Annotated in this window: 61 protein-coding genes and 1 riboswitch (2 of these 62 running past the window's edge); of the genes, 37 read left to right on the forward strand and 24 right to left on the reverse strand. The window is 68.7% G+C overall.

The window, feature by feature from the left end:
• A protein-coding gene (locus tag E3D03_RS03420) for an antitoxin Xre/MbcA/ParS toxin-binding domain-containing protein (protein ID WP_263565823.1) crosses the window boundary here: on the forward strand, positions 1–76 show its 3' portion. 338 nt of this gene lie to the left of the window's left edge; the window shows 76 of its 414 coding nt (coding positions 339–414); the start codon falls outside the window, past its left edge; it ends in the stop codon at positions 74–76.
• A gap of 121 nt (positions 77–197) precedes the next feature.
• Here E3D03_RS03420 and E3D03_RS03425 read toward each other — a convergent pair whose 3' ends face one another.
• Positions 198–404 (reverse strand): hypothetical protein, encoded by a 207-nt coding sequence (locus E3D03_RS03425; RefSeq protein ID WP_263565824.1) that lies wholly within the window; start codon positions 402–404, stop codon positions 198–200.
• A gap of 485 nt (positions 405–889) precedes the next feature.
• Between E3D03_RS03425 and E3D03_RS03430 the strand changes: the two genes are divergently transcribed.
• Positions 890–1,045 (forward strand): hypothetical protein, encoded by a 156-nt coding sequence (locus E3D03_RS03430; RefSeq protein WP_263565825.1) that lies wholly within the window; start codon positions 890–892, stop codon positions 1,043–1,045.
• A 313-nt stretch (positions 1,046–1,358) separates the two neighbouring features.
• Here the strand turns inward: E3D03_RS03430 and E3D03_RS03435 are convergent, their stop codons facing one another.
• From E3D03_RS03435 to E3D03_RS03445, 3 genes are read right to left on the reverse strand one after another with little or no spacing between them, the layout of a single operon-like run.
• Positions 1,359–2,327 (reverse strand): GGDEF domain-containing protein, encoded by a 969-nt coding sequence (locus E3D03_RS03435; RefSeq protein WP_263565826.1) that lies wholly within the window; start codon positions 2,325–2,327, stop codon positions 1,359–1,361.
• A complete protein-coding gene (locus E3D03_RS03440; protein WP_253879818.1) occupies positions 2,308–2,886 on the reverse strand; it encodes a heme NO-binding domain-containing protein in 579 nt (192 codons plus the stop codon). The genes E3D03_RS03435 and E3D03_RS03440 overlap by 20 nt, the downstream gene beginning before the upstream one ends.
• Before the next feature lie 43 nt (positions 2,887–2,929).
• Complete coding sequence (locus tag E3D03_RS03445; RefSeq protein WP_263565827.1) at positions 2,930–5,095, reverse strand: ComEC/Rec2 family competence protein; 2,166 nt, start codon at positions 5,093–5,095, stop codon at positions 2,930–2,932.
• 121 nt (positions 5,096–5,216) lie between these two features.
• Between E3D03_RS03445 and gltX the strand changes: the two genes are divergently transcribed.
• The 3 genes from gltX to E3D03_RS03460 all read left to right on the forward strand — a co-directional run bounded on the left by gltX (position 5,217) and on the right by E3D03_RS03460 (position 8,809).
• Positions 5,217–6,623: a glutamate--tRNA ligase gene (gene gltX / locus E3D03_RS03450; RefSeq protein WP_263565828.1), complete on the forward strand. Its 1,407-nt coding sequence runs from the start codon at positions 5,217–5,219 to the stop codon at positions 6,621–6,623.
• A 54-nt stretch (positions 6,624–6,677) separates the two neighbouring features.
• The gene (gene gltA, locus E3D03_RS03455; RefSeq protein ID WP_263565829.1) at positions 6,678–7,970 is read left to right on the forward strand and encodes a citrate synthase; all 1,293 of its coding nucleotides are present in this window, start codon (positions 6,678–6,680) and stop codon (positions 7,968–7,970) included.
• A gap of 185 nt (positions 7,971–8,155) precedes the next feature.
• Positions 8,156–8,809, forward strand: a complete 654-nt coding sequence (locus tag E3D03_RS03460; RefSeq protein WP_263565830.1) for an SDR family NAD(P)-dependent oxidoreductase — start codon at positions 8,156–8,158, stop codon at positions 8,807–8,809.
• Here E3D03_RS03460 and E3D03_RS03465 read toward each other — a convergent pair.
• Positions 8,806–10,239: a cobyric acid synthase gene (locus E3D03_RS03465; protein ID WP_263565831.1), complete on the reverse strand. Its 1,434-nt coding sequence runs from the start codon at positions 10,237–10,239 to the stop codon at positions 8,806–8,808. The two genes, E3D03_RS03460 and E3D03_RS03465, sit on opposite strands and share 4 nt — an antisense overlap.
• A gap of 54 nt (positions 10,240–10,293) precedes the next feature.
• On the opposite strand from E3D03_RS03465, the gene secG reads away from it, so the two are divergent.
• The 13 genes from secG (at position 10,294) to E3D03_RS03530 (ending at position 22,137) form a co-directional block, all read left to right on the forward strand.
• Complete coding sequence (gene secG / locus E3D03_RS03470) at positions 10,294–10,827, forward strand: preprotein translocase subunit SecG (protein ID WP_411969787.1); 534 nt, start codon at positions 10,294–10,296, stop codon at positions 10,825–10,827.
• A 148-nt stretch (positions 10,828–10,975) separates the two neighbouring features.
• Positions 10,976–12,619, forward strand: coding sequence for a CTP synthase (locus E3D03_RS03475; RefSeq protein ID WP_263565833.1), 1,644 nt, complete (start codon positions 10,976–10,978; stop codon positions 12,617–12,619).
• 241 nt (positions 12,620–12,860) lie between these two features.
• Entirely contained in the window at positions 12,861–13,733 is an 873-nt protein-coding gene (locus E3D03_RS03480; protein WP_263565834.1) for a DMT family transporter, read from the forward strand.
• A gap of 90 nt (positions 13,734–13,823) precedes the next feature.
• On the forward strand, positions 13,824–14,288 hold the full coding sequence (locus tag E3D03_RS03485; RefSeq protein WP_263565835.1) for a hypothetical protein: 465 nt from the start codon (positions 13,824–13,826) through the stop codon (positions 14,286–14,288).
• A gap of 62 nt (positions 14,289–14,350) precedes the next feature.
• Complete coding sequence (gene ppk2, locus E3D03_RS03490; RefSeq protein ID WP_062560521.1) at positions 14,351–15,259, forward strand: polyphosphate kinase 2; 909 nt, start codon at positions 14,351–14,353, stop codon at positions 15,257–15,259.
• 72 nt (positions 15,260–15,331) lie between these two features.
• Positions 15,332–15,628, forward strand: a complete 297-nt coding sequence (locus E3D03_RS03495) for a DUF1330 domain-containing protein (protein WP_263565836.1) — start codon at positions 15,332–15,334, stop codon at positions 15,626–15,628.
• Positions 15,629–15,680: 52 nt separating this feature from the next.
• Positions 15,681–16,166 (forward strand): TerB family tellurite resistance protein, encoded by a 486-nt coding sequence (locus E3D03_RS03500; protein ID WP_062560519.1) that lies wholly within the window; start codon positions 15,681–15,683, stop codon positions 16,164–16,166.
• A 122-nt stretch (positions 16,167–16,288) separates the two neighbouring features.
• Positions 16,289–17,101: an ABC transporter ATP-binding protein gene (locus tag E3D03_RS03505; protein ID WP_062560518.1), complete on the forward strand. Its 813-nt coding sequence runs from the start codon at positions 16,289–16,291 to the stop codon at positions 17,099–17,101.
• A 21-nt stretch (positions 17,102–17,122) separates the two neighbouring features.
• Entirely contained in the window at positions 17,123–17,851 is a 729-nt protein-coding gene (locus E3D03_RS03510) for a transporter substrate-binding domain-containing protein (RefSeq protein WP_062560517.1), read from the forward strand.
• 62 nt (positions 17,852–17,913) lie between these two features.
• Complete coding sequence (locus E3D03_RS03515) at positions 17,914–18,792, forward strand: ABC transporter permease (RefSeq protein WP_263565837.1); 879 nt, start codon at positions 17,914–17,916, stop codon at positions 18,790–18,792.
• Complete coding sequence (locus E3D03_RS03520; RefSeq protein ID WP_263565838.1) at positions 18,789–19,616, forward strand: ABC transporter permease; 828 nt, start codon at positions 18,789–18,791, stop codon at positions 19,614–19,616. Before E3D03_RS03515 ends, E3D03_RS03520 begins: the two co-directional genes overlap by 4 nt.
• A gap of 3 nt (positions 19,617–19,619) precedes the next feature.
• A complete protein-coding gene (locus tag E3D03_RS03525; protein ID WP_263565839.1) occupies positions 19,620–20,951 on the forward strand; it encodes a glutamine synthetase family protein in 1,332 nt (443 codons plus the stop codon).
• A 376-nt stretch (positions 20,952–21,327) separates the two neighbouring features.
• Positions 21,328–22,137, forward strand: coding sequence for a GNAT family N-acetyltransferase (locus E3D03_RS03530; RefSeq protein ID WP_263565840.1), 810 nt, complete (start codon positions 21,328–21,330; stop codon positions 22,135–22,137).
• Here the strand turns inward: E3D03_RS03530 and E3D03_RS03535 are convergent.
• From E3D03_RS03535 to alr, 6 genes are all read right to left on the reverse strand, one after another.
• Positions 22,134–23,063 carry a CBS domain-containing protein gene (locus tag E3D03_RS03535; protein WP_082724696.1) on the reverse strand — a complete coding sequence of 310 codons (930 nt, stop codon included), beginning with the start codon at positions 23,061–23,063 and terminating at the stop codon, positions 22,134–22,136. The two genes, E3D03_RS03530 and E3D03_RS03535, sit on opposite strands and share 4 nt — an antisense overlap.
• Positions 23,060–23,581 carry an rRNA maturation RNase YbeY gene (ybeY, locus tag E3D03_RS03540; protein ID WP_263565841.1) on the reverse strand — a complete coding sequence of 174 codons (522 nt, stop codon included), beginning with the start codon at positions 23,579–23,581 and terminating at the stop codon, positions 23,060–23,062. Before ybeY ends, E3D03_RS03535 begins: the two co-directional genes overlap by 4 nt.
• Entirely contained in the window at positions 23,574–24,668 is a 1,095-nt protein-coding gene (locus tag E3D03_RS03545; RefSeq protein WP_263565842.1) for a PhoH family protein, read from the reverse strand. The genes ybeY and E3D03_RS03545 overlap by 8 nt, the downstream gene beginning before the upstream one ends.
• Before the next feature lie 115 nt (positions 24,669–24,783).
• Positions 24,784–25,512 carry an ABC transporter ATP-binding protein gene (locus tag E3D03_RS03550; RefSeq protein WP_263565843.1) on the reverse strand — a complete coding sequence of 243 codons (729 nt, stop codon included), beginning with the start codon at positions 25,510–25,512 and terminating at the stop codon, positions 24,784–24,786.
• The gene (locus E3D03_RS03555) at positions 25,512–26,270 is read right to left on the reverse strand and encodes an MlaE family ABC transporter permease (RefSeq protein WP_263565844.1); all 759 of its coding nucleotides are present in this window, start codon (positions 26,268–26,270) and stop codon (positions 25,512–25,514) included. The genes E3D03_RS03550 and E3D03_RS03555 overlap by 1 nt, the downstream gene beginning before the upstream one ends.
• Complete coding sequence (alr, locus tag E3D03_RS03560) at positions 26,267–27,286, reverse strand: alanine racemase (RefSeq protein WP_263565845.1); 1,020 nt, start codon at positions 27,284–27,286, stop codon at positions 26,267–26,269. Before alr ends, E3D03_RS03555 begins: the two co-directional genes overlap by 4 nt.
• A gap of 179 nt (positions 27,287–27,465) precedes the next feature.
• On the opposite strand from alr, the gene E3D03_RS03565 reads away from it, so the two are divergent.
• From E3D03_RS03565 to E3D03_RS03600, 8 genes are all read left to right on the forward strand, one after another.
• Positions 27,466–28,998, forward strand: a complete 1,533-nt coding sequence (locus E3D03_RS03565) for an acyl-CoA carboxylase subunit beta (protein ID WP_018000395.1) — start codon at positions 27,466–27,468, stop codon at positions 28,996–28,998.
• 24 nt (positions 28,999–29,022) lie between these two features.
• Positions 29,023–29,664: a DUF6497 family protein gene (locus tag E3D03_RS03570; RefSeq protein ID WP_263565846.1), complete on the forward strand. Its 642-nt coding sequence runs from the start codon at positions 29,023–29,025 to the stop codon at positions 29,662–29,664.
• Positions 29,665–29,854: 190 nt separating this feature from the next.
• Positions 29,855–29,989: a hypothetical protein gene (locus E3D03_RS03575; RefSeq protein WP_263565847.1), complete on the forward strand. Its 135-nt coding sequence runs from the start codon at positions 29,855–29,857 to the stop codon at positions 29,987–29,989.
• 90 nt (positions 29,990–30,079) lie between these two features.
• Positions 30,080–30,493: a hypothetical protein gene (locus E3D03_RS03580; RefSeq protein WP_263565848.1), complete on the forward strand. Its 414-nt coding sequence runs from the start codon at positions 30,080–30,082 to the stop codon at positions 30,491–30,493.
• Between the two features lie 145 nt (positions 30,494–30,638).
• A complete protein-coding gene (locus E3D03_RS03585) occupies positions 30,639–30,881 on the forward strand; it encodes a hypothetical protein (protein ID WP_018000391.1) in 243 nt (80 codons plus the stop codon).
• Positions 30,882–30,944: 63 nt separating this feature from the next.
• Positions 30,945–31,184 (forward strand): hypothetical protein, encoded by a 240-nt coding sequence (locus E3D03_RS03590; protein WP_018000390.1) that lies wholly within the window; start codon positions 30,945–30,947, stop codon positions 31,182–31,184.
• A 99-nt stretch (positions 31,185–31,283) separates the two neighbouring features.
• On the forward strand, positions 31,284–33,341 hold the full coding sequence (locus E3D03_RS03595; protein WP_263565849.1) for an acetyl/propionyl/methylcrotonyl-CoA carboxylase subunit alpha: 2,058 nt from the start codon (positions 31,284–31,286) through the stop codon (positions 33,339–33,341).
• A gap of 3 nt (positions 33,342–33,344) precedes the next feature.
• Positions 33,345–34,031, forward strand: a complete 687-nt coding sequence (locus tag E3D03_RS03600) for a hypothetical protein (protein WP_263565850.1) — start codon at positions 33,345–33,347, stop codon at positions 34,029–34,031.
• Here E3D03_RS03600 and E3D03_RS03605 read toward each other — a convergent pair.
• The gene (locus E3D03_RS03605) at positions 33,997–34,179 is read right to left on the reverse strand and encodes a hypothetical protein (protein WP_062560503.1); all 183 of its coding nucleotides are present in this window, start codon (positions 34,177–34,179) and stop codon (positions 33,997–33,999) included. The genes E3D03_RS03600 and E3D03_RS03605 overlap by 35 nt on opposite strands.
• 123 nt (positions 34,180–34,302) lie before the next feature.
• Positions 34,303–34,836, reverse strand: coding sequence for a DUF4174 domain-containing protein (locus tag E3D03_RS03610; protein ID WP_263565851.1), 534 nt, complete (start codon positions 34,834–34,836; stop codon positions 34,303–34,305).
• A 57-nt stretch (positions 34,837–34,893) separates the two neighbouring features.
• Here E3D03_RS03610 and scpA point away from each other — a divergent pair, with 57 nt between their 5' ends.
• The 5 genes from scpA (at position 34,894) to E3D03_RS03635 (ending at position 40,413) form a co-directional block, all read left to right on the forward strand.
• Entirely contained in the window at positions 34,894–37,038 is a 2,145-nt protein-coding gene (gene scpA, locus E3D03_RS03615) for a methylmalonyl-CoA mutase (protein ID WP_062560501.1), read from the forward strand.
• Positions 37,039–37,141: 103 nt separating this feature from the next.
• On the forward strand, positions 37,142–37,630 hold the full coding sequence (locus tag E3D03_RS03620; protein ID WP_263565852.1) for a GNAT family N-acetyltransferase: 489 nt from the start codon (positions 37,142–37,144) through the stop codon (positions 37,628–37,630).
• 55 nt (positions 37,631–37,685) lie between these two features.
• Positions 37,686–38,510, forward strand: coding sequence for a glycosyl transferase (locus E3D03_RS03625; protein ID WP_263565901.1), 825 nt, complete (start codon positions 37,686–37,688; stop codon positions 38,508–38,510).
• The gene (locus E3D03_RS03630) at positions 38,498–39,031 is read left to right on the forward strand and encodes a hypothetical protein (protein ID WP_263565853.1); all 534 of its coding nucleotides are present in this window, start codon (positions 38,498–38,500) and stop codon (positions 39,029–39,031) included. Before E3D03_RS03625 ends, E3D03_RS03630 begins: the two co-directional genes overlap by 13 nt.
• A gap of 65 nt (positions 39,032–39,096) precedes the next feature.
• Positions 39,097–40,413 (forward strand): homoserine dehydrogenase, encoded by a 1,317-nt coding sequence (locus E3D03_RS03635; protein WP_263565854.1) that lies wholly within the window; start codon positions 39,097–39,099, stop codon positions 40,411–40,413.
• A gap of 154 nt (positions 40,414–40,567) precedes the next feature.
• On the opposite strand, the gene E3D03_RS03640 is transcribed toward E3D03_RS03635, so the two are convergent.
• Positions 40,568–41,212, reverse strand: a complete 645-nt coding sequence (locus E3D03_RS03640; protein ID WP_263565855.1) for a GntR family transcriptional regulator — start codon at positions 41,210–41,212, stop codon at positions 40,568–40,570.
• A gap of 39 nt (positions 41,213–41,251) precedes the next feature.
• On the reverse strand, positions 41,252–41,947 hold the full coding sequence (locus E3D03_RS03645) for a M48 family metallopeptidase (protein WP_263565856.1): 696 nt from the start codon (positions 41,945–41,947) through the stop codon (positions 41,252–41,254).
• A 135-nt stretch (positions 41,948–42,082) separates the two neighbouring features.
• On the opposite strand from E3D03_RS03645, the gene E3D03_RS03650 reads away from it, so the two are divergent.
• Both E3D03_RS03650 and E3D03_RS03655 read left to right on the forward strand, forming a co-directional pair.
• Positions 42,083–42,406, forward strand: a complete 324-nt coding sequence (locus E3D03_RS03650; protein WP_062560495.1) for a TIGR02300 family protein — start codon at positions 42,083–42,085, stop codon at positions 42,404–42,406.
• A gap of 70 nt (positions 42,407–42,476) precedes the next feature.
• Entirely contained in the window at positions 42,477–42,950 is a 474-nt protein-coding gene (locus E3D03_RS03655) for an NUDIX hydrolase (protein WP_263565857.1), read from the forward strand.
• 3 nt (positions 42,951–42,953) lie between these two features.
• Here E3D03_RS03655 and E3D03_RS03660 read toward each other — a convergent pair whose 3' ends face one another.
• The gene (locus E3D03_RS03660) at positions 42,954–43,592 is read right to left on the reverse strand and encodes a TenA family protein (RefSeq protein ID WP_263565858.1); all 639 of its coding nucleotides are present in this window, start codon (positions 43,590–43,592) and stop codon (positions 42,954–42,956) included.
• A 60-nt stretch (positions 43,593–43,652) separates the two neighbouring features.
• Positions 43,653–43,779, reverse strand: a riboswitch (TPP riboswitch).
• Between the two features lie 156 nt (positions 43,780–43,935).
• Between E3D03_RS03660 and E3D03_RS03665 the strand changes: the two genes are divergently transcribed.
• Positions 43,936–45,102, forward strand: coding sequence for an AI-2E family transporter (locus tag E3D03_RS03665; protein WP_263565859.1), 1,167 nt, complete (start codon positions 43,936–43,938; stop codon positions 45,100–45,102).
• Positions 45,103–45,180: 78 nt separating this feature from the next.
• Here E3D03_RS03665 and hflC read toward each other — a convergent pair whose 3' ends face one another.
• From hflC to rpiA, 4 genes are all read right to left on the reverse strand, one after another.
• A complete protein-coding gene (gene hflC, locus E3D03_RS03670) occupies positions 45,181–46,263 on the reverse strand; it encodes a protease modulator HflC (protein ID WP_263565860.1) in 1,083 nt (360 codons plus the stop codon).
• Positions 46,263–47,501: an FtsH protease activity modulator HflK gene (hflK, locus tag E3D03_RS03675; RefSeq protein WP_263565861.1), complete on the reverse strand. Its 1,239-nt coding sequence runs from the start codon at positions 47,499–47,501 to the stop codon at positions 46,263–46,265. The genes hflC and hflK overlap by 1 nt, the downstream gene beginning before the upstream one ends.
• A gap of 61 nt (positions 47,502–47,562) precedes the next feature.
• Positions 47,563–48,963 (reverse strand): glutathione-disulfide reductase, encoded by a 1,401-nt coding sequence (gene gorA, locus E3D03_RS03680; RefSeq protein WP_263565862.1) that lies wholly within the window; start codon positions 48,961–48,963, stop codon positions 47,563–47,565.
• Positions 48,960–49,685, reverse strand: coding sequence for a ribose-5-phosphate isomerase RpiA (rpiA, locus tag E3D03_RS03685; protein WP_263565863.1), 726 nt, complete (start codon positions 49,683–49,685; stop codon positions 48,960–48,962). The genes gorA and rpiA overlap by 4 nt, the downstream gene beginning before the upstream one ends.
• Positions 49,686–49,843: 158 nt before the next feature.
• Between rpiA and E3D03_RS03690 the strand changes: the two genes are divergently transcribed.
• From E3D03_RS03690 to E3D03_RS03700, 3 genes are read left to right on the forward strand one after another with little or no spacing between them, the layout of a single operon-like run.
• Positions 49,844–50,986, forward strand: coding sequence for a bifunctional 2-C-methyl-D-erythritol 4-phosphate cytidylyltransferase/2-C-methyl-D-erythritol 2,4-cyclodiphosphate synthase (locus E3D03_RS03690; RefSeq protein ID WP_263565864.1), 1,143 nt, complete (start codon positions 49,844–49,846; stop codon positions 50,984–50,986).
• 4 nt (positions 50,987–50,990) lie between these two features.
• Positions 50,991–51,488, forward strand: a complete 498-nt coding sequence (locus E3D03_RS03695) for a phosphatidylglycerophosphatase A (RefSeq protein ID WP_263565865.1) — start codon at positions 50,991–50,993, stop codon at positions 51,486–51,488.
• A complete protein-coding gene (locus E3D03_RS03700; RefSeq protein WP_263565866.1) occupies positions 51,485–51,952 on the forward strand; it encodes a CinA family protein in 468 nt (155 codons plus the stop codon). The genes E3D03_RS03695 and E3D03_RS03700 overlap by 4 nt, the downstream gene beginning before the upstream one ends.
• On the opposite strand, the gene E3D03_RS03705 is transcribed toward E3D03_RS03700, so the two are convergent.
• The 4 genes in view from E3D03_RS03705 to E3D03_RS03720 are tightly spaced (at most 33 nt apart) and all read right to left on the reverse strand, a layout consistent with a single transcriptional unit that may run on beyond the window.
• On the reverse strand, positions 51,949–52,992 hold the full coding sequence (locus tag E3D03_RS03705; protein ID WP_263565867.1) for a threonine aldolase family protein: 1,044 nt from the start codon (positions 52,990–52,992) through the stop codon (positions 51,949–51,951). The two genes, E3D03_RS03700 and E3D03_RS03705, sit on opposite strands and share 4 nt — an antisense overlap.
• Positions 52,989–53,429 carry a YcgN family cysteine cluster protein gene (locus tag E3D03_RS03710; protein ID WP_062560486.1) on the reverse strand — a complete coding sequence of 147 codons (441 nt, stop codon included), beginning with the start codon at positions 53,427–53,429 and terminating at the stop codon, positions 52,989–52,991. The genes E3D03_RS03705 and E3D03_RS03710 overlap by 4 nt, the downstream gene beginning before the upstream one ends.
• Positions 53,429–54,358, reverse strand: coding sequence for a bifunctional riboflavin kinase/FAD synthetase (locus E3D03_RS03715; protein ID WP_263565868.1), 930 nt, complete (start codon positions 54,356–54,358; stop codon positions 53,429–53,431). Before E3D03_RS03715 ends, E3D03_RS03710 begins: the two co-directional genes overlap by 1 nt.
• A gap of 33 nt (positions 54,359–54,391) precedes the next feature.
• Positions 54,392–54,509: the end of a MaoC family dehydratase gene (locus E3D03_RS03720; protein ID WP_026155430.1), read on the reverse strand. 326 nt of this gene lie beyond the right edge of the window; 118 of the gene's 444 nt are visible here — the last part of the coding sequence; the start codon falls outside the window, past its right edge — the gene reads right to left on this strand; the stop codon is at positions 54,392–54,394.

Genomic DNA, 54,509 nt, shown 5'->3' on the forward strand with positions numbered 1-54,509 from the left:
TGGCGAGTCCCCGATTGCCGAATATGATTTCCGCTGGATGTTGGCCGAACTTGGGCTGCGGGACCATCGAAAATGATACCCGGTAGCCGGGATCTGCACTGTGCATTTCGGGCTTTTTTCGTCACCTCTCAATAATCCATACCCGCAGGGCACTATCTGCGCGAGGCGTCGCACTTTCTTGCATACAGATCGTGTAGTTAAGTCTGCGCCCGCTTTTGGTTTCTTGCGCACCCTTTTGCTTTCATCTGCGAACGATGCGCAGGAGAAAGGCTTGAATCGAGATAGTTTTTCGATTCGGCAAATCGGGGCTCAAACGCCTTTTGCGCATGCTTTTCCTCTTCTTGGCGTTGCCAAAAAGGGGAAGCCTGCGCAAACGAAAGCAATAGCGTGCGCAGGACCGCCAAGCCGAATTTCCCGGGCGCGGCGGTTTACGCCAGCAGATGGGCTACTTCGCTGCGATCGTGGATGCGCGCTCTGCCGCCCGCCGGGACGATCCCGCGCGCATCAACCACCGCCGGAGGCTGTCCCGATCCAGCCGCGTCTTGACCCCCAAGCTGCGAACACTGATGAAGCGGTCGTGAAATTCCTGCCGGTCGGTCGCCGTCAACCGCACCTGATCGCCGCCACGCGGCCCCCGGATCTGGCGGAAGGGCAAGCCCATCCGCCGGATGAACGTCGCCAGTTCGGCAATGCGTAACCCTTGGCGAAAACAGCCGGGGAGATCGCATCGCCTCCTGTCCGACATGGCCAGATTGGCCAGAACCGAAGCAAATCCAGAGCGTTCCAGATATTTCCCCGCCCGAGGCAAACGATGGTCCCGGATTCATTCGATCGCCTCAGGAACCGTCAGCTGCAGCCTTGATACGGCCTCCGCCAGGCTGCACCAGTCATGCATCGCGACATGGACAGGCGGCGCGCCGATCAGAAGATCATCAATCTACCGCTGGGCCGGCAGCAGATCCCAGCGACCATGCGCGGCTTCGATCAGAAGGCCAGCATCGCTACCATCCTGCCTTCCAGCTGTCCTGCATCGTCCAGAGCGTGACCAGCGGACGCCGATGCTCGGGGCAGATCATGACGAAGAAGGACCAGAGGCCGAGCAACCCCGGACGGACCGGCAAGGGCCGCCCACTGCAGTTCTTCATGACGGCGGGCCAGGTCAGCGGCTACACCGGCGCGGTGGTCCTGTCGGGACAGCCTGCCCCGGGGCGGAATGACGGACAGCGGCTACATGCCGACTGGTTTCGGAAAGCATATGAAGAACAAATGAATACACCTCCACGCCGGCTCGCGACTCGACGCGCAGCGATGCGGTATCCGCCCAGCATGTCCCACCCTTTGCCTCTGAACACCCTGAATTACGTCATTGCCTGCCATATGACCACGCGCCCCCGACCCGAAGCCTTGGCCCGATAAAGCGCATTGTCCGCGCGTTCGAACAGGTCGGCGTCCCTGATCGCGGGGTCCGGCGGGCAGACCGCGATGCCGATGCTGGCCGAGATCCGCTGATCGTGATCGGCACCCTCGAGGGTTTCGAGGCGAGAGATGATCCGGCCGCAGGCTTTCTGGAGCGCCTCCGGCCGGGTGGTCGAGAACATCAGCACCAGAAACTCGTCCCCGCCGGCGCGGCAGACCTTGTCGCTGGCGCGCAGCTCCGAGCGGATGGCCTCGGCCGCCAGCTGCAGCAGCCGGTCGCCGGCCGCATGGCCGAAGCGGTCGTTCACCTGCTTGAAATGGTCCAGATCCAGGTGGACCAGGGCAAAGGGCATGTGCTCGCGCTGCTCCATGGCCCTCTGGAAGGCGATGTCGAAGCCCCGGCGGTTCAGCACGCCCGTCAGCGGATCGGTCACGGACATGATCTGCGCATGCTCGCGCGCGGTCTTCAGGCTCTTGTTGACCCGCGACAATTCGGCCAGTGCCGCCTTGTTCGCCTCGTGCAGGAACAGGAACTCGATCGCCAGGTCCGAGGGCGCGAAATCCGAATCCGTCAGGTCGAAGGCCCGGATCGCCGGATAGAGCGAGGCCCCGAAGCCGAGGTTCAGCAGCACCAGCCCGCCGGAGGTCCGCACGCCATGGCCGCGCAGATAGATGTCGTGATGCAAGCGCAGGTTCAGGAACACCCGCTTGCCGGACGAGATCCGCGCCAGCATGTCCGCCAGCGTCGTCTCCTGACCGTCGCGGCCGATGTGGATGAAAGCCTGGTCGATGCGCCCCTCGCCGTGCAGGAGCCGGGCCATGGTGCGTCCGCAAGAGACGATCCCGCCCGAGCCGTCCAGGCAGAGATGCATCGGCATCAATTCGAAAAGATCACGGGCGTCGACGCGCATCGGCGGAATCCTGGGCATCGGGGGCAAGGCTGAAGCGACGCTGCGCGGCAAAATCGGTCAGCGCCACGGTGACGGAGATGCGGCCCGCCTGCACCGAGATCAGCGCCAGGGCGCCGTAATCGTCGGCCATGCCGCGGATGACGCCGGCGGTGACGCGCAGGAAGCCCGGCCAATGCCAGGCGGGATGGATGACATAGCTGCCCTCGCTTTCGCAGATGACCGTCAGCTCGGGGATCGCCAGGTCGGGGATGACCAGCGCGATGCGGCCGGGAAGCTCGTGCAGCGATTCCAGGAACTCGGGATAGTCCGAGCCGCTGAAGCGCAGCAGGCGGCGGATCTCTTCCTGCCGGGTCAGCCAGGCGCCGATGTCCTCGAGGCATTCGCCGACCGATTTCCGCAGCTGCATCGCGGTGGCCCGCAGCATGGCGGTCGTCACCTCGTCGGCGGTGGGGGTCCAGGTCAGGAACCCCTCGGGATCGACGCCGGCGGCGCGGGCGACGGCATCCCAGACCTCGGCGCCATAGGAGGCGCGCAGGAAGCCCTCGATCGACCTGTTCACCAGACCATGCATGGCGCGCGCGGCTCCTGTTTCTCGCCTGGGGTCATTGCCAGATCCGGCCCGGACCCGGGCCCTGTGCCGGTCTCAGCCAAGGTTGGCCTTGTCTGATGCCGATCGCCACCGCCCCGGTTCTGCGCAGGCGCGCGGCATCCAGGACGAGGCAGTCGGGATCGACCGTCGCCGTCAGCTTGCGATCCGCGACGACGATGGTCGGGCCCTGGCAGTCGAGCCGATCCAGCGCCTCGGCGGCCTTGCCGGTCAGGTGGCGCAGCCGCAACGACCCGTCGCCGGCCCCCAGGATGGCCTGGCGGTCCGGGTTCGGACCCGTCCACAAGGCGCGCGCCGCCGCCGTGCGCTGGTCGGCGGGGTCGCCGTCTGCCTCGAGCCAGTTCTGGATCGCGAAACCGCCGCCCCGGGATTTCGAGGGCACGCGCCCGGCCTGGGTCATGACGGCGACGGCATCGCCCTCGGCCGAGACCAGAACCAGCGGACGCTCGGACCAGAACCAGATCAGCGCCGAGGCGGCGAGAAGGCCCGCGCCGAGGATGCGGCGCAGCAGCAAGAGACGCCCCGCCTCGGTCAGCGGGCCGAGAAACAGCAGCGCCGCGCCCAGGCCCAGCAGCGGCAGCACGGCGGGCGGCGGCGCGGGCACCAGCGTGACCGCGCCGTCGAGCCCCGCGACCCAGGCCGCGACCCAGAGCATCCATTTGGTGCCCAGTCCCATGAGCCACAGCGCCGGCTGCGCCAGACCCAGCGGCGCCAGCACCGCGGCAAAGACCGCGCCCGGCATGACCAGCATGCCCACCACCGGCACCACCAGCAGGTTCGCCAGCATGCCGTATTGTGTCATCCGCCCGAAATGGATCGCGGCAATGGGCGAAGTGGCCAGCCCCGCCACGGCCGAGGACAGTACCAGCATGACCACCGGACGCGCCCACCAGGGCAGAGCGGGCGCCAGCTTCAGCCAGGGCTCCTGTACCAGGATCAGCGCCACGGTGGCGGCAAAGCTCATCTGGAAGCCGGGCTCGGTCAGCGCCTCGGGCGCGAGGATCAGCACCAGCACGGCCGCGACCGCCACGGTGCGCAGGGACACCGCCCTGCGGTCGACGATGATCGCGACAAGCATGACCGCCACCATGACGAAGGACCGCTCGGTCGCGACCCCGCCCCCCGAGAGCCAGAGATAGAGCGCCGCGACCGCCAGCGCGCCGGCGGCCGCCAGCTTGTGGACGGCGATGCTGCGCGCGCCGGCCAGCCCCTGCGCCGCCGCCCCGGCGATGCGCAGGGCGGCATAGACGAACCCGGCCAGCATGCTCATGTGCAGGCCCGAGATCGAGATGATGTGATAGAGGTTCGAGGCGCGCATGATCTCGTTCGTCTGCTCGGAAATGCCCGAGCGGTCGCCGGTGACCAGCGCCGCCGAGACCGCGCCCTCTTGCCCGCCGATGCGGTTGCGCATGGTCTCGGCCAGCGACATGCGCAGCCGGTGCAGCGCCAGCGCGCCATCGTCGCGGGGCATGGCGACGGTCAGGACCGGGGTGCGGGCATAGCCGATGGCGCCCAGCCGCTCGAACCAAGCCATGCGGCGGAAATCGAAGCCGCCCGGTTCCGACGCCCCGCCGGGCGGGCCCAGATGCGCCGTCATCATCACCCGCTGTCCCGGCACCGGCAGGTCCTGGGCACTCATCAGCGAGACGCGCACCCGCTGCGGCACCCGGCCCGGCGGCACGTCGCGCAGGCTCACCTGGTCGAGCAGAAGCCGCATCCGGTCGCTCGACGACCGGTCGATGCCGATCACCCGCCCTTCGACCGGGCCGTAATAGCGAAAGCCCAGCACCGGCGCCGCGACCAGATGCGCGCGAAAGCCGCTGAGCCCGGCGCCAAGCGCCATCAGCAGCAGCGCGAGTCCCGCGAGCCGGCTGCGATCGGCCCAGAGCCAGTCGCAGCGCCCGCGTTCGGCCAGCCGCAGTATCAGCGCCGGGCCAAGCAGGCCCAGGCAGGCGCAAAGCGCCAGCGCGGCATAGAACGCGCGCCCGGGCTCATCGCGCAGCAGGAACCAGCCGCCGATGCCGAGGGTCAGCCAGTACGGCACCCAGGGCAGCATGCCCGCCCGGATCGCCACCGGGGCGCGGCGCGGGACGGCTGGCGCCGCCCGTGGCCGGGCCGGCGCCAGCAGACCCCCGCCAGGGCGCGCATTCACCGATTCCATCGCCGAAACTTGTCCTTGTCACGCCAGTTGCTTATCACTGCGCCAAGATTGGCATGCCGACTCTTTCAAAAGGGTTAACGGCAGCGCGCGAAACCCCGATTTCTGGACCGAACCTGACCCGATGACCGATTCCCGCCCCGTCGTGACCCGCTTTGCCCCCTCGCCCACCGGCTATCTGCATATCGGCGGCGCGCGCACCGCGCTTTTCAACTGGCTCTATGCCCGCGGCCGGGGCGGCAGGTTCCTGCTGCGCATCGAGGACACCGACCGCGCCCGCTCGACCCCCGAGGCGACCGAGGCGATCCTGCAAGGGCTGCGTTGGCTGGGCCTCGACTGGGACGGCGAGCCGGTCAGCCAGTTCGCCGGCCGCGAGCGCCATGCCGAGGTCGCCCGCGAGATGCTGACGAACGGCACCGCCTACAAATGCTTCTCGACCGCCGAGGAGATCGAGGCCTTCCGCGACAAGGCCAAGGCCGAGGGCCGCTCGACCCTGTTCCTGTCGCCCTGGCGCGATGCCGATCCCGCGACCCATCCCGACGCGCCGCATGTCATCCGCCTGAAGGCCCCGCGCGACGGCGAGACCGTGGTGCATGACGCGGTGCAGGGCGACGTGACCTTCGGCAATGCGCAGCTCGACGACATGGTGCTGCTGCGCTCGGACGGGACGCCCACCTATATGCATGCGGTGGTGGTGGACGACCACGACATGGGCGTGACCCATGTCATCCGCGGCGACGACCACCTGACCAATGCCGCGCGGCAGATCCAGATCTATCAGGCCATGGGCTGGGACTTGCCCGTCTTTGCCCATATCCCGCTGATCCATGGCGAGGACGGCAAGAAACTGTCCAAGCGCCATGGCGCCGTCGGGCTGCACGAATTCGCCGCCATGGGCTATCCGGCCGCGGCGATGCGCAACTATCTGGCCCGGCTGGGCTGGAGCCATGGCGACGACGAGCTTTTCGACGATGCCCAGGCCCGCGACTGGTTCGACCTGAATGGAATCGGCAAGGCGCCGGCGCGGCTCGACTTCAAGAAGCTCGAACATGTCAGCGGCTGGCACATCGCCCGCATGGACCCCGAGGCGCTGATGGCCGAGATCGCCGGTTTCCGCGCCGCGCGAGCCGAGCCGGCGCTGGACGCCACCCAGGCGGCGCGGTTGGCGGCGGCGCTGCCCGCCTTGCAGGCCAAGGCGAAAACCCTGCCGGCGCTGCTGGAACAGGGCCATTTCGCGCTGGTCTCGCGTCCGCTCGCCCTCGAGGACAAGGCCGCGGCCGCGCTGGATTCTGTATCCCGTGGTATACTGGGCGAATTGACTGCCGCAATGCAGCATGCTAGCTGGGAGCGCAACGAACTCGAGGCGATCGCCAAGTCGGTTGGCGAGTCGCACGGACTGGGACTGGGCAAGGTCGCGGCGCCGCTTCGCGCCGCGCTCGCCGGCCGCAGTTCGACCCCCAGCGTGTTCGACATGATGATGGCACTGGGCCGCGACGAGACGCTGGCCCGGCTGCAGGATCAGGCGGGCTGAGGCCCGTCGCCCATCACCCGGCGGCTTGCCGGAGACAGGTGAAAGGAACAGGGAATGGCAGAAAGCAAATCCGCAAAGCTGCTCGTCGAAGGAAAGGAGCTCGAGCTTCCGATCCTCTCGCCCACGGCCGGGCCGGATGTCCTCGACATCCGCAAGCTCTATGGCCAGGCGGATGTCTTTACCTATGACCCGGGCTTCACGTCCACCGCGTCCTGCGATTCGACCATCACCTATATCGATGGCGACAAGGGCGAGCTGTGGTATCGCGGCTATCCGATCGAGCAGCTGGCGGCGCAGTCGCATTACCTGGAAGTCTGCTACCTGCTGCTTTACGGCGAGCTGCCGAACAAGGAACAGCTGACGGATTTCGAGAACCGCATCACCCGCCACACCATGGTGCATGAACAGATGCACTATTTCTTCCGCGGCTTCCGTCGCGACAGCCACCCGATGGCGACCATGGTGGGCGTGGTCGGCGCCATGTCGGCCTTCTATCACGACTCGATCGACATCAATGACCCGATGCAGCGCGAGATCGCCTCGATCCGGCTGATCGCCAAGGTGCCGACCATCGCCGCCATGGCCTACAAGTATTCGCTGGGCCAGCCCTTCGTCTATCCGCGGAACGAGCTGGATTATGCCAGCAATTTCCTGAATATGTGCTTCTCGGTCCCGGCCGAGACCTATCATGTCGACCCGGCGCTGTCGCGCGCCATGGACCGCATCTTCACCCTGCATGCGGATCACGAGCAGAACGCCTCGACCTCGACCGTGCGGCTGGCGGGTTCCTCGGGCGCGAATCCCTTTGCCTGCATCGCGGCCGGCATCGCCTGCCTCTGGGGCCCGGCGCATGGCGGCGCCAACCAGGCCTGCCTGGAGATGTTGCGCGAGATCGGCTCGGTCGACCGCATCCCGGAATTCATCGCCCGCGCCAAGGACAAGGACGATCCGTTCCGGCTGATGGGCTTCGGCCACCGGGTCTACAAGAACTTCGACCCGCGCGCCAAGGTGATGAAGGAATCGGCCGACGAGGTGCTGGACCTTCTGGGCGTGCACAACAACCCGACGCTGCAGGTCGCCAAGGAGCTGGAGCGGATCGCGCTGGAGGACGAGTATTTCGTCTCGAAGAAGCTCTATCCGAACGTGGACTTCTATTCCGGCATCATCCTGGAAGCCATGGGCTTCCCGACCTCGATGTTCACGCCGATCTTCGCGCTGTCGCGCACCGTCGGCTGGATCTCGCAGTGGAAGGAGATGATCGCCGATCCGCAGAACAAGATCGGCCGGCCGCGCCAGCTCTACATCGGCTCGCCCCGCCGCGACTACAAGCCGCTCGACGCGCGCTGAAGCCGCCACCGCGATCATCGACCGGCCCCGGAGCGATCCGGGGCCGTTTTTCGTGGGAAGAAAGGGGCTCTGCCCCTCGCCCCTGCGGGGCTCACCCCGGGATATTTTTCCACAAAAGAGAAGAGAGGCACCTGCGACACGGCGGGGGCTTGCGCGCGGACGGCGGCGATGCGACATCACCGGCCATGAGCGAGCATGACAAGATCGCGCTGGTCACCGGCGCTTCGCGCGGCCTGGGGGCCGCATTGGCGGAAAGCCTGGCCGGGCGCGGCTGGCATGTGCTGGCCGTGGCCCGCACCGTGGGCGCGCTGGAAGAGCTGGACGACCGCATCCGCAGGGCCGGCGGCGCCGCCACGCTGGCGCCGATGGACGTGGGCCAGCCCGAACCGATGGTGCAGATGGCCCAGGCCGTTCTGGGCCGCTGGGGCGGGCTGGACCTGTGGGCGCATTGCGCGATCCATGCCGCGCCGCTGTCGCCGGCCGGGCATATCGACGCCAAGGATTTCCAGAAATCGGTCGACCTGAATATCGTCGCGACGCGCGGGCTGATCCAGCTTTTCGAGCCCCTGCTGCGGGCCCGCAAGGGCAGCGCAGTGTTCTTCGACGATCCGCGGGCCGGGCAGAAGTTCTTCGGCAGCTATGGCGCCAGCAAGGCGGCGCAGATCGCGCTGGCGAAAAGCTGGCAGGCCGAGAACGAGAGCATCGGTCCCCGCGTAATCATCGCCGAGCCCGCGCCCATGCCCACCGCGCTGCGCGCCCGCTTCTTTCCCGGCGAGGATCGCGCCCGGCTGACCCCTTGCACGGCCGAGGCCGAGCGGATCCTGGCCGCGCTGCTCTAGCGCGCCAGCGCCAGCAACCGGTCGATGGCGAGATGGGTTTCCAGGTGGTCGGCGAGGCGGTCGAGCACCGCCTCGACGCCCGCGCCGTAGTCCAGCGCCGATTGCCGGCCGAAACGGCCGAGCCAGGCGGCGCGGAAGCCGTCCTCGGCAAAGAGCCCGTGCAGATAGGTGCCGGCGATGCGGCCGTCCGGGCTGGTGGCGCCATCGGGCTGCGGGATATGCGCGAAGGGCCGGGCGCAGTCCGGGCCCGCGCTGCGGCCCATGTGGATTTCGTATCCCGTGATGGGCTGGCCGAGCGCGTGGCCTTGGACCCGGGTCAGGCGCTTGTCGGGCGCCATGCGGGTCTCGACCTGCAAGAGCCCCAGCCCGTGCGTGCTGCCGGGCGCGCCGTCATGGCCCTCGGGGTCGTGGATCCATTGCCCGAGCATCTGGTAGCCGCCGCAGATCCCCAACACATGGCCGCCGCGCCGGACATGCGCCGCAAGGTCCACGTCCCAGCCCTGTTCGCGCAGAAAGGCCAGGTCGCCCCGCGTCGATTTCGAGCCGGGCAGGATCACCAGATCCGCATCGCCGGGCAGTGGCCGGCCCGGCGCCACCATGGTCAGCCGCACCTCGGGCTCGGCCGCGAGCGGGTCGAGATCGTCGAAATTCGCGATCCGCGACAGCATCGGGCAGGCGACATGCAGCCCCCCTGCCCCCGAGGCGCGGCGCAGGTCCACCGCATCCTCGGCCGGCAGCCGCGCGGCATCGGCGAACCAGGGCACCAGCCCCAGGTCGGGCCAGCCGGTGCGCTGCGCGATGAAGGCGCGGCCGGCGTCGAACAGTGCCGGATCGCCGCGGAAGCGGTTGATGATGAAGCCGCGGATTATCGCCGCATCCGCGGGGTCGATCACCGCCTGCGTGCCGACGATCTGCGCGATCACCCCGCCGCGGTCGATGTCGCCGGCCAGTACCACCGGCACGTCGGCCGCGCGGGCAAAGCCCATGTTGGCGATGTCGCGGGCGCGCAGGTTGACCTCGGCCGGCGAGCCCGCGCCCTCGACCAGCACCAGGTCGTGGCTGGCCCGCAGCCGGCCGTAGCTGTCCAGCACCGCGCCCATCAGCTGCGCCTTCAGCGCGCCATAGTCGGCGGCGGCCGCCCGGGCCACGGCGCGGCCCTGCACCACCACCTGCGCGGCGCGGTCGGTCTCGGGCTTCAGCAGCACCGGGTTCATGTGCACCGAGGGCTCCAGCCCCGCCGCGCGCGCCTGCAAGGCCTGGGCGCGGCCGATCTCGCCGCCATCCGCCGTGACCGCGGCGTTGTTCGACATGTTCTGCGGCTTGAAGGGCGCCACGCTGATGCCGCGCCGCCGCGCCACCCGGCACAGCCCCGCCACCAGAAGCGACTTGCCGACGTTCGAGCCGGTCCCCTGGATCATCAGCGCGCCCATGCCCGCCCCCGCTTGCCAATCCCGACCTTGGTGACTAGATAGGCGCGTCGCTGAATGAAAGGCCCCGTGGTGGAAAACATCATCCTGACCGTGCATCTGATCCTTGCCGTGCTGCTGATCGGCGTGGTGCTTTTGCAACGGTCCGAAGGCGGCGGCCTTGGCATGGGCGGCGGCGGCGGCGGGGTCATGACCGGCCGGCAGGCGGCGAACGCGCTGTCGCGGGCGACCTGGATCTTTGCCATCGGCTTTCTCATCACCTCGATGACCCTGACCATCATCGCGGCGCGCAACGCCTCCAGCGGCTCGATCGTCGACCAACTGGACCTGGGCGGCGCGAGCCAGGAACAGCCCGCGACCAATATCCCCGGCATCGGCGACTATGCGCCGCCGCCCGGCGCCGGCCAGCCCGTGGTGCCCGGCTCGGGCCAGCCGGTGACGCCGCCCGCGCCCGCGACGCAGGCCCCGGCGACGGAAGCGCCCGCAGCGCCGGCGGAAACCCCGGCCGCGCCGGCCCCCGCGACCCCGCCGGCGGCCGAGACCCCGGCGGAGCCGGCCGGCACCACCGCCCCGGCTCCGGCCCAGAACTGACACCAGACCTTGGGGCGCTCTCGGCGCCCCTTACAACACATGGCGGTCCGTTGCGGCTGCGGGACAATTCGGCTATATCTCGAGTCCCGTGATGCCGCCCAGATTCGGGCCGCGATTTTCTATTGAATTCACTCACGGGGGCCCCTCCATGGCGCGCTATATCTTCATTACCGGCGGCGTTGTTTCTTCGCTGGGCAAGGGGCTTGCCTCGGCGGCGCTGGGGGCCTTGCTGCAGGCGCGCGGCTATACCGTCCGGCTGCGCAAGCTGGACCCCTATCTGAACGTCGACCCGGGCACGATGAGCCCCTTCGAGCATGGCGAGGTCTTCGTCACCGACGACGGCGCCGAGACCGACCTGGACCTGGGCCATTACGAACGCTTCACCGGCGTCTCGGCCCGCAAGACTGACTCGGTCTCCTCGGGCCGGATCTATTCCAACGTGCTGGAGAAGGAACGCCGCGGCGCCTATCTCGGCAAGACCATCCAGGTCATTCCCCACGTCACCAACGAGATCAAGGACTTCCTGGCCGTGGGCGAGGATGAGGTCGATTTCATGCTCTGCGAGATCGGCGGCACCGTCGGCGATATCGAGGGCCTGCCCTTCTTCGAGGCGATCCGGCAATTCGCCCAGGACCGCCCGCGTGGGCGCTGCATCTTCATGCACCTGACGCTGCTGCCCTATCTGGCCGCCTCGGGCGAACTCAAGACCAAGCCGACGCAGCATTCGGTCAAGGAGCTGCGCTCCATCGGGTTGCAGCCCGACGTGCTGGTCTGCCGCAGCGAGCATCCGATCCCGGAAAAGGAACGCGCCAAGATCGCGCTGTTCTGCAACGTCCGCCCCGATGCGGTGATCCCGGCCTATGACCTGAAGTCGATCTACGAGGCGCCGCTGGCCTATCACCGCGCCGGCCTGGACCAGGCGGTGCTCGACGCCTTCCAGATCAGCCCGGCGCCCCGCCCGGACATGTCGCGCTGGGAAGACGTGATGGACCGGCTGGAGAATGCCGAGGGCCGGGTCAAGATCGCCGTGGTCGGCAAATATACCCAGCTCGAGGACGCCTATAAATCCATCGCCGAGGCGCTGACCCATGGCGGCATGGCCAACCGCGTCCGCGTCAAGGCCGATTGGGTCGACAGCGAGAAGCTGGAAGGCGAAGGCGCGCATCTGCTGGACGGCTACAACGGCATCATCGTCCCCGGCGGCTTCGGCGAGCGCGGCACCGAGGGCATGGTCGCCGCCGCCCGCTATGCGCGCGAGAAGAAGGTGCCCTATCTGGGCATCTGCCTGGGCATGCAGATGGCGGTGATCGAGGCGGCCAGGAACCTCGCCGACATGCCCGACGCCGGCTCCGAGGAATTCGACCACGAGGCCGGCGAGACCCGCTTCACCCCTGTCGTCTATCACCTCAAGGAATGGGTGCAGGGCAATTACACGGTCCAGCGCAAGCTTTCCGACGACAAGGGCGGCACCATGCGGCTTGGGGCCTATACCGCCGTGCTGACGCCCGGATCGCGCATCTCGCAGGTCTACGACGGCGCGACCGAGATCGAGGACCGCCACCGCCACCGCTACGAGGTCGATGCGAAATACCGCGACCAGCTGGAATCGGCGGGCCTGTGCTTCTCGGGCATGTCGCCGGACGGCCGGCTGCCCGAGGTGGTGGAATACCGCGACCACCCCTGGTTCATCGGCGTGCAATCGCATCCCGAGCTGAAGTCGAAACCCTTCGAGCCGGCGCCGCTGTTCGCGGGTTTCGTCCGCGCCGCGATGGAAAACGAGCGGCTGGTTTAAGGAGAAAGGGACGCGCGGGGCCTCCATGCGGGGGCAAGGCGGACGGTCGGCCCTTGAGGCCGCTGTCCGATACCGGCTAGGATCGCGACATCGACCGAGTGGCAACTAGGGTTCCGGGCAAGCGGCCGCAGGACCGAGCGTTGCAGAGACCGGGGCGTTCCCGGCTGCACCCAAGGGACAAAAGCCCAGGGGAGGAGACGTCGAGATCAACCGCGCCATCCCGGCGCACAAGGGGGTCTCCATGACGCTTGCCTCGGCTCTTCTCGTCGTTCTTGCATCCTTCATCCATGCCAGCTGGAACCTGCTGGCCAAGCGCGCCGCCTCGGCCGGGCCGGCCTTCATCCTGGCCTACAGCATCATCGCCTGCATCGCCTATGCGCCCTGGGTGGTCTGGCTGCTGGCGCGGGGCGGCCTCGGCTGGCGTTGGATCGAGCTGGGCTTCGTCCTGCTCAGCGGGCTGATCCACCTCGGCTACAGCCTGTGCCTGCAACACGGCTATCGGGTGGCCGACCTGTCGGTGGTCTATCCGGTGGCGCGGGGAACCGGGCCGATGCTTTCCTCGATCGGGGCCTTCCTGATCCTGGGCGAGACGCCGACCGGCATGGGCCTGCTTGGCCTGGCGCTGGTCGTGGCCGGCATCCTGCTGATCGCCACCCAGGGCAGGCTGGCCGCCTTCACCCGGCCCGGAGGCCAGGCCGGCGTCCGCTGGGGCGTGACGACCGGCGGGCTGATCGCCAGCTATACGGTGGTCGATGCCTATGCGGTCAAGGCGCTTGGCATCGCGCCGGTGGTGCTGGACTGGTTCACCAACCTGCTGCGCGTCTTCCTGCTGCTGCCGGTGGTCCTTGCCGACCGCCGCCGCGCCGTCGCGGCGATGCGGGGCCATTGGCGCACCGCCATCGGCGTGGGCGTGTTGCAGCCGCTGTCCTATATCCTCGTGCTGGCGGCCCTGACGGGCGGCGCACCGCTGAGCCTGGTGGCCCCGATGCGCGAAATGTCGATGATGGTCGGCGCGCTGATGGGCATGCTGATCCTGCGCGAGACGGTCGGCCCCTGGCGTCTGGCCGGGTGCGGGGTGCTGGTCGCGGGGGTGATCCTGCTGTCGTCATCCTGACAGCCATCGGCTCAGGGCGGTATTACGCGCATCCCCCCTGTCCTTCCGTCCGCCCCTGTCGCACAATCGGCGCAGCAGACGGAGCCGACCATGCGCCTGACCCGGAAACCCCTTGCCCTGATCCTGGCCCTCGCCGCCGCGCCCGCTGCGGCCGATGCGCCGCTGTTCCTGCTGGACCAGACCAGGCTGCCCTTCGACCTTGGCGCCGGCGCGCCGCAGAACCAGCCCGCGCGCCAGGCGAATTCGCCCCATGCGGCGGCAAACTCGGCCGCAAGCTCGGCCAACAGCGGCGCCAGCTTCGCCAATTCGCCGCGCAATCCGGAAAACGAAAAGCGGGTGATCTTCACCGCGGACGGCACGGCGGTGGGCTATTACGCCCCGAACGGCGCCGGCACGCTGAACCTCTTCACCCTGACCGGCAAGCGCGTGGCCTATCGCCCCAGGGGCAGCAAGAGCCTGTTTTCCGGCGACGGGCGCTGGTGCGGCACCGTGGCCGAGGCCAGCGGCGGCGGCTTCGCCTTCGGCGTGATCCGGGCTTGCGCCGGGCTGTTCTGAAACAAGACACCGGACTGTCACATTCCGCGGCTACACCGCGCCCAAGACAGCAGGAGAATGCGATGCAGGACGATCCCCCCAAGGACTGGCTCGAGGCCGAGCTTCAGGACACGCTCGACGAGGATTACGAGATCGAGCTGGAAGACGCGGTGCTGTCGCAGGAAATCGCCCGCATCTACCGCGACACCCATCCCGAGCAGATGCCGCGCGCCGACTATTTCCGCGAACTCTTGCGGCTGCAATCGGAACTGATCCGGCTGCAGGACTGGGTCGCCTATCACAAGGAAAAGGTCGTGGTCCTGTTCGAGGGCCGCGACAGCGCCGGCAAGGGCGGCGCGATCAAGCGCATCACCCAGCGGCTGAACCCGCGCGTCGCCCGGGTCGTGGCGCTGCCCGCGCCTTCGGATCGCGAAAAGACGCAATGGTATTTCCAGCGCTACGTGCCGCACCTGCCGGCCGGGGGCGAGATCGTGCTCTTCGACCGCAGCTGGTACAACCGCGCCGGGGTCGAGCGGGTCATGGGCTTTGCCTCCGAGGACCAGGTCGAGCAGTTCTTCAACGACGTGCCCGAATTCGAGCGCATGCTGGTGCGCTCGGGCATCCGGCTGGTGAAATACTGGTTCTCGATCACCGACGAGGAACAGCAGATGCGCTTCCTGATGCGCATCCACGACCCGCTGAAACAGTGGAAGCTGTCGCCGATGGACCTGCAATCCCGCGTGCGCTGGGAGGATTACACCAAGGCCAAGGAGGACATGCTGGAGCGCACCAATATCCCCGAGGCGCCCTGGTATATCGTGCCCGGCAACGACAAGAAGCGGGCGCGGCTGAACTGCATGGCGCATCTGCTGAGCCAGATCCCCTATGGCGACGTGCCCCATGAAGAGGTCCACCTGCCGGACCGGGTCTTCAATCCCGATTACGAACGCGATGTCCTGCCGCACGAACTTTACGTGCCGCAGCGGTATTGAGCCAAGAAACCCCCTTGCGGTCGCGGCGCTGCGGCGCAACATCGCGCCACAGGCAACGCAAGGGGAAGCCGCATGCCGAAAGCCTATTGGATCGGTCACGTCACGGTCGAGGACCCGCTGGCCTATGAGGCCTATCGCCAAGCCAATGCCGCGGCCTTCGCCGCGCATGGCGGCCGCTTCTTGGTGCGCGGCGGCGCCCAGGAGGTGGTCGAGGGCAGCCTGCGCCCGCGCAGCGTGGTGATCGAATTCCCCGATCTCGCCGCCGCCCGCGCCTGCTATGACAGCCCGGAATACCGCGCCGCCCTGGCGCTGCGCCTGCCCTGCGCCCTGGCAGACCTCGCCATCGTCGAGGGCTGGGAAGCCGCCTGACAATTTCCTTCAAACTTGTTGTTCTTCATAAAAAATGCCTTATCATCGTCCCATGTTTCGCAACCTTCTCAGCAGACTTTTCACCGATGATCTCGATGGCAGCCGCCTGAACGGCCATGACGCCGAGGTGGCGGTCGCGGCGCTTCTGGTCCGGCTCGCCCGCGCCGACGACCGCTATGGCGCGGCCGAACAGCAGCGTATCGACCAGATCCTGGCCCGCCGCCACGGCCTGTCCGCCGCCCAGGCGGTCGAACGCCGCGCCGCCGCCGAGATGATCGAGGCCGAGGCCCCGGATACCGTGCGCTTCACCCGCACGATCAAGGACCGCATCGATCTCGACGACCGCCACGCCATCATCGGCGCCATGTGGGAGGTGGCCTATGCCGACGGCCGGCGCAGCCCGGACGAGGAATCGCTGGTGCGGCTGGTCGCGGGCCTTCTGGGCATCAACGACCGCGATTCGGCCATGGCGCGCCAGGCGGCGCTGGATGCGCTTGGCCTTGGCGCCGCGGACGACGACGGGCTGCCGGATTCCTGACCGCGCCTCATTCCGGCGGGCCTTGGCGATCTGCCGCAAAAGCCGCCGAAGCCCGGCGATCTGCCAGAAAAGCCAAGCATGAAAACATTGCAATCCCGCGGCAAATATCGCCTCATACCGGCATGAGCGACGCAGACCAGACCCGCCCGGCCCCGGCCGAAACCGCCCGCGGCCCCGTGATCGAAATCCGCGGGCTGCACAAGGCCTATGGCCAGCTCGAGGTGCTCAAAGGCGTCAGCCTGACCGCGCCGCGCGGCCATGTCATCAGCCTGATCGGCTCGTCGGGCTCGGGCAAATCCACGCTCTTGCGCTGCTGCAACCTGCTCGAGGACAGCCAGCAAGGCGAGATCCTGTTCGAGGGCGAGCCGGTGAAATGGCGCGGCACCGGCATGGCCCGCGCGCCCGCCGACCGCGCCCAGGTCACGCGGCTGCGCACCAACCTGTCGATGGTGTTCCAGCAGTTCAACCTGTGGTCGCACCTGACCATCCTGCAAAACGTCATGGAGGCGCCGGTCCAGGTGCTGCGCCGCAACCCGGCCGAGGTCGAGGCGCGCGCCCGCGCGCTGCTCGCCAAGGTCGGTATCGGCGACAAGGCCGACGCCTGGCCGGCACAGCTGTCGGGCGGCCAGCAGCAGCGCGCCGCCATCGCCCGCGCGCTTTGCATGGAGCCCAAGGCGCTGCTGCTGGACGAGCCGACCAGCGCGCTCGACCCCGAATTGCAGCAAGAGGTCGTCAAGGTCATCAAGGACCTGGCCGGCGAACATCGCACCATGCTGCTGGTCACCCATGACATGCGCCTGGCCGCCGATGTCAGCGATCACGTGGTTTTCCTCCATCAAGGCCGGATCGAGGAAGAGGGCGCGCCGGCGCAGCTGTTCGGCGCCCCGCGCTCGGACCGGCTGCGCCAGTTCCTCAGCGCCACCATGGCCGAATAAAATCCAACAGGAGAAGTTCGAATGAAAAAGATCATGCTTGCAGCCGCTGCCGCACTGGCCCTGACGGCGGGCATGGGCATGGCCCAGAACGTGCGCATCGGCACCGAGGGCGCCTATCCTCCCTACAACTTCGTCAACGACAAGGGCGAGCTCGACGGATTCGAGATCGAGCTGGGCAACGAGCTGTGCAAGCGGGCCGAACTGCAATGCACCTTCGTCAAGAACGACTGGGATTCGATCATCCCGAACCTGGTCAGCTCGAACTACGACGCGATCATGGCCGGCATGAACATCTCGGACGAGCGCAAGAAGGCGATCCAGTTCAGCGAAGCCTACACCCCGCCGCCGCTGTCGGCCTATGCCGCCCTGTCCCCGGATGCCGACATCAAGGGCGTGGTCGCCGCCCAGACCAACACCATCCAGGCCGGCTATATCGCCGAAAGCGGCGCCACCCTGGTCGAGTTCCCGACGGGCGAGGAAACCATCGCCGCCGTCCGCAACGGCGAGGCCGAGGCGGTCTTTGCCGACCGCGACTTCCTGGCTGCCTCGGTCAACGAATCGAATGGCGAGCTGGTCTGGATCGAAGGCCAGGACAAGGTGGTCGTCGGCGAGGGCATCGCCATCGGCCTGCGCAAGTCGGATACCGAGCTGAAGGGCAAGTTCGACAAGGCCATCGAATCGATGAAGGCCGACGGCAGCCTGAACGCCATGATCAGGAAATGGTATGGCGAAGAGGCGCTGATCTTCTGATCGGCCGAAGTCCCAACCGCTCTGCCGCCCGGTCCGGTGCCGGGCGGCGCCACAGGTGATCCATGTTCGCGTCCTGCGCCGATCCGAAAACACTCGAAGGGCTGGCCTGGCTGATGTGCTATCTCAGCTCGGGCAAGCATGTGCTGTTCTATTTGTCCTTCGGGACGGTGATCCTGCTCTTGCTCATCACGGCGCCGGTGGCGCTGCTCTTCGGCTTCGGCGGCGCGCTGGCGGCACGCTCGCGCATCGCGCCGCTGCGCTGGTTCGGCAAGGTCTATACCTCGATGGTGCGCGGCGTGCCCGACATCATCTTCTTCCTTTTCGTGCCCATCGCGCTGGACCAGGGCTTCGAATGGCTGCGCGCCAAGGTATTCTGCGACCCCTCGATACCGATCCGGCAGGGCAATGAGTTCCTGGTCTGCGCCGCGGCCAAGCTGCCGCTCTCCACCTCGCCGGCCTGGGTGCACCAGCTCTACGGCATCGCCCTGGCGGTCATCGCCTTCTCGATCGTCTTCGGCGCCTTCGCCGCCAACGTGCTGCGCGGCGCCATGGATGCCGTGCCCCGCGCCCAGCTGGAAACCGCCGAGGCCTATGGCATGAGCCCGCGCCAGGTCAGCCGGCGCATCCTGATCCCGCAGATGTGGACCTATGCCCTGCCGGGCCTCGGCAACCTGTGGATGATCCTGGTCAAGGCCACGCCGCTTCTCTTCATTCTGGGCGTCGAGGACATCGTCTATTGGGCGCGCGAGCTGGGCGGGTCGAAGACCAGCGCCTATGCCTATCCGCATCCCGACTGGCGCATCTACTACTTCCTCGCCATCCTGGTCTTCTACCTGCTGATGACCTGGGGCTCCGAGCGGATCTTCGACCGCATCCGGTCGCGGCTGTCGCGCGGCCAGGCCACCGCCGCCGGCGAGGCGATGCGAAAGGCCGCGACATGAGCCAGTGTCTGCAAACCATCCAGGACTATGCCCTGCGCGCGATCGGCATCGGCGAGAAGCTGTTGCCGCGTTCGGATTTCACGCTGTGCCAGCAGGTGACGCTGATCGGCTCGGGCCTGATCTGGAACCTGTATTTCGGCTTCCTGGCGCTGTTTTTCGGCTTCTTCCTGGCCAATGCGCTGGCGGTGGCCAGGTTCAGCCGCAACCCCTGGCTCCGCAAGCCGGCCGAATGGTTCATCTTCGTCTTTCGCGGCAGCCCGCTCTTCATCCAGTTCTTCGTCGCCTATGAGGCGCTGGTGCAGCTGCCCCGCGCCGGCGTCGACGTGCTGGGCATCACCGTCGCGACCAGCTGGATGACCAAGGCCTGGGCCGGGGCGCTCTTGGTCCTGATGCTCAACACCGCCGCCTATTCGGCCGAGATCTTCTATGGCGCGCTGCGCAACGTCCCAAAGGGCGAGCTTGAGGCCGCCGACGCCTACGGCATGACCGGCTGGCGCCGCTATCGCCGCATCGTCTGGCCGACCGCCATGCGCCTCGCGTGGCCCGCCTATACCAACGAGGCGATCTTCCTGGTGCATGCCACGACGCTGGTGTTCTTTTCCGGCTTCCCGGCCTTCCGGCAACAGGGCGACGCGCTCTATTACGCCAGCTATTTCGCCGACAAGACCTTCAACCCCTTCGTGGCCTATCCCATCGTCGCGGGCTATTTCATCCTTCTGACCCTGTGCCTGATCGGGCTGTTCGGGGTCGTCAACCGGCGGCTGAACCGCCATTTGCCGGGCGCGGCCAGGCGGCTGCGCTACCGGCCCAATCTCATCAGGTGATCCATGGACTGGCTGCGCGAGCATCCCGAGGTCAAGACCATCCGCGTGGCCGCGGCCGATCTGAACGGCCAGCCGCGCGGCAAGCGCATGCCCGCCCGCTTTGCCGACAAGATCCTGACCGAGGGGACGAAATTCCCCTTTTCGGTCCTGAACATGGACATCTGGGGCGAGGATATCGAAGACAGCCCGCTGGTCTTTCAGGCCGGCGACCCGGACGGGCTGCTGCTGCCGACCGAGCGCGGCTTCATGCCGATGCCCTGGCTCGAGGCACCGACCGGCCTCTTGCCGCTGTGGATGTTCCACCTGGACGGCCGGCCCTATGACGGCGATCCGCGCCAGGCGCTGGCCCGCGTCGTGGATCGCTACAAGGCCGCCGGCCTGACCCCGGTGGTGGCGACCGAGCTTGAATTCTTCCTGATCGACGATTCCGGCGGCCAGCTGCGCGTGCCGCCCAGCCCGCGTTCCGGCAAGCGCCGCACCGGGGCGGAAACCCTGTCGCTGCGCGCGCTCGATGCCTTCGACCGCTTCTTCACCGCGCTTTACGAGGCCTGCGAGGCGATGGACATCCCCGCCGACACGGCGATTTCCGAAGCCGCGCCCGGGCAGTTCGAGATCAACCTGATGCACCAGCCCGACCCGCTGAAGGCCGCGGACGACGCCTGGCTCTTCAAGCTGCTGGTCAAGGGGCTGGCGCGGCAATACGGCTTTGCCGGCTCCTTCATGGCCAAGCCCTACGAGATGTGGAACGGCTCGGGCATGCATATGCATTTCTCGGTGCTGGACGCGCAGGGCCGCAATGTCTTCGACGACGGCAGCGAGGCCGGCTCGGACATGCTGCGCCATGCCGTCGCCGGCTGCCTCGCCGCCATGCCCGGTTCGACCCTGGTCTTCGCCCCGCATGAGAACAGCTATGACCGGCTGGTGCCGAATGCCCATGCGCCCACCGGCATCGGCTGGGCCTATGAGAATCGCACCTCGGCGATCCGCATCCCCTCCTCCGGCCCCAAGGCGCGCCGGATCGAGCATCGCGTGGCCGGCGGCGACGTGAACCCCTATCTCAGCGTCGCGGCGGTGCTGGGCGCGGCGCTGAACGGCATCGAGGACCGCATCGACCCGCCGGCGCCGATCCAGGGCAATGCCTATGAACAGGGCCTGGCGCAGCTGCCGGCGACCTGGGGCGCCGCCATCGACGCCTTCGCCGCCTGCCCGCAGATCCGGCGCATCTTTCCGGCGCATCTGATCGAGAATTTCGTGATGACCAAGCGCCAGGAACTGCATTACATGGCCGAACTCTCGGACGACGAAACCGTCGAACTTTACCTCGACACCGTCTGAGCCGGCCGGGCAGCGCGCCGGCCTCACCGCCAGCGTCGGCCCGGACATCAAGGCATCCGGCAAAAAACCCTGGCGCGGAGCGCACCGGGCACCGGCAGGATCCGGGTATTTGTGAAAACGGTGAAAAGCGGCCTTGCCCGGTCTTCTTTGCTCTGCAAATACCCGCCTGGCTTGCCGCTCGCGCGATGCGCAAGCTCCTGACACAATTTGCGACATTCTATTCACGCCGCCGCCCGCTTCGGAAATTGACAAAGCCGGCCGGATGTCGCCCGATGGACGGGCGCGCGTCCGCAATTGCAGCGGGGCGCGCGCGCGGCGTCTGGCCGCCGAACCGACCGGTGCCGCGCCCCTCGTGTATCTGAATCAGGAACCCGCCATGAGTTGCGCCTGCGGACATGACCACAAGCATTCGCCCCCCTCGCTGCCCACGGGCGAGCCGATCCCGCTGGAGCCGGCCCTGGTCCGGCTGACCGGCCGGCTGATCTGCGCCGATACCGCGCAGATGCTGCTCGCGCTGGACCTGCTGACCGACCATGTCGCGCTGAGCCGGGCCGAGCCGGGCAACCTGCGCTTCGACCTCGCCCAGGCCGACGACCCGCTGGTCTGGGAACTGGACGAGCTTTACGCCGACGAGGACGCCTTCCAGGCGCATCGCGACCGGCTGCGCGACAGCCGCTGGGGCCGCGAGAGCCAGGATATCGAGCGCGATTTCACCCGCAGCGCGCCGCTGCCGCGGCTGCGGGCCGAGGTGCCGCAGGATCATGCCGGCATCGCCGAGCTGCTGCGCCGCAGTTTCGGCGGCGAGGACGAGGCCCGGCTGGTCGCCGGATTGCGCGCGGCCGGAGACCTGTCGCTGTCGCTGGTGGCCGAATCCGGCGGCACCATCATCGGCCATGTCGCCCTGTCGCCCCTGGCCGCCGACGGGCCGGCCTTCGCGCTGGCGCCGCTGGCGGTGCATCCGGCACTGCGCGGGCGCGGCATCGGCAGCGCCCTGGTCGGCGCGGCGCTGCGCGGCTTGCAGGATCACAGCATCGTCGTGCAGGGCGACCCGGCCTATTACGCCCGCTTCGGCTTTCGCCCGGTCGAACTGGCCTCGCCCTATGCCGGGCCCTATCTGATGGCGCGGGGGCCGGCGCTGCCCAGCGGCAGCCGCATCGGCCATGCCCCGGCCTTCGCCGCGCTCTAGGGCGCGTCGGGCGCGGGGTCGGCGGGCGCCTCGGCCTGCGGCAGGCGCAGCCGCACCCGCTTGATGCGGCGCGGGTCGGCGTCGACGATCTCGAATTCGGCACCGCTGTCGTGCGGGATCACCTCGCCGCGCACCGGCACCCGGCCGGTCAGCATGAAGATCAGCCCGCCCAGCGTGTCGATCTCGTCTTCTTCCTCGTCGGCCAGGCGCAGCCCGGTCTCGGCCTCGACATCCTCCAGCGCGGCGCGGGCCTGGACCAGCCATTGCCCGGGCTTTTCCTCAATGGCGAGACCGCCCTCGATCTCGTCATGCTCGTCCTCGATCTCGCCGATGACCTGCTCGATCAGGTCCTCGATGGTGACGAGCCCGTCCACGCCGCCATATTCGTCGATGACCATGGCCATGTGGATGCGCTTCTGCTGCATCTGCTGCAACAGCACCCCGATCGGCATCGAGGGCGGCACATAGAGCAGCGGCCGCAGCATCGGCCGCAGCGCGAACTTGACCGGAACCTGCGCGCCGAAGCCGTATTTCAGCGCCAGATCCTTCAGGTGGATCATGCCCAGCGGGCTGTCTAGCGTGCCGCGAAACACCGGGATGCGGGAAAAGCCGTGCTCGCGGAACATCTCGACCAGGTCCGCCAGGGTCGCGCTCACCGGCGCGGCCACGATCTCGGCCTTGGGCACCGCCACGTCGTCGACCCGCATCCGCCGCAGGTTCAACAGGCCCGGCGCGCCGGCCGGACCGGCGGGGGCGGCTTCGGCGCGCTCGGCCGCCTCGCCCTCGTCGCCCCCGGAAAACGCGCCCAGGATGCGCCCCAGAATGCCGCGCGATTGCGGCAGGTCACGCCCCTCCCCGCCGATGCCATCCGCCCATGAGGCGGGGTCGGCGGAAACGGGCGTGTCGGGACTTCGGTCGTTGGTCATGTCTCGTGTTCCAGATAGGGATCGGGGATGCCGAGCTTGCCCAGGATCTGCCGCTCGGCGCTTTCCATCGTATCGGCGTCCTGGTCGTCGATGTGGTCATAGCCGGCCAGGTGCAGGATGGCATGCACCAGCAGATGCGTGGCGTGGTCGGCGAAGGGCTTGCCCTGGGCCTCGGCCTCGCGCTGGCAGGTGTCGTAGGAGATGGCGATGTCGCCCAGCTCCTCGATCTCGGGGATCTCGGGATGCTCGCCGGGTGCGCGCGGGTCGAACTCGACGGCGGGCCAGCTGAGGACATTGGTGGGCTTGGGCTTGCCGCGGAACTCGGCGTTCAGCGTCGCGATGCGGGCATCGTCGCAGCCCAGCACCACGACCTGGAATGCGCCCAGCTCCAGCCAGTCGCCGACGGCGCGGGCGGCGCGTTCGGCCATGGCGGGCAGGCCCGCGTCCTCCCAGCGGTCGTCCTCCAGCACGATGTCGACCACCTCGGGCGCGGGCTCGGCGGGGGCAGGATCAGGCATCGCCGCCTCCGCTGGCCAGGCGCGGCTCGCGCCGGGGGATGCGCTGGCCGCGCTCGTCGAAGACCTCGCCGCGCGCCAAGGCCGCCTCGGCCTCGGCGTCATAGGCTTCGATGATGCGGGCGACCAGGTGGTGGCGCACCACGTCCTTGGCGGTGAAATAGCTGAAGCTGATGCCCTTGATGTCCTTGAGGATCTTCTCGGCGTCGGTCAGGCCGGAATGCACGCCGCGCGGCAGGTCGATCTGGGTGCGGTCGCCGGTCACGACCATGCGCGAGCCCTCGCCCAGCCGGGTCAGGAACATCTTCATCTGCATGGTGGTGGCGTTCTGCGCCTCGTCCAGCACCACGAAGGCATTGGCGAGCGTGCGGCCGCGCATGAAGGCCAGGGGCGCGATCTCGATGCGCTTTTCCTCCATCAGCTTCTGCAGCTGCTTGGCCGGCAGGAAGTCGTTCAGCGCGTCGTAGAGCGGCTGCATATAGGGGTCGACCTTCTCCTTCATGTCGCCGGGCAGGAAGCCCAGCCGCTCGCCCGCCTCGACCGCGGGGCGCGACAGGATGATCTTGTCGACATGGCCGCCGATCAGCATGGTGACGCCGACCGCGACGGCCAGATAGGTCTTGCCGGTGCCGGCCGGGCCGATGCCGAAGGCCAGCTCATTGGCGAAAAGGTTGCGGACATAGTCCTTTTGCGCGTCGGTGCGCGGCTCGACGGTCTTTTTCCGGGTGCGCAGCTCGATCGGGCCGGTCTGGAACATTTCCAGCTGCTCGGCCGGGCTCGGGCCTTCGGGCGCGGTCTCGACGCCCATGCGCAGCGCGGCCTCGACCTCGGCCGCCTCGACCGGGCGGCCCTGTTCCAGCCGCGCGTAAAGCCCGCGCAGCACCTGCGCCGCCTCGGCCTGGGCATCGGTGGGGCCGACGATGGACAGAAGGTTGCCGCGGCGCAGGATATGCACCTTCAGCGCCTCCTCGATGCGGGCAAGGTGGCGGTCATGCGGGCCACAAAGGTCGATCAGCAGCCTGTTGTCGTGGAATTCCAGCAGGGTTTCGCCGGGAGTCGCAGTCGCGGGGGGCGGTGGGTTCAGACCCAAATCTTACTCCGGGTTCGGGGTTGTCGTAACCCATGGTTGCAACTGCGCGGGATTCGCACAAGGGGGGCCGTCCCGATAACCGCCATTTGCCCGGCGTTCGGCGGAAAAAAGGCCGTCACGGCTGCGGCGCCCGCGCCATCGGCCGGGGCCGGCCGGCGATGAAGTCGCGCAGATAGTCGTCGGGGGCCGCGTCCATTTCGGCCACGCCGCCCTGCCAGCGCAGCCGGCCCTGGTCCAAGAGCGCCACCCGGTCGGCGATGGCGCGGACCGAGCTCATGTCATGGGTGATGGTGATCGCCGTCGCGCCGGTCTCATCGACGATGTCGCGGATCAGCGCGTTGATGGTCGCGGCGCGGATCGGGTCGAGGCCGGTCGTCGGCTCGTCGAAGAAGATCACCCGCGGGTCGGCGGCGATGGCGCGGGCCAGCCCCGCGCGCTTCCTCATGCCGCCCGACAGCGCGGCGGGGTAGAGGTCGGCGACCTCGGGGCCCAGGCCGACGCGGGCGAGCTTTTCGAGGGCGATGGCGCGCGCCTGCGCCTTCGGCATGGTGCGCAGCAGCCGAAAGGCGACATTGCGCCAGACCGGCAGGCTGTCGAACAGCGCCGCATTCTGGAACAGCATGCCGAAGGCGTCCATGAAACCCGGGCCGATCGGCGCGCCATTCCACATGATGGAACCGGCATCCGGCGCCTCGAGCCCCAGGATGCAGCGCAAGAGCACCGATTTCCCGGTGCCCGAGCCGCCGATCACCACCAGGCTTTCGCCCTCGGCCAGGTCCAGGTCCACGCGGTCCAGCACCCGCTTGGCACCGAAACTCTTGCACAGGCCGCGCACCGCCAGCATCAGAAGAACAGCCCCGTCAGCGCGAAATTCGCGGCCAGGATCCCGACCGAGGCCGCGACCACGGCGCTGGTCGTCGCCCGGCCCACGCCCGCCGCGCCGCCGCCCGCCGTCATGCCGAACCAGCAGCCCGACAGCGCCACGATCAGCCCGAAAACCGCGCCCTTCAGCAGCCCCGAGACCACGTCCCAGCTTTCCAGATAGGCCCAGGAATTCGCCAGATAGGTGGTCGAGTTGAACCCCAGCGCGTTCACCCCGATCAGCCAGCCGCCCATGATGCCGATGACGTCGCCCACGCCCACCAGCAGCGGCACGCACAGCACCCCCGCCCAAAGCCGGGGCGAGACCAGCCAGGCCACCGGGTCGGTCGAGAGCGTGACCAGCGCGTCGATCTGCTCGGTCACGCGCATGGTGCCGAGTTCCGCCGCAATGGCGCTGGCGACGCGGGCCGCGACCATCAGCCCGCCCAGCACCGGGCCAAGCTCGCGCGCCATGCCGATGGCGACGATGGCCGGGACCACGTCGCCGGCCTGGAACCGCTCGCCGCCGGAATGGATCTGCAGGGCCAGCGCCGCGCCGGTGAAGAGCGCCGTCAGCCCGACGACCGGCAGCGACAGCCAGCCCAGATGCAGAAGCTGCCGCGCCAGTTCCGCCGGGTGCCGGGCGCCGCGGGCGAGGCCGCGCGCCGCGAACAGCGTGACCCGGCCGATGGCGCGGGTCAGGCCAATGGCGGCACGGCCGGTCAGTCGGATTGGGTTCACCGATACGTCCGCGCGTAGCGCCGGCCGAGCGAGGTCAGGATCTCATAGCCGATGGTGCCCGACAGCGCCGCCACCGCATCGACGCCCTGGCGGGCGTTCAGGATCTCCAGCGCCTCGGGGACGAAGGGCAGCCCGGTCACGTCGGCGGTGATCAGGTCCATCGAGATGCGGCCGACGACCGGCACGGCATGCTCGCCGGCCCAGAGCGTCAGCTTGCCCTCGCGCGCCAGCGCCCGCGCCAGCCCGTCGGCATAGCCCGCCGCCAGCGTGGCGATGCGCGCGGGCCGCTCGGCGGTCCAGCTGTAGCCATAGCCGACCGACTCGCCCGGCTTGACCTCGCGGGTGTGGATCACCGGCAGCGCCAGCGTCACCACCGGCTGCGCATCCAGGAACGGCTCGCCGCCGTAAAGCCCGATGCCGGGCCGCACCAGGTCGAAATGATAGTCCGGTCCCAGCAGGATGCCGCCCGTCGCCGCCAGCGAGCGCGGCACGCCGCAACCCTCGGTCATGGTGCGGAAGGCCGCCAGTTGCTGGGCATTGGCCGGGTGATCGGGCTCATCGGCGCAGGCCAGGTGCGACATGATCAGCTGCGGGCCCGCGGCCAGCGCCTCGGCGCGCACGGCGGCCCATTCGCCGGGCTCGAAGCCCAGCCGGTTCATGCCGCTGTCGAGCTGGATGCCGAAAGGCCCGCCGGGACGCAGCGCGCGGTCGCGGAAGAATTGCTCGGGGCTGTTCAGCAGCGGGATCAGGCCCGCCAGATCCTCGCCCTCCATATGGCCCGAGAGCACGAAGATACGCGCATCGTCGGGCAAGAGCGGCCGGATCTCGCGGCCCTCGCCGGCCAGCGCGACGAAGAAATCCCGCGCGCCCGCCTGATACAGCGCCGGCGCGACCTGCGCCGCGCCCAGACCATAGGCATCCGCCTTGACGACGGCCGCAGCACTCGCGCCGGGGGCCTTGGCCGCCAGCGCCTTCCAGTTGGCCACGATGGCCGGAATATCGATCACGAGTCCCATGGCAGCGGCATGGCCCCTGCCCCGCGCGGCGTCAAGAGATTTGGCGGGTGCGGCGCCGTTTTGCAACTTAATCCATTTGCAGCGAAGTTTGCTAGCATAGTTTGCAAATATTCGGCTTTCTGCTTTCTTGGCCGGCAGCAAGCCGATAGTCTGCCCGCAAACCGAAAGGGAGACGGCTGATGAAGGACATCCTTGGCGAGCTGGAATCGCGCCGCCGCGACGCGCGGCTGGGCGGCGGGCAGCGGCGCATCGACGCCCAGCACGCCCGCGGCAAGCTGACCGCGCGCGAGCGGCTGGAACTGCTGCTGGACGAGGGTTCCTTCGAGGAATTCGACATGTTCGTCCGCCACCGCTCGACCGATTTCGGCATGGAGGACGACCGGCCCTATGGCGACGGCGTCGTCACCGGCTGGGGCACGATCAATGGCCGCATGGTTTATGTGTTTTCGCAGGACTTCACCGTCTTCGGCGGCTCGCTGTCGGAAACCCATGCGCAGAAGATCTGCAAGATCATGGACATGGCGGTGCAGAACGGCGCCCCGGTGATCGGGCTGAACGATTCCGGCGGCGCGCGCATCCAGGAAGGCGTCGCCAGCCTCGCCGGTTACGCGGACGTGTTCCAGCGCAACATCATGGCCTCGGGCGTGGTGCCGCAGATCAGCGTCATCATGGGCCCCTGCGCCGGCGGCGCGGTCTATTCGCCGGCGATGACCGACTTCATCTTCATGGTCAAGGACACCTCCTATATGTTCGTGACCGGCCCGGACGTGGTCAAGACGGTGACGAATGAGGTGGTGACCGCCGAGCAGCTGGGCGGCGCCTCGACCCATACCAAGAAATCCTCGGTCGCCGACGGCGCCTTCGAGAACGACGTCGAGGCGATGACCGAGATCCGCCGGCTGGTCGATCTGCTGCCGCTGAACAACCGCGAAAAGGCGCCGACCCGGCCGTTCTTCGACGACCCGAACCGCATCGAGCCCAGCCTCGACACGCTGATCCCCGACAACCCGAACCAGCCCTACGACATGAAGGAGCTGATCCTGAAGGTCGCGGACGAGGGCGATTTCTACGAGATCCAGAAGGATTTCGCCGCCAATATCATCACCGGCTTCATCCGCATCGAGGGCCAGACCGTGGGCGTGGTCGCCAACCAGCCGATGGTGCTGGCGGGCTGCCTCGACATCGACAGCTCGCGCAAGGCGGCGCGTTTCGTGCGCTTCTGCGACGCCTTCGAGATCCCGATCCTGACCTTCGTCGATGTGCCGGGCTTCCTGCCGGGCACCGGCCAGGAATATGGCGGCGTCATCAAGCACGGCGCGAAGCTGCTGTTCGCCTATGGCGAGGCGACGGTGCCGAAGGTCACGGTCATCACCCGCAAGGCCTATGGCGGCGCCTATGACGTCATGGCCTCGAAGCACCTGCGCGGCGATTTCAACTATGCCTGGCCCACGGCCGAGATCGCGGTGATGGGCGCCAAGGGCGCGGTCGAGATCCTGTATCGCAGCGAGCTTGGCGATGCCGGGAAGATCGGCGCCCGCACCAAGGATTACGAGGACCGCTTCGCCAATCCCTTCGTCGCCGCCGAAAAGGGCTTCATCGACGAGGTGATCCAGCCGCGCTCGACCCGGCGCCGCGTGGCGCGGGCCTTCGCCAGCCTGCGCGGCAAGAAGCTGTCGAACCCCTGGAAAAAGCACGACAATATCCCGCTGTAACCGGCCGGACCCGAGGGAGGAACCATGTCGAGACTGGCGGCGATCTGCCTGGCGCTGATCCCCCCTGCCCTGGTGGCGGGCGGGGCGGCGGCGGCTGGCGGGCCGGCCGAGATCGTGCTGCCCTCGGGCGCCAGGGTGACCTGGCAGGAAACCCGGCACGACAGTTCCGGCGGGCTGGGCCTGACCTATCGCTTTCGCTTCGTGATGCCGGACCTGGCGCAGCGCGTGCCGGCGACCAGCGGCCCGGCCTCGGATTTCGAGGATGCCGAGGGGCGCGGCCCCATCGACATCGACACCGAAAGCGGCGAGGTCAGCGGAGAGCCCGCCACGCTGGAGGCCGAGGCCGAGATGGTCGCCGAAGCGGGGGCCGAAACCGGAGCTGAAACGGGGGCCGAGGAGGACGCCGACGCCCTGCTGGAGCAGCCGGTGCTGCCGGCCGCCCCCGATGTTCTGGCCGAGGACCCGATCCATCTCGACATCGTCTGGCTGTGCGAGAACTGGGCCCTGCCCCGCATCGCCAGCCCGGCCCCGCGTCCCGAACAGATCATCATCAGCCTGGCCAGCAAGGAAACCGCCTTCGGCGCCTACGACCCCGAAGTGGTGCAGCTCTTCGAGGCCTTCCGCCTGCCCAAGGACCGCGACGCCTGCGAATGGGAGCCGTGGTGATGCGCCATTTCAAGCCCTTGCGCCCTGATGCACGCGGGCCACAGCCGGCCGCGCCCGCGCCCGCGGGGCTTGGCTGCGCCTGTCGGGCCGTGCAGGTGCTGGCTATCATGCGCGCACGGCCGCGCCATGCGACCGAATCTCAACCGAGCAGTCGGGACCGCCGCGTCCCGCCCTACAGGAGCACGACACCATGTCGAAGAAACTTGTTCTGGCCCTCGTCCTCGTCGGCCTGGCCGCCGCTTGCGCCAAGAAAGAGCCGGAAGTCATCACCCCGGTCGCCGTTCAGCCCGAGCCGGTGTATCAAGGCAAATACGGCGCCAACTGAGCCATTCGCCGCGCGCGGGCTGCCAGGCGGCCCGCGCCAACCGCGCCCCTGCCCGCCCCCGCGCGTCACCACCGACAAAGGGGGCAAGACATGCTGAAGCATCGCGGCTTTCCGGGCCGTCTTCCGGGCACCGATTTCCAGTTCATCATCCGCCGCGCCAACAAGAAGGGCGCAACGCCCTTGGTCCGGCGCGAGCGGTTCCGCGACCGCAAACCCGTCGACAAGCGCGCCGACACCGCCTTCCTGGCGGCGCTGATCGCGCATTTCGGCGACGAGCCCTTTCAGCGCGGCAACCTGGACGCCGGCCGGCTGTCCTGGCTTCTGGGCCGCGAGGTCGTGGCCGTCGGCAGGCTGGACCCGACCGATTACGAGCAATTGCTGCGCGTCGACATGAAGCGCGCCGAGGCCGGATTCCCCGAGCTTTTCGCCGCCGAGGCGCCGGAATTCGACTGGGACGACGAGGCCGATTGGGACGAGGACGACATCGACGAGGACGGAGCCTGATGCCGGCCGGAGCGATGGGCGGATTGCCGCGTAGCCTAGTGTTTTCACACCGTTGTCAGTTTCTTCCGAAACGGGCGCGTGCAATATTGGCCGCACCCCTATCGCAAACGGCCCGTCAGCGGGTCCATAATACAGGCAAAGAACTATGCAAAAATCCGTCATCCTCCGTCTTTCGGGCGCCCTTCTGCTGGTCGGCGGCCTGGCCGCCTGCGACCAGGGCTACGGCAGCGGCATCTCGCCCGACGCGCAGCGCGCGGCCGGGGGCGCCCTGGCCGGTGCGGCCGTCGCCAAGATCATCGACGGCGACGTGGGCACCGGTGCGCTCATCGGCGCGGCGGGCGGCGCGCTTTGCGACGACGCCGGCGTCTGCCAGTCGCGCGGCTACTGATTCCACCGGGGCCGCTTGCGCGGGTGACAGCCCGCGCGCGGCCCGCATCCCGGAGAATTTCGCATGTCGAAAAAACTCGCTCTCGTCGTCGGTCTGGGCCTCCTGGGCCTGGCCGGCTGCACCCAGAACATCAATCCGACCGACATGGACCGCGGCCTCATCGGCGCGGGCGTCGGCGCGACCGTCGCCCATGTCGGCGGCCATGACGTCGCCAAGGGCGCGGCCATCGGCGCCGTCGCCGGCGCGCTGTGCGACGACGTGCGTCTCTGCCAGCCGACCCAGCCGCGCTATCGCAGCTACTGATACGCCGCCGCATCGCGGCGACGCCTTCCTTTCTGGCCGTCCCGGCATCGTGCCGGGGCGGCTTTCTTACGTTCGGCACCTGCCCCAGGGGAAACCAGCATGTTCAAGAAAATCCTGATCGCCAACCGGGGCGAGATCGCCTGCCGCGTCATCAAGACCGCGAAAAAGATGGGCATCCAGACCGTCGCGGTCTACTCCGATGCCGACCGCAACGCGCTGCATGTCAAGATGGCGGACGAGGCCATCCATATCGGCCCACCGCCGGCGAACCAGTCCTATATCGTCATCGACAGGATCATGGACGCCATCCGCCAGACCGGCGCCGAGGCGGTGCATCCGGGCTATGGCTTCCTGTCCGAGAACATGAAATTCGCCGAGGCGCTGGAGAAGGAAGGCGTCATCTTCGTCGGCCCGCCCAGCCCGGCCATCGAGGCCATGGGCGACAAGATCACCTCGAAGAAGCTGGCGCAGGAAGCCGGGGTCAGCACGGTTCCGGGCTATATGGGCCTGATCGCCGATGCCGAGGAGGCGGTGAAGATCTCGAACCAGATCGGCTATCCGGTGATGATCAAGGCCAGCGCCGGCGGCGGCGGCAAGGGCATGCGCATCGCCTGGAACGACCAGGAGGCGCGCGAGGGTTTCGAATCCTCGAAGAACGAGGCCGCGAACAGCTTCGGCGACGACCGCATCTTCATCGAGAAATTCGTGACCCAGCCCCGGCATATCGAGATCCAGGTGCTGGCCGACAAGCACGGCAATTGCGTCTATCTGCACGAGCGCGAATGCTCGATCCAGCGCCGCAACCAGAAGGTCATCGAAGAAGCACCCTCGCCCTTCCTGGACGCGGCGACGCGCAAGGCCATGGGCGAGCAGGCCTGCGCGCTGGCCAAGGCCGTCGGCTATACCAGCGCCGGCACGGTCGAATTCATCGTCGATGCCGATAAGAACTTCTATTTCCTGGAAATGAACACCCGGCTGCAGGTCGAACATCCGGTGACCGAACTGATCACCGGCGTCGACCTGGTCGAGCAGATGATCCGCGTCGCGAATGGCGAGCCGCTGCCCTTTGCCCAGGACGACCTGACGATCAACGGCTGGGCCATCGAAAGCCGGCTTTACGCCGAGGACCCCTATCGCAACTTCCTGCCCTCGATCGGCCGGTTGACCCGCTATCGCCCGCCGGCCGAGACGGCGGCCGGGCCGCTGCTCGACGCCGACCGCTGGGTGCCGGCGCGGCCGGGCGACCATCCTCCGGCCGCCGCTGCGGGGGTCAGGAACGATACCGGCGTCTATGAGGGCGGCGAGATCAGCATGTATTACGACCCGATGATCGCCAAGCTCTGCACCTGGGCGCCGACCCGCGAGGCCGCCATCGAGCAGATGCGGCTGGCGCTGGACGAGTTCGAGGTCGAGGGCATCGGCCACAACCTGCCGTTCCTGTCGGCGGTGATGGACCATCCGAAATTCGTCTCGGGCGATATTTCCACCGCCTTCATCGCCGAGGAATATCCCGAGGGCTTCCTGGGCGCGACCCTACCCGAGGCCGAGATCCAGCGCATCGCCGCCTCGGTCGCGGCCATGCATCGCGTGGCCGAGATCCGGCGCACCCGCATCTCGGGCCGGCTCGACAACCACGAGCGCCATGTCGGCGAGCATTGGGTGGTGACGGTCGCGGGCCAGGAATTCCCGGTGCGCATCACCGCCGACAAGCAGGGCTCGACCGTCGAGATCGCCGGCCGCAAGCTGCGCGTCGAAAGCGACTGGCTGCCCGGGCAATCGCTGGCGCGGCTGTCGGTCGACGGCAGCCCGCTGGTTCTGAAGGTGGACCGCCTGCCCTCGGGCTTTCGGCTGCGGGTGCGCGGCGCGGACCTGAAAACCTATGTCCGCCGTCCGCGTGCCGCCGAACTGGCGCGGCTGATGCCCGAGAAGCTGCCGCCGGACACCTCGAAATTCCTGCTCTGTCCGATGCCCGGGCTGGTGGTCAAGGTGAACGTGGCCGCCGGCGACGAGGTGCAGGAAGGCCAGGCGCTGGCCACCGTCGAGGCGATGAAGATGGAAAACATCCTGCGCGCCGAGCGGCGCGGCGTGGTGAAATCCGTCAACGCCTCGGCCGGCGAAAGCCTCAAGGTCGATGACGTGATCATGGAATTCGAGTGATCCATGTTCCAGGGCACGGGCAGCATCCTCAATCCCACGGTGGTGGCGGCGCTGGTCGCCGCCGTCGTGGCGATGCTGGCCCGGCCCGTCGATGACTGGCTGAACCGCCGCCGCGCCCGCATCCTGCGGGTCGAGCGGGTCAGCGACGTGCAGCGCGCCCTGCTGGCCGAGATCCGCGCCCATGTCGTGGCGCTGGAAAGCCAGCGGCTGGATGCCGAGGGCGCCGCCGCCCTGCTGGCCCGGCTGCGCGAAAGCGGCCGGTTCCCCTTCATCCCGGCGCAGGCGAACGACCGCATCTTCACCGCGATCATCGAAGAGGTGCATATCCTGCCGGCCGATGTCATCGACCCGGTGGTGACCTATTACCGGCAGCTGTCGATCATGGCCTCATTCGCCGAGGCGATGCGGGAGCAGGCCGAAAAGGACCAGGCGCGTGCCGTCGAGATGTTCGCGGATTACCTGGAACTGACCGAATCGGCGCTGGAAAGCGGACAAGAGGCCGTGCGCCTGTTGATGACCAGCGTGTTCTTCGGCGAGGCTGCCCTGCGGCAGATGCTGGAGCGGGAAAGCGCCGCGGCTCTGGCCGCGCGTCAGGCCCAGATCGCTGGTCTGGCCGGCAGCCTTCCGGGCGAGCTGGCCGAGCTGCGCCAGCGGCTCAATAAGCGATCTTCGGACCGGAGCGACCTTTGATGGGCTTCAATCCGACGATCTCGGCCATTTCATTCGCGGTGCGGGCGCTGCGCAGCCGTTCGACCAGCTGTTCGGTAGCCGAGTCCAGCCGGGGCGGTTTGGGCGCGTCCGGGCGTTCCGTCACGCGCGGCAGGGGCGAATTCGACATGGCGGGCCTCCTTGGCAGCGGGCAGCGCGGCTGCCCTGTTCCCAAGATAATGGCTCGGGGGCCGGGCCGCAACGAAGTCGTTGCGATTATCGCACAAAGAAATGCCTCGATTTTCGCAGTATCTCACGGCACTGCCGCGCGGCCGATCTCGCGCCGGCGCAGCGGGAACTTGTCGATGGCGCGGGAAATCTCGCGCACGGACCAGGGCGCGGGCTTACGCTGCTTGACCTGGCCGTCCTTGTCCAGCAGCACCAGCGAAAAGCCTTCCGGGCGCAGCTGCCGACGCCAGGGGCTGGCCGCCGCCGGGTCGGTGTCGGTCACGACGACCACGTCGCGCGCCAGCAGCGGCGCCGGATCGGCCTGCAGGTCGGCCAGCTGCCGGATGAAGGCCGGGTCGGCCGCGGTATCGGCAAAGATCACCACCGGCCGGGCCTGCCACAGGAATTCCGCCGGATCGGCCTCGGATGCCGGCAGCACGGTCAGGGCCTGCGCGGCGGTGCCGGTCAGCGGCCCGCCGGGCGCGGGCGCGCCGTCGCGCGCCGCCGGCACCTCGCCGCGCACATATGGCCGGTGGCCGTCGGCCTCGCCCTCGGGTTTCGGTCCCATCGCCGCCAGAAGCGGCACCACAGCCAGAATTATCAACCGTTTCAGTTTCATCGCGCCCCCGTTCCCCCTTTCATATAGGGCGCGGCGGGCCATGGGAAAGGATGCAAGATGAGCGAAAGCAGCAAAGCCGACCTGGAGACATGGCGCAATCTCGCCAGCAAGGAGTTGAAGGGCGCCGATCCCGACAGCCTGAACTGGCACACGCTGGAGGGGATCGAGGTCAAGCCGCTCTATACCCAGGCCGACACCGAGGGCCTGGCGCATCTGGGCAGCCTGCCCGGGCTCGAGCCCTTTACCCGTGGGCCGCGCGCGACCATGTATGCCGGCCGGCCCTGGACGATCCGGCAATACGCCGGCTTCTCGACCGCCGAGGAATCGAACGCCTTCTATCGCCGCAACCTGGCGGCCGGGCAGCAGGGGGTTTCGGTGGCCTTCGACCTGGCCACGCACCGCGGCTATGACAGCGACCATCCGCGCGTCGAGGGCGACGTGGGCAAGGCCGGCGTCGCCATCGATTCGGTCGAGGACATGAAGATCCTGTTCGATGGCATCCCGCTGGACAAGGTCTCGGTCTCGATGACGATGAACGGGGCGGTGATCCCGATCCTGGCGAATTTCATCGTCGCGGGCGAGGAACAGGGGCATTCCCGCGCCGTGCTGTCGGGCACGATCCAGAACGACATCCTGAAAGAGTTCATGGTGCGGAACACCTATATCTATCCGCCCGAACCCTCGATGCGCATCATCGCCGACATCATCGAATACACCTCGAAAGAGATGCCGCGCTTCAACTCGATCTCGATCTCGGGCTATCACATGCAGGAGGCGGGCGCCAACCTGGTGCAGGAGCTGGCCTATACCCTGGCCGACGGGCGCGAATATGTCCGCGCCGCGCTGAAGACCGGCATGAATGTCGACGATTTCGCCGGGCGGCTGAGCTTCTTCTTTGCCATCGGCATGAACTTCTTCATGGAGGTCGCGAAGCTGCGCGCCGCGCGGCTGCTCTGGACCCGGATCATGAAGGAATTCGAGCCGAAGAAGGCATCCTCGCTGATGCTGCGCACGCATTGCCAGACCTCGGGCGTGTCCTTGCAGGAACAGGACCCCTATAACAACGTGATCCGCACGGCTTACGAGGCGATGGCGGCGGTGCTGGGCGGCACGCAGTCGCTGCACACCAACGCGCTGGACGAGGCGATCGCGCTGCCGACCGAATTCAGCGCCCGCATCGCGCGCAATACCCAGCTGATCCTGCAAGAGGAAACCGGCATCACCCATGTCGTCGATCCGCTGGCGGGCAGCTATTACATCGAGACCCTGACCGCACGGCTGGCCGAGGAAGCCTGGGCGCTGATCGAGGAGGTCGAGGCGATGGGCGGCATGACCAAGGCCGTCGCCTCGGGCATGCCGAAGCTGCGCATCGAGGAATCGGCGGCGCGGCGCCAGGCGATGATCGACCGCGGCGACGAGGTGGTCGTCGGCGTGAACAAGTATCGGCTGGCCAAGGAAGAGCCGCTCGACATCCTCGACATCGACAACATGAAGGTGCGCGAGGCCCAGATCGCCCGGCTGGAGCGCATCCGCGCCACCCGCGACCAGGCGGCCTGCGACGCGGCGCTGCTGGAGCTGGGCCGGCGCACGGTCGAGGGCGGCAACCTGCTGGAGGCGGCGGTCGAATGCGCCCGCGCGCGGGCCAGCGTGGGCGAGATCAGTCTGGCGATGGAGGGCACTTTCGGGCGCCACAGGGCGGAGGTGAAGACTTTGGCAGGGGTTTACGGGGCGGCCTATGAGGGCGACGCGGATTTCGCGCAGATCCAGCGCGACGTCGAGGCATTCGCCGAGGAAGAGGGCCGTCGGCCCCGCATGCTGGTGGTGAAGATGGGACAGGACGGCCATGACCGCGGTGCCAAGGTCATCGCCACCGCCTTTGCCGACATCGGCTTCGACGTGGACGTGGGACCGCTGTTCCAGACCCCCGAGGAAGCCGCGCAGGACGCCATCGACAACGACGTGCATGTAATCGGGATCTCCTCGCAGGCGGCGGGCCACAAGACCCTGGCGCCGAAGCTGATCGCGGCGCTGAAGGACCAGGGCGCCGGCGACATCCTGGTGATCTGCGGCGGCGTGATCCCGCAGCAGGATTACGATTTCCTGAAGAAGGCCGGGGTGAAGGCGATCTTCGGGCCGGGGACCAACATCCCGGCGGCGGCGAAGGACATCCTGTCGCTGATCCGGGCGGCCCGGGCAGCCTAGGGCGGCGCACGGCGGCCCTTGCGGTCGCCGTCGCATGGGTATTTCTACAACAAAGAAGGCTGGCCGCCGCGCGATTTGCGGCCGGTTCCCCGATGGAGCCCGCATGATCATCCGCCCCGCCGAAACCCGCGACATTCCCGCCATCCTGGATTTCTGGAACCCGATCATCCGCGAGACCACGACGATCTTCTCCAGCGAGGAGCGCACGGTCGAGAGCCTGGGGGCGATGATCGCCACCCGCCGCGCCGCCGGGCGCGAGATGCTGGTGGCCGAGGCGGCGGGCGCGGTGCTGGGCATCGCCACCTATGACCAGTTCCGCGGCGGGCTGGGCTATATCCATGCCATGGAACATACCGTCCTGCTGGCGCCCGGGGCGCGCGGGCGTGGTGTCGGCCGGGCGCTGATGGCGGCGATCGAGGATCACGCCCGGGCGCGCGGCGCCCATACCATGGTCGCGGCCGTCGATGCCGCCAATGCCGGCGGCATCGGCTTTCACGAGGCCATCGGCTTCCAGCGCGTGGGCTATCTGCCCGAATCCGGGCGCAAGTTCGGGCGCTGGCTGGACCTGGTGCTGCTGCAGAAGATCCTGTGAGGCTTGCCGCCGTGCGGCCTGCGTGCGAATGTCGCGGGCAAAACGCGAGGCGGGCATGGACGACGGGCGCAACGGCACGGTCAAGCAGGTCATCTGCATCAAATGGGGCACGAAATTCGGGCCCGAGTTCGTGAACCGGCTGCATGCCATGGTGGCGCGGAACATCACGCCGCCGTTCCGGCTGTACTGCTTTACCGACGACGGCGCCGGCCTGCATCCCGACATCGCCGTGCGGCCGCTGCCCGAGTTCGACTACCAGGCGCCGGTCAATACCAAGGGCAAATGGCCGAAGTCCCGGCTGTGGGGCGATCTGGGCGACGTGCAGGGCGTGGTGCTGTTCCTGGACCTCGACGTGATCGTGACCGGCAGCCTCGACGATTTCTTCGCCTTTGGCGATCCCGACGATACCGTGCTGGGGCTGAACCCCAACACGCCCTTCGAGAAGATGGGCCAGACCTCGGTCTATCGCATGCGCGTCGGCAAGCTGAAGCCCCTGCAGGACATCTTTCGCGCCGATCCGCAGGCCGCCGCCGACAAGTTCCGCTATGAGCAGCGCTTCGTCACCCGCAATGCGCCGGGTGGGGTGAAGTTCTGGCCCAAGGGTTGGCTCGCGCATTTCCGCATGCATTGCGTGCCGAATTTCCCGCTGAACTATGTCCGCGCGGCGCGGGTGCCGGCGGGGACGCGCATCGTGATCTTTCCGGGCGACCTGAACCCGCCCGATGCCATCCTGGGCCGCTGGAGCGACAAGGACCAGCATCGTGCGCCCCTGGACCATCTGCGCGCCGCCTTCGACGGCCGCCGGCGCGAGAGCCTGGGCAAGCACCTGCGCCATTACCTGCGCCCGGTCGGCTGGGTTTCGGCATTATGGCGGGAATAGGCGCCGCGCCCGAGACGCATTTCACCCTGCCCGCCGATTTCGCCGCGGGCCTCGGGCAATGCGTGGCGAGCTTCGGCTGGCTCGAGGAGATCATCAAGCGCACCATCTATGCGCTGGACCGTGCCCGGCTGGCCGACGACCTGACGTCCGAGGAATTGCAGGCCTGGCTTGCCCGCATGGGCAGCCTGGCCGACGATTCCCTGGGCACGCTGATCGAGCAGCTCGACGCCGCCATGCGCCGCCATCCCGGATTGCGCGACCGCAACAAGATCACCGACCGGCTGGGCGAGATCCGGCTTTACCGCAACCTGCTCTGCCATGCCTCGTGGCGGCCGACCGAGCGCAAGACGCATTGGCATCCGGCCTTCGTCAGCGCCAAGGGCGAGGTGCGGCCGGTGCCGATGGCGCTCGACGACCTGGAGCGCATCCGCGCGCAGACCGTCGAGACCGGCGGCCGCGTGCTGCGCGTCATGCGCGCCACCGGCGAGCCGGGCTGCTGGGCCGGCGACGACGAGGCGTGAAGCCTTGCGTTGCAAGCCCGCGCCGCATCCGCTAACACCGCAACGTCCATAGATAAGAGTTTCGCATGTCCGCCCAGAACCAGGGGCAAAACGCCTCGCCGCTCCGTCTTGGTATCGCAGGTCTGGGGACCGTCGGCATCGGCACCGTCAAGATCATCCAGAAGCACGCCGCGCTGCTGTCCCAGCGCGCCGGCCGGCCCATCGCCATCGCCGCGGTCTGCGCCCGCGACCGGCTGAAGAACCGCGACGCGGACCTGTCTTCCTATGGCTGGGAGGAGGACGCCCGGGCGCTGGCGCTGCGCGAGGATGTGGACGTTTTCGTCGAGCTGATCGGCGGCGACGAGGGCGTCGCGCGCGAAGCGGTGACGGCGGCGCTGAAGGCCGGCAAGGACGTGGTGACCGCCAACAAGGCGCTGCTGGCGATCCACGGCCAGGAGCTGGCGGAGCTGGCCGAGGCGCATGGCCGGGTGATCCGCTTCGAGGCGGCCGTCGCCGGCGGCATCCCGGTGATCAAGGCGATGACCGAGTCGCTGGCCGGCAACGAGATCCGCCGCGTCATGGGGGTGATGAACGGCACCTGCAACTATATCCTGACCCGGATGGAAAGCGCCGGACTGCCCTATGAGACGGTGTTCGAGGAGGCGCGGCAGCTGGGCTATCTGGAGGCCGATCCGACGCTGGACGTGGGCGGCATCGACGCCAGCCATAAGCTGGCGATCCTGGCCGCCATCGCCTTCGGCACCCGCCCCAGCTTCGACGCGGTCGAGATCGAGGGCATCGAGCGGGTCAGCATCGACGACATCCGCCGCGCCGCTGACATGGGCTATCGCATCAAGCTGCTGGGCGTGGCGCAGATGACCGGGCGCGGGCTGGAGCAGCGCATGTCGCCCTGCCTGGTGCCCGCCGATAGCCCCTTGGGGCAATTGCAGGGCGGCACCAACATGGTGGTGATCGAGGGCGACTCGGTCGGCCAGATCGTCTTGCGCGGTGCCGGCGCCGGCGAGGGTCCGACCGCCAGCGCCGTCATGTCCGACGTGGTCGAGATCGCGCGCGGCGTGCGCATGCCGAGCTTCGGCCAGCCGGCCTCGGCGCTGGCCCGGCCGCAGCCGGCGCGGACCGCGGTGCCCGCCGCCTATTACATCCGGCTGGCGCTGACCGACAAGCCGGGGGCGCTGGCCAAGGTTGCCACGGTGCTGGGCGATTCCGGCATCTCGATCGACCGCATGCGGCAATACGGCCACCAGCAGACCGCCGGCGTCGCCCCGGTGCTGATCGTGACCCACAAGACCACGCCCGAGGCCATCGACCATGCCATCGAGGCGCTGCCGAAGACCGGCGTCATTGCCGGCGAGCCGGTGGAGTTGCGCATCGAGGAGGTCTGAGCCGCCGGGTTTGGGTAATTGGAAAACGGAACGTGACTGGCGCCGTGCCCCCCGGGTGCGGCGTTTCTGTTTTATGGCGAGAGATCGGCAGCGGCGGCGGCTTGGGTCGCGGCCGGTTCGGGTATTTGGCAAACAGAGAAAGCCAGAGGTCGCGTCAGCTGGCCGAGAGGTGGCGCAGCCCGTGGGTCACGTCGGCACGCACGGCAAGCCGCAGGCCGGGTTCGTCGCCGGCGCGCAGCGAGGCCAGGATCATGCGGTGGTGGCGCGGCGGCTCGTGGCGCTTGACCCGGCCATAGAGCGCCCGCATCGTCGGGCCGAGCTGCAGCCAGACCGTCTCGACAATGGCCAGCATCGCCGGCGCCTGGGCGCGCAGGTAGAGGATGCGGTGGAATTCCAGGTTGGTGCGGATATAGGTGACGCCGTCATGGCTTTCGGCCGCCTCGCCGATGGCGGCGTTGATGATGGCCATGCGCTCGATCAGCGCCTGGTGGGCGCGGGGCAGCGCCCGGGCGGCAAGTTCGGGCTCGATCAGGCCGCGCAGGGCGGCGAGTTCCTCGATGCGCTCGACCGAGAGTTCCGGCGTGGTGATGCGGCCCGAGGAGGAAAGCGTCAGCGCCCCTTCGGCGACCAGGCGCCGCACCGCCTCGCGCGCGGGGGTCATCGAGACGCGGTGCTCGGCCGCGATGCCGCGCAGCGTCATCGGCAGGCCGGGCGGCAATTCGCCCAGCATGATGCGCTGGCGAAGGCTGCGATAAAGCCGCTCATGCGCGGCGGTTTCCGAATTGCGCGTCACTGTCATGCCATCTCTGTGATCACAAATGCGCGCGGCGTCAATCCGTCAGATGCGGAAACGCCAGGCCAGCAGCTCGTGGCCGTGGCGGCGCAGCCAGGCGCGGTGGCGGGCATGGCCGGGCAGCAGCCGTTCGGTCGCGGCCCAGAAGGCGGGCGAGTGGTCCATATGCGCCAGATGCGCGACCTCATGCGCGGCGACATAGTCCAGCACTTCGGGCGGCGCCATGGCCAGGCGCCAGGAAAACATCAGCCGGCCGTCATGGGTGCAGCTGCCCCAGCGCGAGCGGGTGTCGCGCAGCGCCAGCGCCCGGAACGGCCGCCCCAGCCGGGCCGCGTGGCGGTCGCAGGCGGCGATCAGCCGCGCCTGCGCGAGGTGTTTGAGCCAGGCCTCGACGACCACCCCTGGCGGCCGGCCCTGCGGCACCAGCAGCAGGTCGGCGGTCAGCTCGACGCGGCGGGTCTCGGCCGGGCGGATCAGGCGCGGCACGCCCTCGACGGGCAGCTGGACGCCATGCGCGACCAGTTGCAGCGCCGGCATGTCGGCGCGGACCTGGCGCAGCCATTCGGCCCGCGACTCGGCAAAGGCCTGGCCGTCGCGCAGGCTGGCGCGGCTGGGCAGGGTCAGCACCACCTCGCCCCCCGCCCGTGCCACGCGCAACGTCATGCGCCGCGCCCGGGACGAGCGGCGCAGCGTCACCGGGATGTCGCCGCCGACCCAAATCCTGTCCTTGCCTGCCTGCATCTTGCGGTGCCCTGCCTTTCGGCCCATATTTCCACCGCGCCGCCGTCCCGACGCAAGGGGAAAAGCCTTTGACAGCCCCTTCTGGCTATGGCAGGGGACAGCGGATTTACCTGAACGCGGCAGAAAGAGAATACCATGCCCAAAGAGGAATGGGGCACGAAACGCCTTTGCCCCCATTGCGCCACGCGCTTCTACGACCTGACGAACGATCCGATGACCTGCCCGGCCTGCGGCGCCTCTTTCACGGCGGAAAGCCTGACGAATGGCCGCTCGCGCTCGCTGATCTCGGAAAAGACCGCCGCGCGCGACGAGGATCAGACCGATCTCGTCGATGACGAGGATCTGGACGACGACGCCGATTCCGGGGATCTGGACGACGATCTGCTGGACGACGACGATGACGACGGCGACGTGTCGCTGGACGACATCGCCGACGTGGCGGATTCGGACGACGAATAGGCCGCGAGCGGCCGCGATCGCCCCGGCCGGCCCTTGCCGCGCCGGGGCTTTTTCGTGATCGGAGGGGGCCATGCGCATCATCGACCGCCAGGCCATGCGGGCCATTCTGCTGACGCCCGAGGACCGGGTGCTGCTGATGCGCGTCGACTATGGCACCGGCGACTGGTGGATCACCCCGGGCGGCGGCGCCGAGCCCGGCGAGACGCCCGAGGCGACGCTGCGCCGCGAACTGCGCGAGGAGCTGGGCTTTGCCCTGCCCGCCTTCGGCCCGCTGGTCTGGCGCCGCCGCTTTACCCTGCCCTTGCCGCAGGCGCGCTGGCGCCAATCCGAGCATTACTTCCTGATCGAGACGCCGGAGTTCCGGCCCGTGGTGCAGGACGCGCCCGAGGCCGGCCTGATCCGCGAATTCCGCTGGTGGAGCCTGCCCGAGCTGCGCCACAGCAGCGAGAACCTGGCGCCGGCCGCGCTGGCGCGAATCGTGCTGGACTATCGCGAAGGCGGCCCGCCGCGCGAGCCGCCCCCCTTCGAAATCATCGAGGATTAGACACTAAGCCTCATAGGCATCATCGAAAAATTCGACTTCCAGCCGGGCGGCGCGGCGAAAGAAGTCGCGCACCTGCGCGGCCTCGGCCGGGCCGGTGCGGTCCAGCTCGGCGCGCAGGAAGGCCACGAAATCGCGGAAGAACGCATTGTCGTGCAGCGTGATCCATTCGGCATGGACGAAGTTTTCCGGCAGGGTCTCGGCCTGCATGGCCCAGTCGAGGTAAAGCCCCTCGGCCACGTTCAGCACCGCCAGCACCGCTGGATAAGAGCGGGTCGCGGCAGCCTCGCGCAAGATGGCCTGGAAGCCCTGCGTGGGCGCGCTGTCGGGAATGGCGGCGCGCTCGGCCTCCGAGACGCCCAGGGCGGCGAAGGCGCGCAGGAAATAGTCGTTCTCGTCGCTTGAAACCATACCGGCGAAGCGGCCGAAGCGCAGCCGCGATTCGAAGCGGTCGGCGCTGGCGATGGCGGCACCGAGCAGCGTCAGGAAAGCATCGAGGAAACGGTGGTCCTGCACAAGATAGCGCGCCATGACCGCATCCCCGATGCGGCCGGCCAGCAACTCGTGCACGAAGCGATGGCCGGTCGCGGCCTGCCAATCGGCGGCGCATTCGTCGCGCAGGGTTTCAAAGAAGGTCTGGGGCATCCTGCCCTCCTGGCTTGGGGCGGGGCCGGGATGGCCCCGGGGTGGGGCCGGCATCAGGCAGGCGCACGGACTGGCCATCCCTTCGCCGGCATGATCCGGATCAGGTTCGAAGGGTCACCGCGCCGCGCGGGGCTTGCCCTTGCCAGCGATCTCTCAGCCCCTTGCCGGGGCTCCCCTTGGTCGCGGCGATCCTAGCCGTGCCGGCCGCGGCTGTCACGCCCCCGACATGCCTGCGCGGCAGGCTTGACCCGGCCGGGACGGCATTCCGGCTTGCAGCGGCGGGCGTTCTGTTATCTCGTTGCGCCAAGATGCGTCCGCGCGGCGCCGGACAGGACCGGAGACGATGACCACAGGCCCAGAGCCAAGCCCCCAGACCGCACCCCACCCCGCCCAGGCGCCGCGCCAGACCGGGCTGCGCCTGCACCGGCCGCCGCTGGTGACCAATATCTCGGCGGCGCGCTGGCTGTTGCTGGCGATCGTCGCGGCCTCGATCTATTTCTTCCACGGCTTCCTGGTGCCGGTGCTGGCGGCGATGGTGATCGCGCTGGCCAGCTGGCCGCTGCGCGAGCGGGCGGTGGCGCGTGTCGGGCGCACCTGGGCCGCGACGGCCCTGGTGCTGGTGCTGGTCTGCTTCCTGGTCGTGCCCATCGCCATGGCGCTGATCTATGCCTTCCGCGAGCTGCGCGACTGGATCAACTGGGCGATCATGGTCAATTCCACCGGCGCGCCGACGCCGGGCTGGATGGTCCAGCTGCCGCAGGTCGGCGACTGGCTGGACGAGAACTGGCACACCTATATCGGCCGGCCCGGCGGCATCTCGGAAATCGTGCAGCTGGTCTCGGGCTCGAACATCGGCGCGATCTATCGCGGCGCGGTGACGGCGGGCTCGCTGGCGTTCCACCTGGCGCTGACGCTGCTCTTCATGCTGATCACGCTCTTCGTGCTGTATCGCGACGGCGACAAGTTCGTGGCCCAGGTCGACCATATCGGCCGCCGCATCCTGCCCGACCGCTGGAGCCGGCTGTCGCGCGTGGTGCCGGCGACGATCAGCTCGACCGTGACCGGCATGACGCTGATCGCCATCGGCGAGGGGGTGATCCTGGGCACCGCCTATTGGCTGGCCGGCGTGCCCTCGCCGGTGACCTTCGGCGTCATCACCGGCTTCATGGCGCTGATCCCGGGGGGTGCGCCTTTGTGCTTCACGCTGGTCTCGGCCTATCTGGTCGCCAGCGGCTCGCCGGTGCAGGGCGCGGCGCTGTTCATCTGGGGCACCTGCGAGCTGTTCGTGGTGGACAAGACCATCCGGCCGGTGCTGGTCGGCGGGCCGGTGAAGCTGCCCTTCCTGCCGACGTTCTTCGGCCTCGTCGGCGGGGTCAAGACCATGGGCATCGTCGGGCTGTTCGTCGGGCCGGTGCTGATGGCGCTGCTGGTCTCGATCTGGCGCGAATGGCAGCGCGAGGTGACCGAGGATGAGGCCCGCCGCGCCGGCCTGCTGGCCGAGACCCGCTAGTCCGGGCGACGGCGCATGAAAAAAGGCGGGGCGCAGAGCGATGCGTCCCGCCTTTTCCGTTTTCGTCGCGTGCCGCGGTCAGTTCGCCGGCACGGCCGGTTCCTGCTGCGGCGGGCTCGACAGCGCCTCGGGCATCGGCGTCAGCGTGACGCCCGAGCTCGCGCCCAGCGGCTCGCCCTCGCGCGTGGTCTCGGTCGGGGCGACCGTATCCTCGGCGGCGGCGCCGGTCGCCGGCTCGGCCGAGGCCGAGGGTGCGGCCGGGGCCGGGGTCGGCACCGGGTTGGCGCGGTCGGAACCGTCGTTGCGCAGATAGTCGAAGAACTCGCCATCGGGCTTGATCACCAGCGAGCTGTTCTCGCCCTTCAGCGCCCGCTCATAGGAGGTCATGGAGCGGGTGAAGGCAAAGAACTCGGGATCGCGGCCAAAGGCATCGGCATAGATGGCGTTGCGGCGGGCGTCGGCCTCGCCGCGAACCACCTCGGCGCGCTTGCGGGCCTCCGAGGTCAGCTCGACCACGGTGCGGTCGGCGGCGGCACGGACGCGCTGCGCCGCCTCGCCGCCGCGGGCGATCTCGTCGGCGGCCTCGCGCTCGCGCTCGGCCCGCATCCGGGCATAGGTCGCGGTCAGGTTCTGCTCGGGCAGGTCGGTGCGGGTCAGGCGCACGTCGATGACGCGGATCCCCAGCGCCTCGGCCTCGCCGCGCGCGCCGTCGCGGATGCGGTTCATCAGCGCGGTGCGGTCGTCCGACAGCACGGTGGTCGAGGGCACCGAGCCCAGCACGCGGCGGATCACGTCGTTGATGATCGAATCCAGCCGTTCCTGCGCGCGGGGCAGGCCGCGGCCCTCGGTCGCCTGATAGAGCTTCTGCGCGTCGAGCACCTGCCAGCGGGCAAAGGCATCGACCACCAGCCGGCGGTCGTCCAGGGGCGTCACCTCCATCGGCCGGGTCGGCAGGCCGAGGATGCGGGCATCATAGCGCACCACGCTGTCGATGAAGGGCACCTTGATGCCGAGGCCGGGGTTCTCGCGCACCTCGACCACCTCGCCAAAGCGCAGCACCAGGGCCTTTTCGCGCACGTCGACGATATAGACCGAGGCCGCCACGATCACCGCGATGACGACCAGGAACGGCAGGACCAGGACAGAGATTGCACGGTTCATCACTGGTTCCCCCCGTTGTTGGTGCCATTGTTGCTGCCGGCATTGCCGGTGGCGCCGCTGCGCAGCTGGTCGAGCGGCAGATAGGGCACGACGCCCTGCCCGGCCTCGCCGTCGATGATGACCTTGTTCGCCTGGCCCAGAACTTTCTCCATGGTTTCCAGATACATCCGGCGCCGCGTCACCTCGGGCGCCTTGACATATTCGTCATAGACCGAGTTGAAGCGCGCGGCCTCGCCCTCGGCATTGTTCACGGCCTCGGCGCGATAGGCCTCGGCGCGCTCGACCACGGCGGCGGCTTCGCCGCGCGCATTGGCCAGCACCCGGTTGGCATAGGCGTCGGCCTCTTTCTCCAGCCGGTCGCGTTCCTGCTGGGCGGCCTGCACCTCGCGGAAGCTGTCGATCACCTCGCGCGGCGGGTCGGCGCGCGCCAGGTTGACCCGGACGATGTTGACGCCGGAGTCGTAGGAATCCAGCGTGCCCTGCGCGGCGCGCTCCAGCTCGGCCCGGATCTGCTCGCGGTCGCGGTTCAGGATCGGCGCCAGTTCCGACCGCGCCACGATGTCGCGCATGGCCGATTCCGCCACGGCGCGGATGGTGTCGTCGGGATCGGCCAGGTTGAACAGGAATTTCTCGGGGTCCGAGACGTTCCAGACCACCTGATATTGCATGTCGACGATGTTCTGGTCGCGGGTCAGCATCAGCCCGCTGTCGTTCGGCCCGGCCTGGCCGGTGCCGATTTCCGTCACCCGCTCGCCCGAGACCTGGACCAGTTCCTTGGTCACCACCGGCCAGGGCGCGAAGTTCAGGCCCGGATCGCCAAGCGCATAGGGCCGGCCGAACAGCAGTTCGACCGAGCGCTGGCCCTCGTCCACGGTGTAGAAGCTGGTGAAGGCCCAGAGCGCGGCCACGGCCAGCGCGCCGATGCCCCAGGTGCCGCGGCTCATCTGGAACTGCGGGCCGGGACGGCGCGGTCCGGTGCCGCGCGGGCCGCCGCCGCCGCCCTTGCCGCCCATCAGCACGCGCAGCTTGTCCTGCCCCTTGCGGACCAGTTCCTCGATCTCGGGGATCTGCTCGCCCCGGCGCGGACCCTGCGGGCGGTCGTCGCGGCCGCCCTGGTTGTTGCCTCCGGCATTGCCCCAGGGGCGCGGACCGCCCTTCTGGTCGCCCCCCTGCGGCGGCTGCTTGCCGCCCTTGCCGTCATCTCCGCCGCCGCCGCCCCAGGGGCCTTGTCCCGCCATCCGTCTCGTGCCTCGCTCTTTTGTGTCTTCCCGTTGGAAACTGGTGCCTTCGGTCGAAAAATCAAGCCGATGCGTCGGCTTTGTCGGAATTGTCATCGCCGATGCGGCGCGTGGGCTTGCGCATGGTCACCAGCTCTTCGGCCAGGGTCGGATGCACGGCGATCGCCGCGTCGAAATCGGCCTTGGTGGCGCCCATGCCCATGGGGATCGCGACCATCTGGATCATCTCGCCGGCCTCGGGGCCGAAGATGTGGCAGCCAAGCACCCTGTCGGTCTCGGCATCCACGATCAGCTTCATCGCCGCCCGCGCGTCCGAGCCCGCGAAAAGCGAGCGCATCGGCCGGAAGCTGGCGACATAGATCAGCGCCGGGCCGCGCGCGGCGGCTTCCTCTTCGGTCAGGCCGACCGTCGCCAGCTCGTGCGGGCGGGTATAGACGGCGCTGGCGACCAGGCCGTGATCGACCTTGCGCGGCTTGGCGCCGAAGACGGTATCGGCGAAGCTGTGGCCCTCGCGGATCGCGACCGGGGTCAGGTTCACCCGGTCGGTCACATCGCCCACGGCATAGATCGAGGGCACCGAGCTTTGCGACCATTCGTCCACCACGATCTCGCCCTTGCGGCCCAGCTTGACGCCGGCCTGTTCCAGCCCCAGCCCCTTGGTATAGGGCGCGCGGCCGGTGGCGAAGATCACCGCGTCGAAGACCTCGCTGCTGCCGTCGGCGAAATCGACGCGGCGCGCCTCGCCCTCGGCCGCCAGCCGGACCGGGTTGCTTTCCAGCCGCAGGTCCACGCCGATCATGCGCAGCTGCTCGGTGGCATGGCGGCGCATCTCGCCGTCGAAGCCGCGCAGCACCGCGTCGCCGCGATAGGACAGCGTGGTCTGGCAGCCCAGGCCCTGCAGGATGGTGGCGAATTCGCAGGCGATGAAGCCGCCGCCCACCACCAGCACCCGGCCCGGCAGGTCCTCCAGCAGGAACAGGTCGTCCGAGATCAGCCCCAGCTCCTCGCCCTCGATGCCGGGCAGCGCGGGCCGGCCGCCGGCCGCGATCAGGATATGCTTGGCGGTCAGGCGCTGGCCGTCGGCCAGTTCCACGGTATGGGCATCGGCCAGCCGGGCACGCTGCTTGTGGATGTCCACGTTCGCGGCGGCCAGCCCGCCGGTATAGGCCCCTTCCAGCCGGGTCAGTTCGGCATCCAGCTTGTGGCGGAACATGGTCCAGTCGAAGGCGCCGGCGCCGGCGGTCTGCCAGCCATAGCCGCGCGCCTCGGCGGCATGGGCCTCGGCCTGGCTGGCGAAGATCATCAGCTTCTTCGGCACACAGCCGCGGATGACGCAGGTACCGCCCATGCGGCTTTCCTCGGCCAGGCCGACGCGGGCGCCGTGTTCGCTGGCCGCGATGCGCGCCGCGCGCACCCCGCCCGAGCCGCCGCCGATGACGAACAGGTCATAGTCGAAAGTCATTCGATATCCTCACGCAGCAGTTCCACCACCGAGCCGTCGGGACAGCCGATGATCGCAAGCTGGCAGATATTCAGGAACAGCCCGTGTTCAACCACCCCGGCGATCGCCGAAAGCCGCCGCGCCAGCGCCTGCGGGTCCGGGATCGCTTCCAGCGCAAGGTCGAGGATGTAATTGCCCTCATCCGTCAGCAGGGTTTCGCCGTCGCGCTTGCGCAGCAGGATCGGGCGATGCTTCAGCCCCAGGTCGTCCAGCGCGTGCTGGATCTGCGTCTTGGTGGTCTGGCAGCCGAAGGGAATCACCTCGACCGGCAGGTGGAAGGCGCCGAGCCGGTCCACGACCTTGCCCTGGTCCGCGATCACCACCATGCGGTCCGAGGCGGTGGCGACGATCTTTTCGCGCAGATGCGCCGCGCCGCCGCCCTTGATCAGGTTCAGGTCCGGGTCAACCTCGTCGGCGCCGTCGATGGTCAGGTCGAGCCAGCCGATGTCGTTCAGATCCTCGACCCTGAGGCCCAGCGAGGTCGCAAGCTCGGCCGTGGCCTTCGAGGTCGCGGCGCAGCGCAGTTCGAACCCTTCCTCGGCGACCCGCTGCGCCAGGCGGCGCACGAAGATCGCGGCGGTCGAGCCGGTGCCCAGGCCCAGCCGCATGCCGGGCTGGACCAGCGCCACGGCGGCGCGCGCGGCGGCGTCCTTGGAAAGATCGGTCTGGGCGGGGTCGGTCATGGCGAAATCCTTGGCAGGGGCCCGTCGCGGGCGGTCGCGAATCTTATAGGACGAAAGCGCGCGCCTGGGCCATGGCCGGCGGCGATTTTCCCCTGCGGCAATACGCGGGCGGCGCTGGCGATTGCCTCGCGCGGGCGGCTGACCTAAAGCTTGCCGCCATGAGAATACCCGACACATATGCCGTCATCATCACCGCCGCCGGCCGCGGCACCCGCGCGGGCGCGGGGTTGCCCAAGCAATGGCGCAGGCTGTCCGGCGCCACGGTGCTGGCGCGCAGCATCGCGGCCTTCGCGGATTTCCCGCGCATCGTGGTGACGCTGGCGCCCGAGGACATGGCCCGCGGCGTGGCCGAGCTGTCCGGCCCGGTGACGCTGGTCGCAGGCGGCGCCACCCGCGCCGAAAGCGTGCGCGCGGCGCTGGAAAGCCTGTCCGGCAGCGGCGTGACGCATGTGCTGATCCATGACGGCGCCCGGCCGCTGGTTTCCACCGCGGTGATCGAGGCCGTGGTGCAGGTGCTGGCGCAAGGCGCTCCAGCCGCCGCGCCCGCCCTGCCCGTCACCGATGCGCTGTGGCGGGCCGAGAGCGGCCTCGTGCAGGCCACCGCCGCGCGCGACGGGCTGTATCGCGCCCAGACCCCGCAGGGTTTCGCGCTGGCGCCGATCCTGGCCGCGCATCGCGCCGGCCCGACCGACGCCGCCGACGACGTGGAACTGGCGATCCGCGCCGGCATCCCCGTCACGGTGACGCCGGGCGACGAGGACAATCTGAAACTGACCTATGGCGCCGATTTCAAGCGCGCGCGCCGGATTCTGGAGGGGACCATGGACATCCGCCTGGGCAACGGCTTCGACGTGCACGCCTTTACGACCGGCGATCATGTCTGGCTGTGCGGCGTGAAGATCGCGCATGACAAGGCGCTCTTCGGCCATTCCGATGCCGATGTGGGCATGCACGCGCTGACCGACGCGATCTATGGCGCGCTGGCGCAGGGCGACATCGGCCGGCATTTCCCGCCCTCGGACCCGCAATGGAAGGGGGCCGAGAGCCATATCTTCCTGCGCCACGCCGCGGAACTGGCCCGGCAGATGGGCTATGAGATCTCGAATGCCGACGTGACGCTGATCTGCGAGCGGCCCAAGGTCGGCCCCCATGCCGGCGCCATGGCGCTGCGCCTGTCCGAGATCACCGGCGTCGAGTTCGACCGCATCAGCGTCAAGGCCACCACCTCGGAACGGCTGGGCTTCACCGGGCGCGAGGAAGGCATCGCCGCCATCGCCACCGCAACCCTGATCCGCAGGTGACGCCATGGAAAACCTGATCGCCACATTCTTCGGCATCGGCCGGCTGAAGCCCGCACCCGGCACCTGGGGTTCGGCCGCCGCCGTGGTGCTGGGGGTCGCGACCTACGAATGGCTCTCCCCCTGGCTGGTGCCGGCGGGCTTCGTGCTGGCGACCGTGCTGGGCTTCTGGGCGGTGCCGCGGGTGCTGGCCCGCAGCGCCGACAAGGATCCGTCCTGGGTGGTGATCGACGAGGTCGCCGGGCAATGGCTGGCGATGAGCTTCACGGTGATCCCGCTGGCGCGGCACGGCGCCTCGATCCTCGACGCCTGGCCGGGCTATGTCGCGCCCTTCCTGCTGTTCCGGCTGTTCGACATCTGGAAGCCCTGGCTGGTCGGACGCGCCGACCGCAGGGGCGACGCGACCGGGCTGATGCTGGACGACCTGTGGGCGGGCTTGTTCGCCGGTGTGGCCTCGGTCATTCTGGCCGGGCTTTACCATGCCGTGCTGGAGCCGATGCTGTGACCGATCCCGCCCTTGTCCTCGACCTGGCACGCCGGCGCGGTGTGATGATCGCCACCGCCGAAAGCTGCACCGGCGGGCTGATCGCGGGGCGGCTGACCGACGTGCCGGGCTCGTCGGATGCGGTCGATCGCGGCTTCGTCACCTATTCCAACGCCGCCAAGGTCGAGATGCTGGGCATCCGCCCCGAGACGCTGGAAGCCCATGGCGCCGTCAGCGAGGAGATCGCGGCCGAGATGGCGGCCGGCGCGCTGGCACGCTCGTGCGCCGGCATCGCCGTGGCGGTGACGGGCATCGCCGGGCCGGGCGGGTCCGAGCACAAGCCCGAGGGCCGGGTCTGTTTCGGCATCGCCGATGCGGCGGGCGTCAGGACCGAGACGGTCGAGTTCGGCCCGCGCGGCCGGGCCGAGGTGCGGGCCGCGACGGTCGCGCATGCGCTGGAACTGCTGGCGGCCGCGCTGCGCTAGGCCAGCGCCCGCAGCGCGTCCTCGACATCCTCCAGCCGCGTATCCCAGCCGCAGACCAGCCGGATGCTGACCGGATCCTCGCCCGTCTCGTCCTGGGTATGCGGCCAGAGGTGATAGCAGATGCCGCTGGCGCAGGCCCGGCGATGCAGCTCGCGCGGGATGGTGGCAAAGACCGAATTGGTCTCGACCCGCTGGTCGATGCGCACGCCCGGCAGCCGCGACAGACCCAGCGCCAGCTCATGCGCCATGGCATTGGCGTGGCGCGCCAGTTGCAGCCACAGGTCGCCCTCGAGCCAGCCCAGCACCTGCGCCGACAGGAAGCGGTGCTTCGAGACCAGCCCGCCGCCACGCTTGCGGCGAAAGCCGAATTCCTCGGACCTGGCCGGGTCGAAGATCACCACCGCCTCGACCGCCATGCAGCCGTTCTTGGTCGCGCCCAGGGACAGGATGTCGACGCCGGCGCGCCAGGTCAGGTCGGCCGGCGCCACGTCGAGGCCCGCCAGCGCATTGGCGAAACGCGCGCCGTCCATGTGGACGCCCAAGCCGGCCTCGCGCGCCAGCCCGGCCAGCGCCGCGACCTCGTCGGGGCTGTAGGCGGTGCCCCATTCGGTGGCGTTGGTCAGGGACAGCGCGGCATTGACCCCGGCATGCACGCCTTCGCGGCCATGCGCCACCAGCGTCTCGGCCAGTGCCTCGGGGGTGATCTTGCCGCCGGTGCCGGGAATGCCCACCAGCTTGGCGCCGCCGGTGAAGAACTCGGGCGCGCCGGTCTCGCTGGTCTGGATATGCGCGGTCTCGTGGCAGAAGACCTTGCCCCAGCCCGGCGCCAAGAGCGACAGCGACAGCGCATTGGCCGCCGTGCCCGAGGTCACGAAATGCACCGCCGCCTCGGGCGCGTCGAAGAGTTCCCGCACCCGGTCCTGCGCCGCCTGGGTGATGCGATCCGCGCCGTAGGAGGGGACATGACCCTCGTTCGCCGCCGCCAGGGCCGCCATGATCCGGGGATGCACGCCGCCGGCATTGTCCGAGGCAAAATTCATGACAGATCCTCGATGATGTAATCGTCCCAGTCGTCCTCGGTCACCGAGGTCTCGCTGACGGTCCAGCCGCGCACCGAGGCGCCGGCGCGATGGATCGATTCGCGGTCCCCCGAGATCAGATAGTGCCAGTCGTAGAGCGGCTTGCCCTCGGCACGCAACCTGTAGGCGCAGGTCGCGGGCAGCCACCAGGCGATCTCGCGCAGCTTCTTCGGGGTCAGGACGACGCAATCGGGAACGAAATCATGGCGGTTCGGGTAGCTGGAGCATTGGCAGCTTTCGCCGTCCAGCAACCGGCAGGCGACCCGGGTAAAGGCCAGCTCGCCGGAGTCCTCGTATTCGATCTTGTTGAGGCAGCATTTGCCGCAGCCGTCGCAGAGCGCCTCCCATTCCGCCTTGTCGAGGTTTTTCAGCGGCAGTTCCCAGAACTTGGGGCGCATCAGCGGGTCGCCAGGATCTCGCGCGCGCTCTGGCTGTCGCGGTCCATCTGCGCCACCAGCGCATCGAGGCTGTCGAACCTGGCCTCGGGGCGCAGGTATTCGACCAGCGCCACCGACAGGTGCTGGCCATAGAGGTCGGCGTTGAAGTCGAAGATATGCACTTCCAGGTTCGGGCGGTTCACCCCGAACATCGGCCGCACGCCCAGGCTGGCCACGCCCTTGTAGCTGCCGCGGTCCGGGCCGGTCAGCACGTCGACCAGCACGGCATAGACCCCGAGCTGCGGCAGGTGCAGCCCCTCGACCGCCATGTTCGCGGTGGGATAGCCCAGGTCGCGGCCGCGCTTGTCGCCATGCAGCACCTCGCCGTCGATGCGGTGCCAGTGGCCCAGCATGCGCTCGGCGTCGCGGGTGCGGCCCTGGGCCAGGGCCTGGCGGATCGCGGTCGAGCTGTATTCGACCGCGCCGTCGCCGATCAGCGGCGCGACGGTGACGCCGAAGCCCAGCTCGGCCCCGAGTTGGGTCAGCGTCTGCGCGCTGCCCGAGCGTTGGCGGCCGAAGCAGAAATCGGCGCCCACGGTGACATGGCGGATGCCAAGGCCGCCGACCAGCACCTCGCGGGCGAAATCCTCGGGCGTGAAGCCGGCCAGCACCGCATCGAAGGGCAATTCATACAGGTGATCGACCCCCAGCCGCGCCAGCCGGTTCGCGCGCGATTCCGCGTTCATCAGCCGGAAGGCCGGGCCATCGCCGGCGAAGAACTGGCGCGGATGCGGCTCGAAGGTGATGACGCCCAGGGGCGCGTCGCAGGCGGCGCGGGCGGCGTCGATGACGGAGCGGTGCCCCAGGTGCACGCCGTCGAAATTGCCCATGGCGACGCTCGCGCCACGGGCATCGAGCGGCAAGGCTTTCCAGTCGTGATGGATGCGCAAGCGGCCCCCCCGGTGGGCCGCAGACCGGCCCGGTCAGTCGAATTTGCGGCTTGGCGCCAGAACGACCGCCTCGCCTTTCAGGACGACCGTATCACCGACAAGGCAGCGGGTTGCAAGGGTCACGCGGCGTTTCGCGTGGTCGATGGCATCG

The sequence above is a fragment of the Paracoccus sp. DMF genome (assembly GCF_004407025.1).
GTDB classification, from domain to species: domain Bacteria; phylum Pseudomonadota; class Alphaproteobacteria; order Rhodobacterales; family Rhodobacteraceae; genus Paracoccus; species Paracoccus aminovorans_B.

Coding starts and splice junctions, on each gene's coding strand:
- E3D03_RS03430 (WP_263565825.1), top strand. CDS start 890: ATGCATCGCGACATGGACAGGCGGCGCGCCGATCAGAAGATCATCAAT.
- E3D03_RS03435 (WP_263565826.1), bottom strand. CDS start 2,327: ATGCGCGTCGACGCCCGTGATCTTTTCGAATTGATGCCGATGCATCTC.
- E3D03_RS03445 (WP_263565827.1), bottom strand. CDS start 5,095: ATGGAATCGGTGAATGCGCGCCCTGGCGGGGGTCTGCTGGCGCCGGCC.
- gltX (WP_263565828.1), top strand. CDS start 5,217: ATGACCGATTCCCGCCCCGTCGTGACCCGCTTTGCCCCCTCGCCCACC.
- gltA (WP_263565829.1), top strand. CDS start 6,678: ATGGCAGAAAGCAAATCCGCAAAGCTGCTCGTCGAAGGAAAGGAGCTC.
- E3D03_RS03460 (WP_263565830.1), top strand. CDS start 8,156: ATGAGCGAGCATGACAAGATCGCGCTGGTCACCGGCGCTTCGCGCGGC.
- E3D03_RS03465 (WP_263565831.1), bottom strand. CDS start 10,239: ATGGGCGCGCTGATGATCCAGGGGACCGGCTCGAACGTCGGCAAGTCG.
- secG (WP_411969787.1), top strand. CDS start 10,294: ATGAAAGGCCCCGTGGTGGAAAACATCATCCTGACCGTGCATCTGATC.
- E3D03_RS03475 (WP_263565833.1), top strand. CDS start 10,976: ATGGCGCGCTATATCTTCATTACCGGCGGCGTTGTTTCTTCGCTGGGC.
- E3D03_RS03480 (WP_263565834.1), top strand. CDS start 12,861: ATGACGCTTGCCTCGGCTCTTCTCGTCGTTCTTGCATCCTTCATCCAT.
- E3D03_RS03485 (WP_263565835.1), top strand. CDS start 13,824: ATGCGCCTGACCCGGAAACCCCTTGCCCTGATCCTGGCCCTCGCCGCC.
- ppk2 (WP_062560521.1), top strand. CDS start 14,351: ATGCAGGACGATCCCCCCAAGGACTGGCTCGAGGCCGAGCTTCAGGAC.
- E3D03_RS03495 (WP_263565836.1), top strand. CDS start 15,332: ATGCCGAAAGCCTATTGGATCGGTCACGTCACGGTCGAGGACCCGCTG.
- E3D03_RS03500 (WP_062560519.1), top strand. CDS start 15,681: ATGTTTCGCAACCTTCTCAGCAGACTTTTCACCGATGATCTCGATGGC.
- E3D03_RS03505 (WP_062560518.1), top strand. CDS start 16,289: ATGAGCGACGCAGACCAGACCCGCCCGGCCCCGGCCGAAACCGCCCGC.
- E3D03_RS03510 (WP_062560517.1), top strand. CDS start 17,123: ATGAAAAAGATCATGCTTGCAGCCGCTGCCGCACTGGCCCTGACGGCG.
- E3D03_RS03515 (WP_263565837.1), top strand. CDS start 17,914: ATGTTCGCGTCCTGCGCCGATCCGAAAACACTCGAAGGGCTGGCCTGG.
- E3D03_RS03520 (WP_263565838.1), top strand. CDS start 18,789: ATGAGCCAGTGTCTGCAAACCATCCAGGACTATGCCCTGCGCGCGATC.
- E3D03_RS03525 (WP_263565839.1), top strand. CDS start 19,620: ATGGACTGGCTGCGCGAGCATCCCGAGGTCAAGACCATCCGCGTGGCC.
- E3D03_RS03530 (WP_263565840.1), top strand. CDS start 21,328: ATGAGTTGCGCCTGCGGACATGACCACAAGCATTCGCCCCCCTCGCTG.
- E3D03_RS03535 (WP_082724696.1), bottom strand. CDS start 23,063: ATGACCAACGACCGAAGTCCCGACACGCCCGTTTCCGCCGACCCCGCC.
- ybeY (WP_263565841.1), bottom strand. CDS start 23,581: ATGCCTGATCCTGCCCCCGCCGAGCCCGCGCCCGAGGTGGTCGACATC.
- E3D03_RS03550 (WP_263565843.1), bottom strand. CDS start 25,512: ATGCTGGCGGTGCGCGGCCTGTGCAAGAGTTTCGGTGCCAAGCGGGTG.
- alr (WP_263565845.1), bottom strand. CDS start 27,286: ATGGGACTCGTGATCGATATTCCGGCCATCGTGGCCAACTGGAAGGCG.
- E3D03_RS03565 (WP_018000395.1), top strand. CDS start 27,466: ATGAAGGACATCCTTGGCGAGCTGGAATCGCGCCGCCGCGACGCGCGG.
- E3D03_RS03570 (WP_263565846.1), top strand. CDS start 29,023: ATGTCGAGACTGGCGGCGATCTGCCTGGCGCTGATCCCCCCTGCCCTG.
- E3D03_RS03575 (WP_263565847.1), top strand. CDS start 29,855: ATGTCGAAGAAACTTGTTCTGGCCCTCGTCCTCGTCGGCCTGGCCGCC.
- E3D03_RS03580 (WP_263565848.1), top strand. CDS start 30,080: ATGCTGAAGCATCGCGGCTTTCCGGGCCGTCTTCCGGGCACCGATTTC.
- E3D03_RS03585 (WP_018000391.1), top strand. CDS start 30,639: ATGCAAAAATCCGTCATCCTCCGTCTTTCGGGCGCCCTTCTGCTGGTC.
- E3D03_RS03590 (WP_018000390.1), top strand. CDS start 30,945: ATGTCGAAAAAACTCGCTCTCGTCGTCGGTCTGGGCCTCCTGGGCCTG.
- E3D03_RS03595 (WP_263565849.1), top strand. CDS start 31,284: ATGTTCAAGAAAATCCTGATCGCCAACCGGGGCGAGATCGCCTGCCGC.
- E3D03_RS03600 (WP_263565850.1), top strand. CDS start 33,345: ATGTTCCAGGGCACGGGCAGCATCCTCAATCCCACGGTGGTGGCGGCG.
- E3D03_RS03605 (WP_062560503.1), bottom strand. CDS start 34,179: ATGTCGAATTCGCCCCTGCCGCGCGTGACGGAACGCCCGGACGCGCCC.
- E3D03_RS03610 (WP_263565851.1), bottom strand. CDS start 34,836: ATGAAACTGAAACGGTTGATAATTCTGGCTGTGGTGCCGCTTCTGGCG.
- scpA (WP_062560501.1), top strand. CDS start 34,894: ATGAGCGAAAGCAGCAAAGCCGACCTGGAGACATGGCGCAATCTCGCC.
- E3D03_RS03620 (WP_263565852.1), top strand. CDS start 37,142: ATGATCATCCGCCCCGCCGAAACCCGCGACATTCCCGCCATCCTGGAT.
- E3D03_RS03625 (WP_263565901.1), top strand. CDS start 37,686: ATGGACGACGGGCGCAACGGCACGGTCAAGCAGGTCATCTGCATCAAA.
- E3D03_RS03630 (WP_263565853.1), top strand. CDS start 38,498: ATGGCGGGAATAGGCGCCGCGCCCGAGACGCATTTCACCCTGCCCGCC.
- E3D03_RS03635 (WP_263565854.1), top strand. CDS start 39,097: ATGTCCGCCCAGAACCAGGGGCAAAACGCCTCGCCGCTCCGTCTTGGT.
- E3D03_RS03640 (WP_263565855.1), bottom strand. CDS start 41,212: ATGACAGTGACGCGCAATTCGGAAACCGCCGCGCATGAGCGGCTTTAT.
- E3D03_RS03645 (WP_263565856.1), bottom strand. CDS start 41,947: ATGCAGGCAGGCAAGGACAGGATTTGGGTCGGCGGCGACATCCCGGTG.
- E3D03_RS03650 (WP_062560495.1), top strand. CDS start 42,083: ATGCCCAAAGAGGAATGGGGCACGAAACGCCTTTGCCCCCATTGCGCC.
- E3D03_RS03655 (WP_263565857.1), top strand. CDS start 42,477: ATGCGCATCATCGACCGCCAGGCCATGCGGGCCATTCTGCTGACGCCC.
- E3D03_RS03660 (WP_263565858.1), bottom strand. CDS start 43,592: ATGCCCCAGACCTTCTTTGAAACCCTGCGCGACGAATGCGCCGCCGAT.
- E3D03_RS03665 (WP_263565859.1), top strand. CDS start 43,936: ATGACCACAGGCCCAGAGCCAAGCCCCCAGACCGCACCCCACCCCGCC.
- hflC (WP_263565860.1), bottom strand. CDS start 46,263: ATGAACCGTGCAATCTCTGTCCTGGTCCTGCCGTTCCTGGTCGTCATC.
- hflK (WP_263565861.1), bottom strand. CDS start 47,501: ATGGCGGGACAAGGCCCCTGGGGCGGCGGCGGCGGAGATGACGGCAAG.
- gorA (WP_263565862.1), bottom strand. CDS start 48,963: ATGACTTTCGACTATGACCTGTTCGTCATCGGCGGCGGCTCGGGCGGG.
- rpiA (WP_263565863.1), bottom strand. CDS start 49,685: ATGACCGACCCCGCCCAGACCGATCTTTCCAAGGACGCCGCCGCGCGC.
- E3D03_RS03690 (WP_263565864.1), top strand. CDS start 49,844: ATGAGAATACCCGACACATATGCCGTCATCATCACCGCCGCCGGCCGC.
- E3D03_RS03695 (WP_263565865.1), top strand. CDS start 50,991: ATGGAAAACCTGATCGCCACATTCTTCGGCATCGGCCGGCTGAAGCCC.
- E3D03_RS03705 (WP_263565867.1), bottom strand. CDS start 52,992: ATGAATTTTGCCTCGGACAATGCCGGCGGCGTGCATCCCCGGATCATG.
- E3D03_RS03710 (WP_062560486.1), bottom strand. CDS start 53,429: ATGCGCCCCAAGTTCTGGGAACTGCCGCTGAAAAACCTCGACAAGGCG.